The sequence below is a fragment of the Alistipes intestinihominis genome, assembly GCF_040095975.1.
GTDB lineage: Bacteria > Bacteroidota > Bacteroidia > Bacteroidales > Rikenellaceae > Alistipes > Alistipes senegalensis.
Genome location: NZ_JBBMFL010000002.1, coordinates 230686 through 288356, shown reverse-complemented (window position 1 = coordinate 288356; position 57671 = coordinate 230686). Strand labels below are relative to the sequence as shown.

Sequence of the window (57671 nt, the reverse complement as noted above, 5' to 3'; positions counted from 1 at the left end):
GGCCGCGCGGACGATCGTCCGCGAGAAGACCGACGAGCCGTATTGCTGCTGGCCTCCGTCGTCCTGCGCCGAGAGCGAAAGTTCGGTTTCGGAGACGTGCATGGCCTTTTTCGAGGTCCACAGCGTGAGGATCATCAGGACGCCTGCGGCCAGCAGGATCAGGAAGTTGGCCGGAACGTTCTCGTTCAGGGCTCCCATGAGCATCTGCGTGTCTCCCGTCTCCCGGGCGATGGAGTAGGCGTCGAATCCGGCGACGGGCACGCCGATGAAGTTCACCAGGTCGTTGCCCGCGAAGGCCAGCGCCAGGGCGAACGTTCCCGACAGGATCGTGATGCGCAGGATGTTGATCTTGAACCGCTGGATGAAGAACAGCAGCAGGGAGCAGACGACCCAGCAGATGAACAGGGCTGTCGGCAGGTGGCTGTCGATCAGTTGGACGAAGGTGTTGTGGGCGAGGATGGATTTCAGCCCCTTGAAGACGGCGAAATAGACGATCGCCGTGAGCGAGGCGCCGCACCAGAGCGAGCCGTAGCGGCGGAACACCGCCGTGTAGCGGAACGAAAAGATCATGCGCGAGATGTACATGACCAGCGTACCGCAGGTGAAGGCGATGACGACCGACAGCAGGATGGCCGAAACGATACCCATGGCGCGCGAGGTGTTGATGTATTGTCCGAGCGAGGAGACGCCCTGCGCGGGGTCGTTGGAGATTTTGTAGATCGACACGGCGATTGCGGCTCCCAGCAGGCAGAAGATCAGCGACACGGTGGTCGAGGTCGGGAGTCCCCACGAGTTGTAGAGGTCGAGCAGGATGACGTTTGCGAACATGACGCCCAGGTAGAGCATCATCACTTCGTGGAAGGTGAACAGTCCGGGGTTGAACATGCCGCTGCGGGCGACCTCCATCATGCCGCTCGACGTGACGACGCCGATGATGATGCCGACCGAAGCTACAGTAAGAATGACCTTCATCGAGGCGGCTTTGGAGCCGATGGCGGAGTTGAGGAAATTGACTGCGTCGTTCGTGACGCCGACGAAAAGACCGGAAATAGCCAGAATGCCCAGAATGCCGACAATGACGGTGTAAATTTCGCTCATGTTGGGGTTTTAGTGCAAATTGTGAACAAATTTACGCCATTTTTTCCGATGAAACGGATTCGTAACTCATTGTTAACATTAACTTAACATACCCCGGGCAATAAGCCGTCCGCGCCTCGTAATTCGAAATGCAGCGGACCCTTGCAAGGTTCGGTATTGGTAGGTAAGGGAAAGTGCAGAGGTATTTAATTCTCTTTTCTGCATATGCTCCGAGCAATAAAATTGCAAATTCGGGCAGGTTTAACGGTAAGTCGTGTACTCTCTGTTACCTGCCCGAAATGCTTTGTTTCGCATTGAAGTATTTGTTTTTCAAGTTCTTATATTTTATAGGCCGTATCGCGATCAACGGTACGATGTCGCAGTTCAACTGCAAACTTTCGGTTCGTTCCGGTCTTTGGGATGCAAGGCCACGGGTAAAAGCCTCGAACAGCGCATCAACGAGAAGCAGGAAAATATCAAAACCAATATCGGCAAGCAGTATCAACGGCTCTGTGACCGTTCATTACGATTAAAATCCAGTCCCTCCGTCATAGCCTCGTCAATGCGGGTCGTAGGCCATACTGATGCGTCCGAAAAGACGGTGTGTATGTGCAACTCTCCTTTAAGGGTCTTATATCCGTCGATGTCGGGAATGACGATCCGATGAGTATAGCCTCGATCGAAAAAATATTGCAAATGGAATTGGCAGCAACCTTTGGAATGGATGTTTAAGTGCAAAAAAGTCATTCTGATTCATTGTATACGAGACATTATGCTTCGTTCTGGGGCTGCTGGATGAAATCTTTCGGGCGCATGCCGAATTGTTTCGTGAAACATTTTGCGAACCACGACATGCTGCTGAATCCGGTCAAATAGCAAACCTCGCTGATCCGGTATTCGCCGGTGCGAAGTAACTGTGCGGCTGCTTTCAGCCGTACCAACTGAATGTATTCGTTGGGAGAAGTTCCGGTCAGCCCTTTCAGTTTCCGTTGCAGGCTGGAGCGGCTCAACGCCATTTTCTCCACGAGCAAGTCCACCGAGAGTGTTTCGCAGGTGAGGTTTTCTCGAATGATACCGGTCAGTCTGTTCAGCCATTCCCGGTCATTGCGCCCCATGTCATCTTTTTCATACTGAAAATTCGGCCGCGACGCAAAGTGGCGGAAAGCCCGTTTCCGGTTCTCGAGCAGACTCTCCACCGTCGCCTTGACGTAACTTAGCGAAAAGGGTTTTTCGATATAAACGTCGGCCCCGTATTCCAGTCCCTTGATCTTCGAGTCCACGGAGTCTATCACCGAGAGTAGGATGAACGGGATGTGGCACAGCATTTCGTCGTTACGGACCTTCATCAGCAAATCGAAACCGTCCATTTCGGGCATCAAGGCATCGCTGATGATCAGGTCGCACGCTTGTTTTTCGAGGATGGCGAGGGCCTCGGCGCCGTTTTTCGCCGAAAGGACATCATAGATGTCCTCGAAATTCTTGACCAGGAACTCCCGCAGGTCGGGAGTGTCCTCTACGATCATGATGTGGAAAGGCTTCGCTTCCGGGTTATCGGCTGGTTCTTCAGCTGGTTCGGGGATGCTGATTTCCCCCCCCCTTGCAGATTCTCCGGAATCCGGGATTTCTACCGTAAGTTCACAGCCCGAGATGGTGTGGCGATCGACATACACCCGGCCGTTGTGCTTTTCGGCGAGGAGTTTCACCAGGCTCAATCCGATTCCGAAGCCCTTGCCCGAATCGGGGTTCTTCTGGTAGAAGAGGTCGAACACCTTTTCCTGGATGCGGGGCGGGATGCCATCCCCATCGTCCCGGACCGAGAGCCGGAGCGTTCGTCCCCGGTCGTCGTTTAGGATGCGGAGGGCGACCACGACCGTCGAGCGGGCGTATTTCAGGGCGTTGGCGAGCAGGTTGCTCAAGATCTTGGTGAAGGCTTCGCTGTCGGCATAGAACAGGACGTGCGCGTCGGGGCAGTCCGTACGGATGGCGATTTTTTCGGTCGAGTTGCGGAACCGCGCAACGGTCTCTTCGACCAGCAGGCTGATGTCGGTTTCGCGGCAGTTCAGTCGGAACCCCTCGTTGTCCACTTTCCGGAAATCGAGCAGCTGGCGGATAAGTTCGAGCAGTCGGTCCACATTCCGTTTCATGAGGTTGAGGTTGTCGGTTACAGCGCTGTCCCATTTCCCGGTTTCGATGATTCGTTCGAGTGGGGACTTGATCAGCGTGACTGGTGTCTTGATTTCGTGCGCCACCTGTGTGAAGAACGCCATTTTGGCCTGTATGAGGTCTTTTTCTTTTTTCTCGTTCTGCCGTCGGAGAATACCCCAGACTACACCGACGATCATCAGTACAATCAGGATGAAGTAGACGCTTTTCGCCACGGGACTCAGGAAAGGATGGGGCTGGACACTGATTTCCAGGCTGCGGGTCGCATTGCTCCAGTAGCCGTCGTTGTTGCAACCCCGCACCCGGAAGGTGTAGCGGCCCGCAGGCAGTTTCATGAACGACACGGAGTGCTGGTCGGTGTAGACCCAGTCGCTGTTGAGCCCTTCCAGTTTCCACGCATAGCGGTTCTGCCCCGGCGCCACGTAGCTCAGGCACTCGAAATCGATATCGAAGGAGATCGTTTTACAGGGAATGCGCAGGTTTCCGTCGGGGAGGATATGCCGCTCCAAACCGACCGGGAAACTGTCAGTCCGGTACATGCGGACCGACGAAATGACGATCTCCGGCTGGACCTTGTTGACCGAGATATTGAACGGCGAGAAACAGTTGAAGCCGTTTATTCCTCCGAAGAAGAATGTTCCGTCCCCGGTCTTGTGCGATGACCGGAAATTGAACTGGTTGCTCTGGAGTCCGTCTTCGATCGTGTAGCGCGCGCAGGTGTGCAGCTGAGGGTTGTATTTGAGGATGCCTTGGTTGGAGGAGAGCCACAGGTTGCCCGCTCTGTCGTCCAACACGCCGTAGTAGATGCCGTTCGGCAGGTTGTCGTCGGTACCGAAGTTCTCGAAACCATCCGTCAGAGGATCGTAGCGGCAAATACCGGCGCTTTCGCCGCAGAACCAGACCTGCCCTCCGGTGTCAACGTAGACCCGGATGTACCTGTCGGTGGCGGGCGAATGTGGATCGAGTTCGTCGTGATGATAGTTTTTCCAGGTCCCGTCGCTGGGCGAATAGCGGTATATCCCGCTCACCTTACTGGCGACCCAGATATTGCCCCCGGTGTCCTCGGCGATGTCGTATATGAATTTCCCCTCGGTAATTTTCACCCGGGAGAACTTTCTCCGGCGTTTGTCGAAGGTGCACATGCCGGACATCGTCCCTACGTAGAGGGTTTCATCACTCGCCCGGAAAATGACGTAAACATAGTCGTTGCACAAGGAGGTGGAATCTCCTGGAATGTTCCGGTAGTTGATGACCTTTCCGGTCCGGAGGTTCATCAGGTCCAGCCCCTGCGAGAAGGTGCCGATCAGTAGGTCGTCCCCGTCCATGCAGAGGGCATGCAGGTTGTTGTGGCTCCGGATCGTGTGGTTGGTGAATTTCCGGTTGCGGATGTCGAAATGGTTCAGACCTCCATTTTCAGTTGCGATCCAGAGACCTCCCCGGCCATCGTCGCAGAACTGGCTCACGGCATTGCCGTCGAGCGACTCCGGGTGGCCGTCGTCGTAGTACCACAGAATTTCGCTTTGCCGGGGCGAACGGTAGTTCACACCGCAGAAATAAGTCCCGATCCAGATGCCGCCCTCGCGGTCTCGGAAACACCGGTAGATGCTTTCGTCTGCGAGGTCGTCTCCGGAGACCGACCAGACGCCGTTCTTGCGGCTGAAGAAAAAGAGGCCGCTGTCCGAACCGATCATGTAGCGGTTCATGTCCCGTCGGAAAATCGTGTGGATACGCGTAACGGAGAGTTTCCTCCCCTCGGCGTCGATGGCTGGAAACTCGGTGAACCGGTTCGTGAGGATATCGAACTCGCCGAGGTAGCCGTTCTGCATGCCGATCAGCAATTTCCCCTCCTCGGCTTCGACGATGGCCGTGATCTCGTTGTCTCCCAGCAGGGAGCTCTCCGGCTTGGGTTTCATGCCCGGGCTGAAGCGATCGGTTTTGCGGTGGTAGCGGTAGAGTCCGGTGGTTGTCCCGACCCAGATCTCGTCGCCGTTGTCTTTGAAGATGGTGCGGATGCCGCGATACGTGCTGCCACCGTTCTCCTCCAGTTCGTAGTGGAAAAGGCGGCCGATGCGTTCGTTCCAGCGGAACAGTCCGTCGTCGGTTCCAATCCATAGGTCGCCCAGTGGGTCGTACAGCAGGCTGATGCAATTTTCGATGCCTTTCCCTTCGCTATTCCGGGCGTCGAGCCGCGTTAGGCTCTCGTCTCGCGGGTCGAAAAGCATGAGGGCTTCGGTACACCCCAGCCAAATGCGGATTCCGTCCGAATGGGGCAGAATGACATCGATGTTGAGGTGCTCGCCGGAGAACGACGAGCCGAAAACGTCGAACCGATAGCCGTTGAACCGGTTGAAGCCGTCTTTCGTGGCAAACCACATGTAGCCTCGACTGTCCTGGCAGATGTCCTTCACGCTGTTGTCGGACAGTCCGTTTCTTACATCGTACCGCCGGTAGGGATTGATCGCCGATCCGGGAAGGGCTGTTGTCAGGAGCAGGACCAGAAACGCTATGTAGGTCTTCGTCATCGAAAAAATGTCGGATTGATGGCACAAGATACCGAAAAATATCCGGTTTCGGGAATTTCGGACTGCCTCCCGTGTCAGCGTGAGGGCGGAACGTTTGCGGGAAATCCGGCAGTCTCCCCAGTGAGTTTCGCCATTCGGAGTAGCGTGAGAATGGAGGCGTAGGTACAGTTGACCCAGAAACCCCGTATCCGGTTCTTACTGCCTTCGCGCACGTCGAGCGACGTGGGGATCAGCCCGTCCAGCGCATTTTGGACTACGGTGAGGTTGTCCGCCAGCGCTTTGGCCTTGGCGAAAGCCAGCCGGTCGCCCGTCGCCTCATAGAGATCCAGTAGGGCGTTCGCCACCACGCACGTACTGTTGTCAACCGGAACCCGGTAGCCGTACTGTTCGTAGACGCAGGGCGTACAGAGCGTCCGAACACCGTCGTTGTCGGGCAACACGTCCCAGCATACGAACTGGTCTTCGCTGAAACGGATCAGATCGACGGCGTCTGCCAGTTCCGCGGCCGTGCGGCCGCGCTTTTTGAGCAGCCACGAGGCGTAGGGCGCCGAGGCGCAGTTGGTGAGGTTCTGGTAGGGCTGTTGCCCGAGAACGGTCATATCCTCGAACTGCCCGGTCATGTCGAAACTTTCGAGCGCGCTGCGACGCATCCACTCTGCCGCCCGGGAGAGGCAATCGCGGTAGCGGGTGATGCCGTACCGGTTTTCAAGACGTTCGAAATACTCCATGAGCGGAGTGAGCATCGCCTTGCAGCCGTTGACCGGTTCCCCGGTCTCGAAATCGACCTTGATCGGGAACGAGCCGTCGGCGTGTTGCAGTTTGGTGTAGGTTTCCGCGATGGCCAGCGCCCGGTCGTAGTAGATACGGTCGCCCGTTGCGTCGTAGAGGTCGAGGAAAGCGTTTCCGGCGGTGCAGGCTTCCATGATCATTGTCTTGCCCCGGTTTTCAGCCCGCGACGAGGAGATCAGGTCGGAGTAGTAGGTCGGCGGGAAGAAAGCCAATGGGGTGCCCTCGGGGCGGCTTTGGTCCATTAGGAACCGGGCCGCGTTCCGGGCGACGGCGAGCGCCTCCTCCCGGTGCGTGGGCAGCAGTTTCGCAATCAGCACCTCCAGCTGAATCGTGGCTCCCACGATTTTGCATGCGTAGGTATTGTGGCGATAGGTCATGTCCGGCTCCGCGGCGGTGAGCCAGTGCCGGATCGCCGGGAGTTCGTGGATGTGCAGGGCTGCCATGCGCGCCGCTTCGGCGTAGGGCCTTACGTTGCCGTTGTAGGGCGGCCGGAAGGGGAAGTCCCGCAGGAATTCCCGCTCCCCGGCCTTTCCCAGGATCCGTCCCGAGGCGTCCAGCCCCTCTGCCGTGACCTGTACCCGGCCTACCGGAATGTCGTTCCACACCGGAGCGAGGCTTTGTTGGGGAGAATCCGCCTCGAAACTCCACGAACGTCCTGTTGGAACGCCCGGCCCGAGGACCCGCCGGGGTTCGGGATCTTCGGTCGGGGCGTCCTTGCGGTAACGGGGCGACTCGACCATCGAGGTCCCGAGGTGCGAGACGGTGAAGCGGTATTTCACCGCGTTTTCCACCGGTTCGAACCCGAAGGCCGGGGCGTAGATGAACTTTGTTGCGAAGGCGTTCCAGAAGGGATTTCGCCCTTCGTATCCGGGCCGGATTGGGTTGAGGTATTCCCGCATGGCGGCCCGGTGCAGCCGTTCGGTCTCGGTTCCGCCGCAGGCGCAGGCCAGCAGGCCCGTCACGGCGGCGATCAGGAGTAGGATCTGGTGTCGCATTTCCGTCACTTTTTGCCGAGTTCGGTGATTCGGAATTCATAACTGCCCTTCACCGGAGCGTCGGGCGGTGAGGCGAGGTTGATCCGCCGCAGGCTCGGACCCCACACGCTGGAGAACCTCCGGTCGGTGAGTTCCATTACATCGACCGAGGCTTTCAGCGACGCCGGGAAGGTCATCTTCACGACCAGTCCCTCGTCGCAGAGAATCAGCAGTTCCCCGTCGGACAGCGTCCGCCCTTCGTGCGTTCCGCCCGGCAGAACGACCGATCCCTTGACCAAAAAGTGCTCCACGTCCGGCTGTGTCCGTGCGTCGAGTGCGAACGAGTCGGTGATCGTCACCGAGGGTGCGCCCTTCGGGGCGAGACGGTAGGTCCTGACCCACTTCCGGCATCCCGACTCCGGCGGATAGGCGTCTGCCAGGTCGAGCGAGAACATCCCCTTGGAGAGGTTGCACGACGCGTTTTTCGACCGGTACTGCGCGCCGGCGGGCTGGGCGGTTCCGTTGATCATCGGCAGGTTGTGCCAGTCGCATTGCATCGACCAGATCTTGTAGCGGTCGTGGTTGAACGTCTGTTTGGTGTAGGTTCCCACGCCGGCGTCCACGAGCACCGGGATGTCCCGGACATAGACGACGCAGCTTCCCACGTCGTTGTGGTTGTGGCTCTCGTTGTTGTAGCCGCCTTTCGCTCCGAGGAACCATCCCAAAGGATTGCGCATGAAGCACATTTCGGTCTCGGGATACCACGTGGCCGGGGGTACGCTGCGCCGCAGGTTGCGGCGCACTTCTGCCGGCGAAGTTTCGGCCGCAAGGCGGTTCAGCGAATCCGCGGCCTCGCGGATCAGCGGGTTGAACCGCACCGTTTCGAGCGCCCGGTAGGCGTCGTTGCCCGTGATGACGGGGTTTCGGAATTTCCCGCTTGCGGGGTCGGCCAGACAGTAGAGTGCGAAATCGGTCATCTCCCTGCTGCCCACCGCATGGCCATAATTCCAAATCAGTTCGCTGGGGTTGTTCAGCCTGGCCCCGGCGTCGGCGAAGTTGACGACGTAGCCGTTGCCGATGTAGGAGCGGGAGACGAACTCGCCCATTTTCCGGATACGTTCGTTGTCGAATAGCGAGAACGTTCCGTTTGAGGCGTCGTACAGAATCTGGAGGTAGTCGTAAACCTTCCCGGCCGCCGCGCCCCAGTAGGCGGGGCCTTCTTCGCAGGCCCCGTCCTTCTGAATGTAGTTGAGGAACAGGTTCATGGATTGGACCGACTGGGCTACGGCCCGGTCGAGCCGCTCCTGGTCTTTCTCCATCAGCAGGAAGCACAGGATCACGTCCGAATTGCACCACGGCGTCCAGTTGTTGAGCATCGATCCCTTGGACGCCAGTCCCAGCCACCAGTTGGCGCACCATTGTCCGGGATCGAGGTACGGGTCGAGGATGTTTCGCCGGACGGCGTTCTCCGTGGCGACCGAGATGGAGGGGTCGAGTTTGTCGAATTCCCGGTGGAAGAAGTGATAGGCGATGGAGACGATGGAGCCGTAACGTCCCGATGCGAGGTCGATAAGCTGTTCGCGGGCATCGGGAAGCGACCGCTTGCTTCGCTGTCGTCCTTGGTGTGCCGAGAGCACCCACGAAGGCTGCTGCGCGGCCAGCCAGACACCGTTGGCAAGCTGGTCGATGAACCGTCCCTTCCCTTCGGCCAATTCGGCTAGGGTCAGGGCGATCATCGCGCCGCGGTTGGCCCCTTCGGGCCTCTCCATAGCTTGCCGGTCGCCCGTCCGCTCGAAAGCGAGGTAGGCGCTGGCGGGGATGTACTGCCATTGGTAGTCGAGCAGCTGCTCGCCCCGCCGGATGACCTTTTCGGCGTCGGGACCGAAGAGTGCGGCCCAGCCCGCACGGTCTTCGTAGGCGGGGAACGGGAACCATGCTTTCCCCGCTGCGAAGGATTCGGCGACGCCCGGTTTTGAATATTCGGCCTGCAAAATGTTCAGGCCATCGTTGCCGGCGGCGGCCCGGATCAGGGTCACCGCCGACAAGAGGATCGACAGAAGGGTTGCTTTCATCGCTTTCGGTTTATTCGTTAGGGGAGAGGGTCACGGTGAAGGTGTCCGTCTGGCCGGAGGTCACCTTGGACTCGAAACCTGCTTCGTAGTAGCCTGCGTTGCTCGCGTCGTATGATTCGCCGACGGTGGACCAGGTTTTGAGGGTGACCTTCGCGCTGTTCTGACTGGTCACCTTGAGGTAGAGTTTTTTCGACGCGCCCTGCAATACGATCCGGTTGCCCTCGACGGTCGGTATGGCCCGCGTGACCATCGTCCACCGGACATCGGCCGCCTTGTTATACTTGGCCTTGACGATGTCCTTGATCACGAGGTCCGTGTCATTTTCGAGCGTTACGGTCCGCGTGGCGCTTTCGCATTCGGACGAGAGAATGTCCGTCATGTCGATGGTGGCGCCCTTCGAGGCGGAGGTGTTGATGACGCTCGTGATCTCGGCCCGGCCCCCGGCGCGGTGGAGTGCGCCGTTGATGGTGATGGTGCTGTGGTTGTAGTTGTTATAACGGAATACGGCCCAGCGGAAGGCTCCCTGGTCGTAGCTCCCGAAACCGCCGGTGTAACCCGGAAGGTTGATGTTTTCGACCGTGCTGTAGCTTTGGAGACCCAGATCGGCGGACCAGCGCGTGCCCCAGGCGTCGTAGACGAACGACCCCACGTCCATGTGGCCGTGGCTGTAATTCGCCCGCCCGGCTTTGATGCCGAGGAACTTGTCGGTGTCGGTGAAAGTCCAGTCGCCGTGGACCAGCACCACGGGGTTGATGCCCTTGCCGCTCCACACCTTCTCCTCCGGGGGCGCAATGTTGTTCAAGTCGAACTTGCTTGCATAGACGATCGCCATAGGGAAGTATTTGGGCGAGTCGTAGGAGGTGTAGCGGCCGTCGTTGAGCTTCATCAGCTCGCCGTACAGCAGCGACTGGTCGTTGAACTTGTGGGCGAGATACCACAGCGGCGGGAAAGCGATGCTCGAAGGTGCGCAGTCGCAGTAATTGAACGCCATTTTGTTCATACCTTCCATGAAGAGAATCCATTTGCCGGTCTTTTTGAAACCGTCAATGGCCGAAAGACCGTTGTCGGTCCCCGTGCACGACTCCATCGCCGCAAGCATGATGCACTCGAACGCTGTTCCGTACCCCCAGTAGCCGTAGCCTTCGGGATAGTTGCCGTCGGGGTTGTACATCTCGGGCATAACTGAGGCGTTGCTTTCGATCGCCTTGTCGATGATGCTGCGCGCGTCGTCCTGACAGGTTTCGTAGACAGCCAGCGCCGCCACCACCAGCCCGCCGTTGCAGACCTGGTTCCAGTTGGTCGCCGAGGTGTAGAAGTTGAGGTTCCACTTGCCGTTCAGCGCGCAGTAGAACGCGTAGTCCTGAATGGCCTTCTCGGCGCTCTTCTTTGTCGCATCGCCCAGCCGGTCGTAGAGCCAGTCGTAACCGATGCCCACGCCGTGGGCCATCTCGGCCCCGTCGAGGAAGTGGGTCGCGGAGTTCCAGTCCTTGAAGGCGCAGACCGTCTGCATGTCCTTCTCCGCTTTTTCGAGATATTTGTCCTCTCCGGTCAGGCGGTAGGCGTAGGAGCAGGAGATGATCCGGTTCGCTGCTTCGGTCGAAACATCGAGCAGACGTTTCCCTTTAACCTCGTAAACCAGATCTTTGGCCGTGAGCGCCTTGTCGGCATAGGCCATGATGCACTCGTGGAGTTTTTTCAGGTTGGCGTCGGTCCCGGCCGTCAGTTTCGTCTTGATGGCCGTCACGTCGTCCTCGGTCATGATGATCCGCGGGTGGTTGGCCGCCGTGAGTTTCGAATAGTCGCCCGGACCGGACGGCTGTTCTCCTCCTCCTCCGTTCCCGCCGTTTCCGGAGCCGCTTCCGGGTTTGTAGATCATTCTGTCGTCAGCGCATCCGAAGAGAACACATGCCGCCGCGACAAACCAAAGTAGTTTTTTCAATATATTCATGGCTGTAAAGTTTTTTGTTCGCAAGCCGGGAAGTGTCCGGCCCGGCGGCCGGGCACTCCTCCGGATTCAGATTGTCAACGGTTTTCGGTGTCCTGCATGCAGCGTACCGACATGCCGGCCGCACGGCCGCCGCTGTCGTTCCATGTGCCCTGCGACGTGCGGTAATAGAGCTGGTAGACGTTGTGGTCCGAGGCTTCGTAGCCGTGGTAGGACGAATTGGACCAGACGCCCAGAATGTCGTTCTGGTTGTTGTTCGGGTTTCCGCCCGACGAGGCCCATTTCAGGCCGCTGAAGTGCCAGTAAGCCTTGTTCGTGCCGTCGTATTTGTAGATCAGTGATTGCACCGAGCTGTTCTTCTCGAAAGCATCGTCCTTACCGGCGAGCACCTCCTTGTAGATAGTCGGGGAGGCTACCATCCAGCCTTTGGGGCAGGGATCGAAGATCGACTTGGTGCCGTTTGCGGACGATCCGGACTCCGCCGTGTCGTTCGGGTTGCCCCAGAAGTCGTCCTTGCGGTCGGTGCGCTTGCCGGTCCAGTCGCCGAGCCACCAGTCGCCGTTGTGTTTCGAGGCACCGTCGGTCTTGAAGAAGACGCCCGGATTGGTCGCCGAAATCTTGAGGTCCGTCGCGTTGGTCGAGGCGACCGTGTAGGTAATGCTGCCCCAGGAGAAGCTGAACGGGCGGCCCCACTGGAAGTAGGCTCCCACGCCGTGCCAGTTGTTGTAGTCCGGAGCATAGCTGTCACCGATGTAGCGGTCCATGACTACGCCGTTCTTGTATTGGTGTCCCACGATGCCTCCCGGGAGATACCAAACGGTGAAGGCCCAGATGAACTCCTTCTCGGCATTCATGATGCCCACCTTGCCGAACCATCCCAGATAGCTGCCCTTCGTGGTCTTGAGCGACAGTTTGTAGTCGTTTCCGATCTCCACCTCCTCGGCATAGTCGGTCGGGGAGTTGGGGTTGTTCCGCATGCCGTTTATCGCCAGCGTGTAGTTGGTTCCCGCGAGGTTGTTGGCGAAGATGATTTTGGCATACTTCGGTTCTTCGCATCCGTTGAAATAGCCGCGCGCCTTGACATCGACCGTGATCTCCTCGCCGTCGGTGCTCGTGACGAAGGTGTTGGCCTCGCCGTAGGCCCAGCCCTCTGCGAGGTAGCGGGTCTCTTCGGGCTGATACCAGGCGAATTTGTTGTCCGCGAGGCTGACGTTCGCTACGGTGATCGTATTGACGGCATTGGCCTTCAGCTCCTTCACCGCGACTTTGACAGGGATGGTCACGTTTTTCGTCCCGTCGGTCATGGCCACCGAGACGTAGACATCCTTACCGGTCAGATTGACGGGCAGCGTCACGAGCCAAAGCTCCTGGGCCGATGCAAGTTCCTGCGGTTCGTCCACGACGACCGTTGCGTAGTTGCGCGGGGTTTCGGTGCGAATTTCGCCGGTGGACACATTTACCGAGATGTCTCCCGAAATGGCCTCGCCGTCGCACCAGAGGGATGCGCCGTTGAGTTTGTAGCCGGCATATTCCGTGCTCGAAATCACGAGCCGGACGTAGGCCACGGCGTGCCGCAGCGAGAACGACACCGACGGTGATTTGCCCGGGGCCGCGGCGGCGGGGTCAATCACGGTCTTGTCGTAGGCCAGGGTGTACTTCCCCGTATGGGAGGAGTCGCCCGAGCGCACCTGACGTTGCTCCATAGGAACGGATGCGTGAAGAGCGCCGTCGCTGTAGGTCGTGTAGGTGCTGTACGGATAGTAGACGATCAGGTCCATGCTGCTCTCCACGGCGGTTTCGGTTTCGAGGACGAAAATGCCGCTGTTCTTGCCGGCGTCGCTGGCGTTCAGCGTCGCACTGGCGTTTTGGAAAAGGGTTTCGACCGGGGAGATGATGCCAATTCGGTCGCCCGACGACCAGAGGACCGGGTAGGAGTTGCCGTCTTTCACGCCGATTTCGGTCCGGGTCTCGGGGAAGGTCCGGCCGACGAACGTGATCACGTTCCCGCCCTTGCCCGGTTCGGTCTCCAGCGACGGGTCTTCCGTGTTGCAGGACAGAAGAAGCAGGGCTGTTGAGACGCTATAAATTAGCTTTTTCATATCGTTTGCTCGTTTTGGATTTTACTGCGGGTTGTCTTCGAGATTTCCGGCCGAATTGTCGTTGCTGATTCCCTCCGGATCGCCCTCGGCCGTGAAGGTGAGGTAAGCGGAGTGGCAGGCGCGGCCCGTGCGGTCGTAGACGATGACCGCGCAGAAGTAGTCCTGCTCGAAGATCAGGTCGGTGAGCTGCGTCGTGTAGGGCAGTTCGACCGCCATGCCGTTCGCCTCGACGTACTTGATCAGCGGGATTTCCCGCGTGTAGTCGAGTGTGAGGGTGGAGACGCGGACGCCCGTCACGATTTTGGCCCCGTAGAAACTGCCGCTCTCCACCATTGCGGAGATGGTGGCTTTGTTGTCGGCGATCTCGGTGGCTTCGATCTTGACAATCGGCATGTCGCTGTCGTCGTAGGGATCCGAGGAGGAGTCCCCGCAAGACAGGATGAAAAAGCCGGTGAGAAGCGCGGCCGAGAGTATGAGAATCTTTTTCATTTCGATAAATGGATTGAGATTAAACAATCAATAAACCCAGCCCGGGCGGGTGGTGAGCGAAGCGTTCCGCTGGTATTCGCCCTGCGGTACGGACCACGGCCAGATGCAGTCGTCCCAGTACCAGGCGTACTCGACCGTGTTGTCGCCCCACCACGACTGGCCGCCGTGAACGTCCTGTCCCTGGAATTTGGTCTCCTTATAGGTCCCCCAGCGCACTTCGTCGAAGAAGTTCACCGCCTCGACCGGAAATTCCACGCGGCGTTCGTAGCGTACGGCCTCGCGCATGGCGTCGAGGTCGCCGATCGTGATGCCCGGCATGTGGGCGCGGGTGCGCACCTGGTCGATGAGGTTCTTCGCCGGGGTGAACTCTTTCAGCTCGATCAGCGCCTCGGCCCATTGCAGGATAACGTCGGTGTAGCGGATGAGCGGGAAGTCCGTGTAGCAGCGCTGCCGGTCGATCAGTTCACCCTTGAGGAAACGCACGTACTTGCGGTAGCAGTAGTAGGCCGAGGTGCGTTTGTCGAGCCAGAAGTCGCCGCCGCTGGTTCCTTGCAGGTAGAGCGGCCAGCGGAGTTGCTTGCCGATCATGTTCTCGTCGCCGTTGAGTCCCGCTGCAAAACAGTCCACCGGTTCGTAGGGGGTGACGATCGTCTGCTTGAGCCGCGGGTCACGGTTCTCGTAAGCCGCCTTGATGCGGGCCTCGTTGCCATTGTCGAGGTAGTAACGGTCGAAGATGTCCTGTCCGCAGATGCCGATCGCCTGTGTCTTCTGCGACGCCAGCTTCGCGTTGCTTTTCAGCCCGTCGCGGCAGAAGAACACAGCCCGCTGTTTGGGCGTCAGTTGGTCCCAGTTCTCGAGCCCGGTCACCTGGCTCCACTTGAACTCCGTGCCGTCGTCATTCTGGTAGTAATCGACGAAATCCGACGCAGGTTTCACCTCGTCCCAGCCTCCGTAGGTGTCACGGGCGCCAACGGCCTGCTGGATGTTGTCGCAGTAGCCGGACTCTTCGTCGTATTGGATAGCGAAGATCATCTCGCTGTCGCGTTCGTTGTCGGCGGTGAAGAAGTCGATGTATTCGCCCTGCCAAAGGCCGTAGCCGCACTGGCCGACCTTCTCGAAATCGTCGGCGGCGTTCTGCCACTCTTTGAGCCACATGTAGGCCATTCCGCGCAGCGCATAGGCGGCGCCTTTCGACGGACGGCCGAAATTGCTGTCTCCGAGCGTATTGTCGGGGAATGCGGCGTTGTCGATGCAGTATTTCAGGTCGGGCAGCACCACTTCGCGCCACACGTAGTCGGCGCTCTCCTGCGTCCGCGTGCACTGCTCGTTGGAGATGGGCTCGAGGTAGACCGGAACGCCCTGCCAGAATTTGTTCAAGCGGGAGTAGGCCCAGGCCCGGAGGAATCGTGCCTCGCAGAGGTAGCGTTCGTAAGTTTGGGCGTCAAGTCCGGCCTTGTGGAGGTTCGTGATGGCATCGTTGCAGGCGTGCACGATCGTATAGCAGAACTTCCATTCGTGGGCCAGTTGCCAGTCGTTGGCGCGCTTCGCCTGGTTGTAGAGCAGGTAAATCGGATAGTTGTTGGCATAGTAGTCGGTGCAGAACCCAAGAGCCTCGATGCCATACTTGTTGAGACCATCGAGGTTCTCCGAACGGACCTGCGTGCCGTTGCTCTGTTTGCGGTTGTAGAACGTCTCGTAGAGTCCGTTCATGCCCTTCAGGGCGAGTTCGGGCGTGGTCCACATGTTCTCGCTGGCGATCTGATTTTCAGGGGCCGTATTGAGCAGGTCCACGCATGAAGCGGTCGTCAGGGCCGCTGCGGTGGCAAGGATCGTATAATATAGCTTTTTCATAGTCGTTAGAATGTTATCTGTGCTCCGAATGTAACCGAACGCATGAGGGGATAGCCGATGGCGGAGCCTTTCTCCGGGTCGAGGCCCGGGTAGTCGGTGATGGTGAGCAGGTTCTCTCCCGATACGAAGAACCGCAGCTGTTGGACGTAGAACTTCTTCGTGATCCGGGAGGGGAGCGTGTAGCCGATCTGAACGTTCTTCAGCTTCAGGTAGTCGCCCTTGTACTCGTAGAACTCGCTGGCCTGGCGGTTGTCGCCGGGCGTGCCGAAGGTCAGCCGCGGATAGGCTCCCTTGAGGTTGGTCCTCGCGTCTGCGGGATTCTCCGGATCGAAGAAATAGTGGTTGTTGGCCACCCGTTCGCTGATGCCGTGTCCGTTCGTGGTCTGGGTTCCGTTGTAGTAGAGGGCGTTCCAGATGATGTAGTAGTCGAACGCGCCCGACCATGTCATGTTGAAATCGAGCCCTTTCCAGGCGAATCCGAGGTTGACGCCGAGGTTGTACGACGGTGTGCTCGTGCGGCCGTTGAAGTCCATGTCGTTGTCGTCGCCGTAATTGCCGTCGCCGTTCCGATCGGCGTAGATCAGGTCGCCGTACCAGAGCTGGTCCTTGCTGAGGGCCGTCACGCCGTTGAACGTATAGCCCGTTTCGAGCATGGCCTGCACCCATTCGAAATCCTGCTGCGTGCGGATCATGCCGTCCTTCGGTCCGGCGTTGACATCAACGGCGCCGCCCCTGTAACCGCGCCCGTTGCCTTTGTAGAGTCTCCGGAGGTAGTGCTCGCCCAGGGCGTGCCCCTCGCACAGCTTGCCGCTGCCGTAGCCGGCCGTGACATCGGAGAGGTTGTTGGAGTAAACCCCGTCGGTCCACGTCTTGATCAGATCGCCTTTGAACTTGGTGACCCGGTTTTTGTTGTACGAGAAATTCACTCCGGCGTAGTAGCTGAAATCCTTGCCGATGCGGCTTTTCCAGTTCAGCGCCAGCTCGACGCCTTTGTTCACCACGCTGCCCAGGTTCGAGGGCACTCCCGACACCTCACCCATCGTCATGTAGATCGTCGGGGTGTAGAGGATGTCCGTGGTGTTCTTGCGGTAGTAGTCGATCTCCGCTGTGAGCCGGTTGTCGAAGAAGCCCATGTCGAGGCCGATGTCGGTCGTGGCGGTGGTTTCCCACTTGAGGTCGGCGTTGCTCAGCGAGGAGATATAGAGTCCTTTCGAGCCGGCCCCGTCCACCACGACGTTCTGCGTGGCGTAGACCGCCTGCCAGGCATAGTTGCCGATGCCCTGGTTGTTACCGGCCTTGCCCCACGATGCGCGCAGCTTGAGGTTCGAGAGCCAGTCTTCGGTCCCCTCCATGAAACGTTCCTCGTGGATTTTCCATCCGGCCGAGAACGAGGGGAAGATGCCGTAGCGGTTGTTGCTGCCGAAGCGCGAGGAGCCGTCGGCGCGGAGGTTCGCCTCGAACAGGTAGCGGTTTTTGTAGGCGTAGTTGATACGTCCGAAGTAGGAGCGCAGGCCCCAGCCGTTTTTGGCCGTGCTCGACGATCCCGAAAGCGTTTCGTAGGTCCCCAGGTCATTCAGCGTCCAGTCCGTGGCGCCTTGCTTGCTCACGCCCCAGCCCCAGGTCCGATATTCCATGGCCGAATAGCCGAACAACACGCCGAAGTCGTGGTCGCCGATGGTGGCCGTGTAGCGGGCGAGGATTTCCGAGGAGAGGTAGTAGTTCCGCGAGGTGGTGTTCGAAACACTGGCGTTCGAAAGGTCGGAGCTGGAATAGCGCGTGTCGGTGGTGTAATCCCAGTAGCCGTTTTCGCGGCCATAGGAGTGCCGTTCGCCGAAGGTCGGGGAGTAGTTCACCGTGGCCTCGACGCTCACGCCCTTGTATGGGCGGATCGTGGCGTAGACGGAGCCGTTGACGCGGGTAGAGTTGTTATAGCCGCCCGAGCCGTACATCATTCCGAAGATGTTGTTGGCGTTCGAGGACTCTTCGGCGGCCAGAGCGGGGCGGCCCCAGGCGTTGACGGAGCCGGGATAGACGCCCGGGGTGGTCTGGTACAGGGCGTTGAAGGCTCCCGAGATGTTGGCCAGTCCGTATTCCTGGCGCTGTCCGAATAGCCGGACGCCTGCCGTAAACCACCTCGTGACATCCGCTTCGAGGTTGGTGCGGAAATTTACCTTCTGGGTCGAGGAGTCGATGCCGAACCGCCCCATGACGCCCTGATTGTCGAGGTAGCCCAGCGAGAGCAGGTAACGAATCTTCTCCGACCCGCCCGAGATCGAAAGGTTGTGCTCCTGGGAGTAGCCGTTCTCGAAAATCTCGTCGAACCAGTCGGTGTTGGGGTAGAGCGCGAAGTTCGGGACGCCGTTTTCGCCGATTCCGTAGGGATCAGCCGACTTCTCCCGCCAGAGGTCGATGTTCGATTGGGAGAAGATGCGCGAGGTCCCGATGTTGTCGCACGACTCGTTGATAAGCTCCATGTGCCGGGCGTAATCCGGAACGAAGTGCAGGTCGTTGTAGGGCATTTGCAGGATGCCTTTGTAGGAGTAGCTGATCTGGGCTTTCCCTGCCGAGCCGTTTTTCGTGGTGATGAGGATGACGCCGTTGGCGGCGCGCGTTCCGTAGATCGAAGCCGAGGCGGCGTCCTTGAGTACCGAGATCGACGCAATGTCGTTCGGGTTTACGTTGTCCATGCTCCACTCCACGCCGTCCACGAGCACCAGCGGGCCGTTGGCGCCGGAGGTGAACGAGCCGTCGCCGCGGATACGGATCGTCGCATTGTCCGAACCCGGCTGGCCGGAACTTTGCGTGACGTTCATACCGGCCGCCAGACCCGCCAGCGCCGCCGAGGTGCTGATGATGGAGCGGCTCTCGCTGGTCTTTGAGAAGTCGATCGACGCGACGGACCCCGTCAGGTTGACTTTCTTCTGCACGCCGTAGCCTACCACTACGACATCTTCGAGTAGTTGGTTGTCGGTCTCCAGAGAGACATCGACGACGGTGCGGCTTGCTGTGTTTTCCGAACGGGGTCGGTAGCCCATGCAGGAGAATCGGAGAACTGCGTCGGGGCTTTGGACGGTCAGCGTGTACCTGCCTTCGGAATTGGTCGTCGTGGCTTCGCGCTGAGAGGCCATGACGACCGCACCGACGATCGGTGCCCCCTCACTGTCGGTCACCTTTCCCGTAATGGTGCGGGTGCTGCTGCCTCCGGACGACTGGGCGATCGCAGGGATCGCAAAGGCAACGAAAAACACCGAACAAAGTAGTTTGGTCAGTTTTTGTTTCATGATTACAACGGTGTTAGTTGTTATTAGGTTTTGTTTGGGTTGTACGGCTGTATTTCAGCAGGGCTTCCAGGAAATAGTAGTCCGCGTAGGTCAGCGGCACGTCGATTTCGAGGTCGTCCGGACGCGACCCCACGCTGTGCATGAGCAGGAAGTTTCCGTTCTCCCCGGGGCGGGCGAGGTAGGCGTCGGAGGCGAGGGTGCGCAGTTGCTTTTCGGCCATTTTCAGGTATCTGCCCTTTCCCTCGGGCTTGTTGGTCAGCGAACTCAGATCGACGAATGCCGAAGCCATGATCGCCGCGGCCGAAGCGTCGCGCAGGTCATTGGGAATGCGGTCGGAGTCGAAGTCCCAGTAGGGAATACCGTCGTCGGGAAGCCGCTCCAGCAGCATGCCGGCGATGTTCTCGGCCTGATTGAGGTAACATTCATAGCCGCTCAGGCGGAACATCATCGTGTAGCCGTAGAGCGCCCATGCCTGTCCCCGCGCCCAGGCGGATTCGTCGCTGAAGCCCTGTACGGTCTCCTTCCGGCGAACGCGGCCGTCCGCGGGATCGTAATCCACCAGATGATAGCTCGTGAAGTCGGGCCGAAAATGGTTGCAGAGGGTCGTATTGGCGTGCGTCACCGCGACGCTCTTCAGGGTGTCGTCCCCGAAGAGCAAGCCCGCGTTGTAGAGGTGTTCGAGGTTCATCATATTGTCGATGATCACCGGGTATTTCCAATCGCGGCCCTTGCGTACGAAGTCCCAACTGCGGATGACGCCCGTCACGGGCGAGAACCTCCCGGCGAGGACCCGCGCCGAGGTGTGGATGGGTTCGAGGTATTTCTGCTCGTCCGTGATCCGGTAGGCGTTGCCGAAACTGCAATTCATTTGGAATCCCAGGTCGTGGTCCGTGCCCTTTTGTTTGAGAGGATAGAGCTTGAAGGTGTTTTTTTCGGCCAGTTCGCGGAATGTCTTGTCTCCGGTATACTCATATATATACCAGAGCGAGCCGGGATAGAATCCGCTGCACCACCAGCGGATGTTGGAAGGGATGAATTTTCCGTCGGAGTCCACCGATCTCGGAAGCGTTTCGTCGGTCAGCCGGCCTTCGAGCTGTTTGTACTGGGCTGCGGCTACGGCGAAGACGCGGTCGGTCAGTTCCGGCATTGTCTCCCGGGGCGTGCATCCCGCAAGGAGGAGGGTCCACAGCAATGCTGTGCGATAGGTTCGGGTTCTCATGTCAGACAGTAGTTTTTTAGGCGTTTTTTTCGCTATTCAAAATTAGATTTTGTATTTTCCAGGAAAGGATTCGATCCGGTCAAAGATGGACCGAATCCGGTCAAAGTCGTTTTTCCGGGCCGTCAGCGGGGGATATTTGGTTCAAAATAACTTATATTTGTCATGTTGCTCTCCGCGTCGATTTCCAGCCTTCGGAGCAGCGGCGTTTTTACAAATATTCGGAACTATTGCTATGAATGCTTTTCGAACGGTCGTTCTGGCCGCCCTCCTCCTTCCGACGACGCTCCGTACTGTCGCAGCCGGCCCGCTCGACCGCGTGCGTGATTCCTTTGTCCGGGTGTCGGCCCTCTCCTATGCCCCGGACGAGGAGATAACGGATCGGTTCATCCGTTACTCCGACTACGGACGGGCGAACGATGTCCTGCTGCTCCAGCTCTACATGTCGGTCCATCTGCCGGATGCCGAGGTCCGGCGTCTGCTCGGACTTTTCGATGCGGGCGGTTTCTGGCGCGACATCGACTACGCCGACCGGACGCGGGGTCGGTGGCAGCCGTCGCTTCACCTGACGCGGATGTACGCCCTGGCGAAACTCTACGTCGATCCCGCCTCCGCATGGCACGGCGATGAGGAGATCGGACGCGTACTTCATGGAGGGCTTGCATACTGGTATGCGAAGAAGCCGTCGTCGCTGAACTGGTGGCACGGAGAGATCGGGGTTCCCAAGAAACTCGCCGCGATCCTGCTGATGATCCGCGGCGAACTCTCCGCCCGGGAATTGGAACAGGGGCTGCGGATCATCGAACGCGCCCGCTTCGGCAGGACCGGACAGAACAAGGTCTGGCTGGCTGGGAACAACCTGATGCGCGGACTGCTCACGGACGATGAAGGGCTCGTCGCCGAGGCCCGTCGGCAGATCGGCGAAGAGATTGTCATCACCGACGGCGAGGGCATCCAGTCCGACTGGTCGTTCCATCAGCACGGTCCCCAGATTCAGTTCGGGAACTACGGGCTGGCCTATGCCGAGGGGCTTTCGTTCTGGCTCCGGGTTCTGGACGGAACACCCTATCTGTTTTCGGATGAACAGTGCGCTGTCGTCGAGCGTCTCATGCGGGAGGGCATCTGCCGGAGTATCTGGCGGGGCGTGATGGACCCGAGTTTCTGCGGCCGGCAGGTGTTCATCGGCAGCGGTCCGGGAAAGGCTTGCTCGGCCGCAGTCACCGCGATGAATATCGCGTCGCTGCGACGGCCGGGACACCGGGTTTTCAGCCGCTTCGCCGAAGCGATTCTGACGCCGGCCGGCAGTCCGGCCGGGTTGTGCGGCCCCAGCTATTACGACCGCTCGGACTGTGGCATTTACCGCACCGGAAGTTGGTATGCGTCGATCCGCATGCATTCGGAACGCACGGTCGGATTCGAATTCACTAACGGCGAGAATACGTTGGCCAACTTCTCGGCGGACGGGGCGCTGCTGTTCATGCAGCACGGAAGGGAGTACGACGACATCTTCGCCCATTGGGACTGGCGCATGGTTCCCGGAACGACGGCTTATGACGACGGCATGCCTCTGAAGTGTGAAAAAAAGGCCGAATTCCGGAAAAACTGCTCCGGGCACGTAGGCGGAGCGATTTCGGGCGACGTGCTCTGTACGACGATGGAGGTTGAACGCGACGGGCTGCACGCCCTCAAGTCGGCGTTTTTCTTCGGGGATCTCGTCGTGGCGCTGGGTGCGGACATTCGTTCGTCCGATCCTCGGATGTTCCGTGTCACGACGGCTTTGGACCAGACGCATCTTGCGGGCCCGGTGGTTTCGGGAGATCGTTCTTCCGGCCTTCCGTGGGTCCATCACGACGGCCGGGGATATGTGTCGCTGGACGGTGCTCCTATCCGGGTCAGTACGGAGGTGCAGGAGGGAAAGTGGGATTTGATCGACCCGTTCTACAAAGACAAGACCCAGCGTGGCGCGGTTTTCAAATGTTGGTTCGAACATGATCCGGCCCGGACGGGCGGTTATGCCTATGCCGTCCTGCCGTGCCGGGATGCCAGGCACACCGGACGTTTTGCATCGGGACCTTCCGTGCGCCTTATCCGGAACGATGCCCGATGTCAGGCCGTCGAATATGGGAAGACTCTCTGCGCCGTAGTCCATCGGGCCGGAGAATACCGGCTCGGTGGCCGGACGCTTGCGGCAACGGAACCGGCGATATACATTGTACGCCGCGGTCGGACGGAGGTGCATCGGCTTCCGCCCGTGAGCAATCGGGCGGAATGAACATTGCGATGCTTGCGATGTTGTTTGACAGGCCGGAAAGCAGATTTGTGCGGCAAACGAATAAAATTACGTTTAACTGAAAACAAACCGTTACCTTCTCGTTACCTGTTCTTCTATTATATAAAAATGTAACGACTTGATAATTCAAGTCGTTACATCCTTTTAATCCCCGCACCCTTGCGGGATCGCTGCATGGGAGGTTGCGCCGAACCGGCTGAAAAGCGGAATGGCCTGTCGCCACCGCCTGAATCCTGCCTTTTACGGCGGTCGAAGCGGAGAGGGGGCTCCGATCTGCAAATGTTCCGGTCGCCCCCCCCCTAAACCGGCGTCTTACGCCGGATCTTCGTCGGTGTCGGTGTAGGCTTTGAGCAGCTTCTCCTGCACGTCGGCCGGAACCTGCTCGTAGCTGGCGAACTTCATCGTGTAGGTCGCCGATCCCGATGTCAGCGACGACAGCGTCGTCGAGTAGCGGTAGAGTTCGGCCAGCGGAACCAGCGCGTTCAGACGGTCGAAGCCCTTGTCGGACTCCATGCCGGCGATCATCGCGCGGCGGTTCTGTAAATCCGACATCACGGCGCCCATGTACTCGCTCGGCACCAGCACCTCGACGTTGTAGATCGGCTCCATGATCTTGGGTCCCGCATTGCGGAACGCCTCCTTGAAGGCGTTGCGGGCCGCCAGCTTGAACGATATTTCGTTCGAATCCACCGGGTGCATCTTGCCGTCGTAGATCACCACGCGGATGTCGCGGGCGTACGATCCCGTCAGCGGGCCTTCGTCCATCTTCTCCATGATGCCCTTCAGGATGGCAGGCATGAAGCGCGCGTCGATGGCGCCGCCCACGATCGCCGAGTAGAATTGCAGCTTGCCGCCCCATTGCAGGTCGTATTCCTCTTTGGTCTTGGTGTTGACGACCATTTCGCCCTTGCCGGGAATCTTGTAGTTCTTCGGTTCGCCGATCCCTTCGTAGTAGGGTTCGATGATCATGTGCACCTCGCCGAACTGGCCTGCGCCGCCCGACTGCTTCTTGTGGCGGTAGTCTGCCTGGGCCACCTTGGTGATGGTCTCGCGGTAGGGAATCTTCGGCGCGATGTATTCGTAGGAGAGTTTGTTCTCCTTCTCGATGCGCGAACGGAGGATGTTCAGATGGTGTTCACCCTGTCCTTGGATGATGGTCTGTTTCAACTCCTTGGAGTATTCCACCAGAATCGTCGGGTCTTCGAACCGGGCGTCGTTCAGCAGCTTGCCCAGCTTCTCCTCATCGGCCTGGTCCTTGCACTTGATGGCGGCGCGGTAGCGCGGTTCGGGGAAGACGATCGGTTCGATCGTCACCGGAGCTGCCGGAGCCGACAGCGTGTCGTTCGTGCGCGTGCCTTTCAGCTTCACCGTGCAGCCGATGTCGCCGGCCGAGAGTTCCGTGACCTTCACGCGGTTTTTGCCTGCCACGGCGAATAGCTGCGAGAGTTTCTCCTTGTTGCCCGTGCGGGTGTTCATCAGCTCGGTGCCCTCGGTGATCTTGCCACGGATCACGCGGAAATAGGAGATTTCGCCGATATGTTGCTCGACCTGACTCTTGAAGACGAACGCCACGGCGGGAGCCGCCTCGTCGGCCGCGATCTCCGCGCCGTCGGTCGCCAGGAATGCCGGGGCCTTCAGCGGGCCGGGGGCTACGTTGATGATGAACTCCATCAGACGCTTCGTGCCGATGTCGCGCTTGCCGCTGGTGCAGAAGATGGGCATGACTTCACGGTTGGCGAGGCCGATTTTCAGACCCGAGCGGATGTCGTCCTGCGTGAGCGTGCCCTTGTCGAAGTAGAGTTCCATCAGCGCCTCGTCGTGTTCGGCGGCCATTTCCACCAGCTCCTTGTTCAGCTCCTGAGCCTTTTCCAGCTCCTCGGCGGGGATTTCCAGCTCTTCGCGGTGGCCGTCGTTGTCCTTGAAGCGGAACATCTTCATCAGCAGCACGTCGATGAAGGCGTTGAATCCGGGGCCCTGGTTGACGGGATACTGCACGATGACGGGTTTCACGCGCGACGCGGCCCGGATCGACTCCACGGTGGCTTCGAAATTGGCCTTGTCGGCATCGAGCTGGTTGATTACGCCGATTACGGGTTTTTTCAGCAGACGCGCATAACGGGCCTGTATTTCGCTGCCTACCTCCCAGCCGTTCTGGGCGTTGAACAGGAAGACGCCCACGTCGCCGACCTTGAACGCCGAGAAGAGGCTTCCGCAGAAATCGTCCGACCCCGGGCAGTCGATGATGTTCAGCTTGCGGTCCATGAATTCGGTGAAGAGGATCGTCGAATAGATCGAGCGTTTGTATTCGTGCTCGATGTCCGTGTTGTCCGAGAGCGTGTTGTTCGTCTCGATGCTGCCTCTGCGGTCGATGACCTTGCCCTCGAAGGCCATCGCTTCGGCAAGGGTGGTTTTTCCCGTGCCGGGCGCGCCGATGAGTACGATGTTTTTGATCTCTTTGGCTGAATAGTTTTTCATATTCCCGTATGGTTTTAAGGTATGCGTAATAAGGTTCTCGTTTGCCGTGCCGTTCGCGCTCCCGTGGCGGCGACTATAAATATACGAAATATTCGGGAAAAACAACCCCCGAAATGAAAAAATCGCCCCCGGGAGGCGATTTTTCAGTCTGTCGGGAATATGTCCGCCGTCAGGGCAGGTACTCCGCCAGCACGGGCCGTACGACACGCTCCATAACGTCGTATCCTTCGGGCGTGGGGTGCACGCCGTCCTTGGTGTATTCGCTGCGCATCGAGCCGTCGCCGGCGTCCATTGCGCTGTAATAGTCCACCCACGTCAATCCCCGCTCCGCGGCGTACTGTTGCAACCGGGCGTTCAGGGCGGCGATCTTTTCGGGCACCGATTCGATCTCGGGGCGCCACGGATATTTCGCGGCCGGCAGCACCGAGCAGAGGATCGGGCGTATACCCGCGGCGAGGGCCAGCTCGGCCATCGAGACGATGTTTTCGACGATGTGTCCGCATTCGATCGGGCCGTTGTTTCCGGCGATGTCGTTCGTTCCGGCGAGGATCACCACAGCTTTCGGACGGAGGTCGATCACGTCGGCGCGGAAGCGGCAGAGCATCTGGGACGTGACCTGGCCGCCGATTCCGCGGCAGGCGAAATTGTTGTCGGTGAAAAACTCCGGGTGGGCGTTGTCCCATCCGTCGGTGATCGAATTGCCCATGAACACCACGGCGGGGGCCGTCGTCAGGGCGGCGTTGGCCGCGGCGTAGCGGCCGTAATTGGCCCAGTCGCGCTGCTGGCCCGCGGCGAGCAGGGGCAGGGCGAGGGCCAGCAGGATCGCTGTCTTTCTCATCGGATTCTACTTTTGCGCTTGGGTGATGTTACGGGCGTTGCGTTCGTCGTCTTTCTTGCTGCGTTTTCCGCCGAAGCGGCCCAGGAGCCATCCGGCGCAGAAGACGATGAGGTAAATGGCGATCTTCACGAACAGGTTTTCGAGCCCGTTGACGATGTTTTTCGAGAAGATGGCGATCAGGAGCACGGCGATCAGCGCCAGCGCTCCGTAGATGATCCATTTTGCTTTGGTTGTCATGGCGGTTTTCTGTTTAGTCGGTCTGTTATCGTCCTACAATGCTTTCCACCTCTTCGGCCGTGACGGGTATCTTGCGGTCGCCGAGGATGCGGCTGCCGGTCTCCGTCACGAGAATGTCGTCCTCGATGCGGATGCCTCCGAAGTCGCGGTAGGCGTCGAGTGCGTCGTAATCGACGATGCCTTTGTACAGCCCTTCGGCGCGGCATTTGTCGATCAGCGCCGGGATGAAATAGAGTCCCGGTTCGTCGGTCATCACCGTTCCCGGTTCGATGCGCCACGCCGCGCGGTAGATGCACGTGCCCGACGCGGCGGCGCGTTCGGCGATCGACGCGAAGTCGAACGACCGTTCGCCCATCGCCTCGCAGTCGTGCACGTCCATGCCCAGTCCGTGCCCGAGTCCGTGGGGCATGAGCATCGTCATCGCCCCGGCGGCCACGGCATCGGCGGCCGAGCCCTTCAGCAGCCCCAGCCCCACGAGCCCTTCGGCCAGGGTCATGTAGGCGGCGCGGTGTATCTCGGTGTACATCATGTGGGGTTTGACGATGTTGGCCACGTGGTCGTGCGCGGCCAGCACGATATCGTATATTTCGCGCTGCTGCTGCGTGAAGCGGCCGCTCACGGGGTAGGTGCGGGTGTGGTCCGAGCAGTATCCCTCGACGCTCTCGCCTCCGGCGTCGCACAGCAGCAGACGACCCTCCTCCAGCACGCCGTCGGCGTTGAGGTTGTGCAGCGTCTCGCCGTGCTGCGACACGATCGAGGGGAACGACACGCCCTGTCCCATCGACTTGGCGATGCCCTCGATGGCCCCCGCGATCTGGCGTTCGACGACTCCCGGACGGCACATCTTCATCGCCGTCGTGTGCATCTCATAGCCGATTTCGAAGGCGCGTTCCATCTCCTCGACCTCTTCGGCGCTCTTCTTTTCGCGCATCTCCGCCACGGCGAACATCAGGTCCACCGACTTGTAGTCGTGCAGCAGCGCGGGCCGGATGCCCAGCAGCTCCGACAGCTGGAGTTTGGTCTCCCCGCGGTAGGGCGGGAGGTAGTGGACCCTGCGTCCCAGGGCGACGGCCTTGCGAAGGCGTTTTTCCAGCTCGGCCATCGGGAAGGTCGCCGTGATGCCGACCCCGGCGCCCATCTCGCGCAGCGTGGGCTGCGGACCGGTCCAGATGATGTCCTCGACGGTGAAGTCGTCGCCGTAGAGCGCCTCCTCGCCCGTGTCGGCGTCGATCACCCCGACCACCGACGGGACGTTCAGTCCGAAGTAGTAGCGGAACGACGAGTCCTGCCGGAAATAGTAGGCGTTGTTGGGGTAGTTGTTGGGCGACAGGGGGTTGCCCGGGAAGAGGATGATGCCGCTTCCAATTTTGGTGCGCAGCTCGTGACGGCGCGCGGTATAGGTCTTTGCTGAAAACATAGGCGTTAGAATAAAAAAGGGCGTTACGATATTAAAGGTGCAAAAAGACGATCGGGGCCAAAAACGGATTGCATTCGGTTTTCGGATAACCGACCGACTCCTGACAGGGGCGTTACGCCCCCAAATATAGGGAAAATTTCGGAATCCGTCAATCCGCGGGGGCAAATTCCATGCGGGCGCCCTCTTCATCGACGCTGACCGTCACCCGGCGTCCCAGATAGACCGCCAGATTGGGGTCTTCATGCCCCGCGGGGAATCCGAAGACGACGGGAATCCCCAGCGGCCGCGTGTAGGACGAAATGATCGCGCAGGCGTCCGCCACGCCGAATTTCTCCATGCCCAGCATCTCCGAGAAGTGGCCGACGACCACCGCCCGGAGGTTCTCGAGCTTGCCGCTGCGTGCGAGGCTCTGCATGATCCGGTCGATGCGGTAGACGAACTCCCCGACCTCCTCGATCAGCAGCACCGTCGGTTCCTCCGCCGTCAGCTCCTCGGGGGTGCCGTCCGCCGAGCGGATCACCGTCAGGTTGCCCCCGGCCAGGCGTCCCGAGGCCGTTCCGGGCTGGTTGAGGGGATGGGGTTCGACCTCGATGCACTCCGTTTCGCCGAACAGCGCCTGCCGCAGCGATTCGGCCGAGGGGTCCTCCTCCCCGTCGAAGCGGAACCCCGAGGGCATCGGGCCGTGGATGCTCTCGATGCGGAGCTTCCGCAGGGCGAGGTGGAGCATGGTGATGTCGCTGAATCCGACCACCCATTTCGGCTCTTCGCGCAGCCGCGCGAGGTCTGCGAGCGACAGCAGGCGCACCGAGCCGTAACCCCCGCGGCAGGCGATCACGGCTTTGACCGACGGATCGTCGATCATCGCTTGCAAATCGGCGGCGCGTTCTTCGTCGGTCCCGGCGAAATAGGGTTGTTCGCGGTCGGCGCAGTGGACGCCGAATTTCACGTGCAGACCCCACGACGTGAAGCGTTCGCGGATCTTCGCCGTGTCGGTATTCAGCGGCAGTTTGCCCGCCGGAGAGACGATGCCCACGGTGTCGCCGCGGTGCAGGTAGGGCGGGCGGATGAACTCCGCGGTGTCGGATTCCTGAGCTCCGGCAAGGAGCGGAGCGAGCAGGAGCAGTATCGGGATAAGGTGTTTCATGGTCGTTTTCTTCGGGTGAGCCCTTCGGGGAGCGGCAGCGAGATGCGGGCGAGGCTGACGACGGCGCCTGTCACGGCGAAGCCTCCCGCCAGCAGCAGCGCCGTGTGGGTGCTGTGGCCGGGGACGATGTGGAACAGCAGGGCCATCAGCGCCGCGCCCGTGGTCTGTCCGATGAGGCGCGCCGTGGCGAGCATGCCGCTGGCCGAACCGCTTCGCTCGGGCGGCGCCGAGGCGATCAGGATGCTGTTGTTGGGCGACTGGAAGAGCCCGAATCCCGCGCCGCAGAGCACCAGCCGCCAGATGATGTCGAAATCGGTCGGATGTTCCGGGAGGAACGCCAGCAGGAACAGCCCCGCGGCCATCGCCGCGAGGCCCGTGCCGCCGAGTATGCCGGCGTGGACACGCTCGACGAGCATCCCCGCCGCCGGGGCCACGACCATGATCACGGCGGGCCAGGCCGTCAGCAGCAGTCCCGTCGCCACGTCGTCGTAGCCGCAGACCTCCTGGAGGTAGAAGGGCAGCGCCACCATAGCGAGCATCTGCCCCAGAAACGAGCAGATCGACGTGGCGACCGACACCGAGAAGATCGGGATGCGCAGCAGGTCGAACGGCAGGATCGGGTAGGGTTCGCGCAGCTGGCTGCGGATGAAGAAGAACCCCACGACGATGAGCGCCGCGACGCCCAGCGACAGCAGCCGCGGGTCGAGCCCGTGGGAGAATCCCTCGACCGAGGCCATCAGCAGTCCGAACGTCAGGGCGTTCATCACGGCGTCGCGCCAGTCGAAGCGGTGTTCGCGCACCCGCACGGGATTCTCGGGCAGGAACCGCCGGCTGAGCGACAGGGCGATAAGCCCCATCGGGATGTTGACGGCGAAGAGCCACGGCCAGTCGGCCACCGAGAGGATGCCTGCGGCGAGCGTGGGCCCGGCCACCGACGACACGGCGACGACCGTGGCGTTGATGCCCATGCCGCGCCCCAGCCGGGCCTTGGGGTAGATGAAGCGGATCAGCGTGGTGTTGACCGAGGTGATGGCCGCGGCGCCGAAGCCCTGCATGACGCGGGCCAGCACGAGGCTCTGGAGCGACCCCGAGAGGGAGCATCCCACCGACGCTACGGTGAAGAGCATCAGTCCGCCGATGTAGACCTTGCGGTAACCCACCACGTCGCCCAGCGCCGAGAACGACAGCAGCGAGACCATGATGGCGAGCTGGTAGGCGTTGACGATCCAGATCGAGTCGGCCGACGAGATGCCCAGCTTCTGCCCGATGGTGGGCAGGGCGACGTTGGCGATGGTTCCGTCGATGACCGAGAGCGAGACGCCGAAGGCGACGGCCAGAATGGCTCCGAGCCGCCGGGGCATCGGTAGTCCGTCCGCGGGATGGCGGGAGATATGTGGTGCAGCAGAACTTTTCGACATAATTAAAAAGGCCGTTACGGCCCCCAAAGGTACGAAAAAGCCGGACGGAAGCAAAGCCGAATCGCATGCGGTCCGGCGAATTCCCGCCGGGTTTCAGACCTTGTCCGCCGGAACGAATTTGTAGAGCTGGTCGCCGCGGCGGATCACGCCGGGGGTGCGGATGGCGCAGAGTTCGCCCTGCGCGACGGAATCGGCGGGCGAGCTGTCGGGGCCGTGCAGCTCTTCGAGCGTCTGCTCGGCGACGCCGGTGGTGGCCCCGAGGAAGAAGATCGGCTCCCCGACGCTCAGGGGCGCCGCCTCGACCAGCACTTCGGCCACCGAGAGCTTTTTGTAGAAGTTCACCACCTTGCCCACGTAGACTTTGCGCTGCGTGGCCGACGATCCGTAGGCCGGGCTGTGCTCCACAACGGGGCGTCCGGCGTAGTAGCCCTCCCAGAACCCGCGGTTGAAGACCGTCCGGAGCCGCTCTTTCAGCTCTGCGGCCAGCGCCGGGGTGTAGCTTCCGGCTTCGAGGGCCCGGAGCGCCTCGTCGTAACACCCGACCACGCGCCTGACGTACTCCGCACCGCGGGCGCGTCCCTCGATTTTCAGGACCCGGACCCCCGCCGCGATCATCTTGTCGAGGAAATCGACCGTGCAGAGATCCTTGGGCGAGAGGACGTAGCGTCCGTCGATGTCGAGCTGCGCACCGGTCTCCTTGTCCGTGACGGTGTATTTGCGGCGGCACAGCTGGCGGCACGCGCCGCGGTTGGCCGAGCAGTTCGTTTCGTAGAGCGAGAGGTAGCACTTGCCCGAAACGGACATGCACAGGGCGCCGTGGGCGAACATCTCGATCTGAACCAGCTCGCCCCGCGGACCGCGGATCTCCTCCCTGGCGATCTTCCGGTGTATTTCGGCCACCTGTTCCAGCGTCAGTTCGCGCGCCAGGACCACCGTGTCGGCCCATTGGGCGAAGAACCGAACCGCCTCGGAGTTCGAGACGTTGCACTGGGTGGAGATGTGCACCTCCTGCCCGATCCGCCGGGCGTAGAGGATCGCCGCCAGGTCCGAGGCGATCACGGCATCGACGCCGGCGGCCTTGGCCCGGTCGATCACGGCGTGCACCTCGGCGATCTCGTCCTCGTAGACGACGGTGTTGACCGTCAGGTAGCTTTTCACGCCGGCCCCGCGGGCCGTGGCGACGATCTTCGAAAGGTCGTCGAGCGTGAAGTTGGCCGCCGAGGCCGAGCGCATGTTGAGTTTCCCGACCCCGAAGTAGACGGCGTCGGCTCCGGCCTGAATGGCGGCCGCGAGCGATTCGTAGCTCCCGACGGGAGCCATTATTTCGATATCCGAACGTTTCATCGTTTTCAATAGTAACAGAGCCACCAGCCCGGACGCTCTTCCCGAAGGGCCTTCGCACGGACCGATTCGTCCCGGTCGAACTGGTCGCGGTAGCTTTGCCAGCCGTTGCCGAGGTATTCGTCGGCCGGGATGAACTCCCCGGCTCCGGTGTCCAGTCCGCCGCTTTCGGGAATCCGCCAGTCGCCCCAGTTGCACACCTTCGCCGCACCGGTTTTGTAGCTGCGCCAGGTTCCCTGCCACTGGTTGTTGCGGTATCCGTCGGCGACCAGCATCAGCGTGTCGTAATAGATGTTGCCGGCCCGATCGACCGCGATGTCGAGGGTGTGGGTGCCTTCGAACACCCCCGCGCCCGGCTGTTCGGGGTCTTCGCGCAGGGTGTAATGCCCTTTCAGGCGCCATCCTCCGTAAATCCCGCCCCATTCGTCGAATTCGCCCGGTGAGAGGCAGGTGACGAGGGAGTCTATGTGCAGCTCCCCTTCGAAATCGCAGACGTTGCCTTTGGCGAGCGTCGCGCCGCTCAGAACGTATGTCAGCGGATCGGTTCCCGATCGGCGGATGGCGGCGATATGTATCCGGAACCGTCGGAAATCCTTGCCGATATATCCGAGCGGTTCGGGCCGATCGACCCACGGGAGCGAGGTCGTATCCAAGCGGTCGATCTCCGGCAGCGGTCCGGTCCAGAGCATCGAAAGGTCCTTTTGCCGGATCAGGTCGAGGGTGATCTCCGGCCGTGCCTGCCCTGCGGCGGAGAGCGCCGAAAACAGCAGGAGTATGGCGAGGAGGTTTTTCATCGCTCAGTTTTTGCGTCCCATCAGGCTCGCGGCGTAGTCGCGCATCCGCTTGGTCCGTGCGGGTTCCACCGAGAGGGTGTCGAGAATCGACAGCGCCCGTTCGAAGCGCAGCGAAATCTGCTGCTCCGTGAGCCGCGGCACCTCCAGCCGGTCGTAAACGGCCTTCACGGCGGCGATCTTCTCGGCGCTGCCGAGCTTCGGATCGCGGCAGGCCGTGCGCAGTATTTCGCGCGTGGCTTCGTCCGCGCGGCTCATGGCCGTGACCATCAGGTAGGTTTTCTTCCCTTCGAGGATGTCGCCCCCGATGGCCTTGCCCAGCCGCTCGTCGCCGTAGCTGTCCAGCAGGTCGTCCTGCAACTGGAAGGCGAGCCCCAGTTCGACGGCGAAGCGGCGCAGTTTGCGGCAGTCCTCCTCGGAGGCGCCGCCCAGCATGGCGCCGATCGCCACGGCTCCGGCCAGCAGCACCGAGGTCTTCAACTCGATCATGTGCATGTACTCCACGACCGAGACCTTGGCCTTCTGCTCGAAATCCATGTCGTACTGCTGCCCCTCGCACACTTCGAGGGCCATGTCGTTGAACGTCGCCAGCACCTGCGGCAGTTGTTTCGCCGGAACGGTGCTCAGCAGGCGGTAGGCGTAGATCAGCATGGCGTCGCCCGAGAGGATGGCCACGTTCTGGCCCCATTTGGCATAGACCGAGGGTTTGCCGCGCCGCACGGCGGCGTTGTCCATGATGTCGTCGTGCAGCAGCGTGAAGTTGTGGAACACCTCGACCGCCGCGGCTGCGGGCAGCGCCTGCTGCATGTCGTCGGAGAAGATGCCGTGGGCGAGCATCAGCAGCATCGGCCGCAGGCGTTTGCCGCCTCCGGCCAGCGAATAGCCGATGGGCGCGTACAACAGTTCGGGTTCGGCCGGGAAGTCGGCCTGGGCGAGGTAATTCTCGATGGCGGAAAGTATCTGTTCGTTGCTTTGCATGATCCGGGTAGTGTTTTTCGACCTGAATATGTCCCAAAAGTAGGAAAAAAGTTTGGAGTAGCCGAATTTTGAATTAACTTTGACAAGATAAAACTCAACTTTAATTTGAATCCCGATATGAAAAAACTCGCTATCGGTGTGGACATCGGCGGCATCAACACCGCGTTCGGTCTCGTTGACGAGAACGGCGACCTCTATGCCGAATCGGTCATTTCGACCCGCAAATATCCCCATGTGGACGACTATCCGGCTTATGTCGAGGAGCTTTGCGACGCCATGCGCGCAATGGCCCAGAGCCTTTCGTTCGAATACGAACTGGCCGGCATCGGCATCGGCGCTCCCAACGCCAATTATCACAAAGGTACGATCGAGAATCCGGCGAACCTCTGGAAATTCAGGCCCGATGAGCCCGATCCCGACGAGTCGCGCCGCATTTTCCCGCTGGCGGCCGACATCTCGAAGCACTTCGACGGCGCGAAGACGATCATCACCAACGACGCCAACGCCGCCACGATCGGCGAAATGATCTACGGCAATGCCAAGGGCATGAGGGACTTTGTCATGATCACCCTCGGCACGGGGCTCGGTTCGGGTTTCGTCGCCAACGGCGAGATGATCTACGGCCACGACGGCTTCGCCGGGGAGTTCGGCCACGTGATCGTCGAGCGCGACGGCCGCGAGTGCGGCTGCGGACGCAAGGGCTGCCTGGAGACCTACGTTTCGGCGACGGGTATCAAGCGCACGGCGTTCGAGCTGATGGCCAAGATGAATGCTCCCAGCAAGCTGCGGGGCATTGCGTTCGAGGATTTTGACGCCTCGATGATCTCGGCGGCCGCCGAGCAGGGCGACCCCATCGCTTTGGAGGCGTTCCGCTTCACGGGCGAGATGCTGGGCCGCGCGCTGGCCGACGTGGTGACGGTGACTTCGCCCGAGGCGATCTTCCTCTTCGGCGGTCTTTCGAAGGCCGGCAAACTGCTCTTCGACCCGACGCAGTGGTACATGGAGGAGAACATGCTCTTCGTCTTCAAGAACAAGGTGAAACTGCTTCCGAGCGGTATTCAGGGCAAGAACGCCGCCATCCTCGGCGCTTCGGCGCTGATCTGGCAGGAAGCTGCGAAATAGGCCCTACGGCCGTTCCCGCAAGGGCGAGGTTCGAGGACTTCGCCCTTTTTTTCGAATAGATTAACCGACAAACCTGAATTTCTAAACGATGAAACGTCTTTTTTTACTCTCCGTCGCATTGCTGACGGTCTGGGCGGCGGCCGCGCAGGTGCGGTTCGTCGATGCCACTACCCTGAATCTGATCGGCAAGGCCCAGCCTACGTCGCAGCCCTACCACCGGATCGACACGGTCGTCTACAAGGGCTTCACCAAGTCCGAGAACCAGCAGGTGCGCTGTTCTGCGGGTCTGGCGCTGGTCTTCAAGACCAACTCTTCGCGCATCGACCTCTTGCCCGAGTACACCTCGTTCGTCTATAATGGCTCCAGCACTCCGCGGGTGGCTTCGGAGGGCTTCGACCTCTACATCCGCAAGGGCGGCGAGTGGGTGTACGCCTCCTCGCGCGCTCCCCGCAAACGCGGCGAGGCGTTCACGCTGATCAAGGGGATGGACGGCTCCGAGAAAGAGTGCCTGCTCTACCTGCCCAACTACAACGAGCTGACTTCGTTGCAGGTGGGCGTGGATGCGGACGCGAAGATCGTGCCGATGGAAAATCCCTTCCGCCACAAGATCGTGATCTTCGGTTCGAGCTTCACGCACGGCGTCAGCACCAGCCGTTCGGGCATGAGCTACCCGATGCAGATCGCCCGCAATACGGGGCTTTACTTTTGCAGCATCGCTTGCAGCGGCAACTGCAAGCTCCAGCCCTATTTCGCCGACTACCTCGCCGACGTGAAGGATGCCGATGCGATGGTCTTCGACGCCTTCTCGAATCCCGGAGCCGAGATGATCGCCGAGCGGCTGATCCCCTTCATCGCGCGAATCCGGGAGTCTCTGCCTGATACGCCGCTGATCTTCGTGCAGACGATCTACCGCGAGAGCCGCAACTTCGACCGTGAGAGCGACGAATTCGAGGCCGCCAAGCAGGCGATGGCCCGGCAGCAGATGGCCGAGGCGGTGAAACGCTTCAAGAACGTCTATTTCATCGACAAGGCCGGTCTTACGGGCACCGATCACGTCACTTCGGCCGACGGCACGCACCCCTCGGACCTGGGTTACTGGCGCTGGGCGCAGAACCTGCAACCCGAGCTGCTGAAAGTTCTGAAGAAACACGGCATCCGCTGATCGGGCGGACGATAAGAAAGGGAGGCTTTCCGCGGAAAGCCTCCCTTTTTTGCGCCTGTCGCTGTGGGGCTATTTCATCACCACCTGCGTCTGGCCGATCAGGCGGCCGTCGCTGTAAAGCTGGATCTGGTAGGTTCCGGCCGCGAATCCGGTCGAGTTGTAATAGATGCCCACTTCGAGGTCCTGATTCTGGTAGTCGATCTCACGCATGGCGGAGTAGCTCAGCCGTTCGCCCTCGAATTCGAAGGTCGGCATCGCCTCGGTGGTCAGCACATAGCCGTCGGGCGAGGTGATGCGCACGTAGACGGCCCTGTTGCCCGGCGTGGCCAGTTCGTTGGCTGCGAGCACGAAGTCCACGCGCAGGCGCGAGGCGCTCTTGACCCTCGATACGGGTTTGCTCCGGTCGTTGAGGGCCGCAAGGCGGATGTCGCGGGCGCGGAGCACCGAACCCACCTTGACCTTGTTGTCCAGTTCGGCGGCCTTCTCCTCGGCCATGTCGGCGCGCAGTCTGGCCGACGATATCTCCTTGCGGAATCCGACGTTCTCCTTGATGAGCTGTTTGTTGAGCGTGTTGAGCGAGTCGATCTGCTTCACGTAGCCCTTCATGATGGAGCGCAGCGTGCCGACCTCCTTCTCGTACTGTTTGATCTTGGCGAGGTTCCACGAACGCTCCTTCTTGAGGCGCGTCATCAGCGAATCGGCGCGTTCGCGTTCGAAGTTCAGCCCGGCGGAGATCGAGTCGTTCGAGATTTGCAGTTCGTCGTAGTCAGTCATCAGGCGTCCCAGGTCGTTCTGGATCGAATCGCGGTCGGCCTGCAACAGTTCGTTGTCGAGCATCTGTTGGCGGTGGATGCTGAAATAGAGCACCGAGATCGCCACCAGGATCACCGAAAGGATGATGATGACGATGCGGTAGCCGCGGATCGACTTCCCGGCATCGGGCTGCGGGTTCATGTAATCGTCGTCTTCGAATTCCGAAGGGTCGTATCCCTGTCTGTTTTCCATAAAAGTTGAGTTGCTTTTCTTCGCTTTCGTTCCGCTAATATACGAAAAAAATTATTTCATCAGGCTCGACACCGGATATTTGAGCCCCTTGTAGCCCGAAATGTAGGCGTTGATGCTGCCGACCTTGACCGGCGATTCGATGTAGAGCGGGATTTTGTTCTCGTCGTCGGAGATCCAGATCGTGAAGATCGTGCCGTCGGTGAACGAATATCCCTCGGTGGTTCCCAGCTGACATTCGAATTTCAGCGTCCGGAAGCGTCCCATGTTGCGGATCTTCTTGTTCTCGCGCCCCAGATAGCGGTAGTGCAGGTGGCGGATGGTGTCTTGCAGGACCATTTGCAGGGTGGCGGGCTCTCCGACGCGGAAATCCTCGGCCGTGGCCGAACGCAGGCTGAAGAACAGCGCGATGGGGTCCATGCTCTCCTGCGTGAGGCGCATCTGCTTTTCGTTGAAGGGATTCTTGCGGCTGCGCCAGCGGGTGTGGATGATCGAGTCGGGCCAGACGTAGTTGTAATAGCTTTGGAAGGTGTAGTCGCCCTCGCGGATGTCGCTCTCGAAGCGCACGGGGCGCAGCGAGGCGGTGTCGATCCACACCGTGTAGATGTCTTCGAGGTTGAAGAACCAGCGGTAGGTGGGCAACGTGCGGCCGATGCCTTCTACCTTGTAGCGGGTCTGGCCGTCGGCGTTCTCTTCGGAGGTCTTGACCTCCACGGCGCCGACCTCCGTGTTGGGGAACATCTTGGCCTTGTAGCTCACGCGGTAGAAGAGCTGTTCGCCCGGATGGTAGAGCTGCGCGGCGAGGGGCGAGGCTGCGGCGAGCAGGAGTATGAGGGTCAGGAAACGTTTCATCGGTGGAATTTTACGAGATAAGACAGGGTTGTGTTGACGGTTTGTGATCGGATAACGTTCGTTGGGTGTTCCATATTACGAAATACGTGAAAAATCAATCTCTTCGCGGCCCGAGTAGCGCCGTCTCAGGGCTTCGAGCCCCCGGTTGGCGGGATGTGCCAGCGCGGGGTCCGCAGCGAGAATCTCGGCCGCGGCCTCGCGCGAGACGGTGAGTATCTGCACGTCGGCCGTCGGACTGGCGATTTTCAGATCAAATGCCATGCCGCTCTGCATCGTGCCGTTGATGTCGCCCGAGCCCCGCAGTTTGAGGTCGAGTTCCGCGAGCCGGAAGCCGTCGTTGGTCTCGCACATCGCATCGAGCCGCGCCCGCGATTCGCGCGAGAGCTTCTCGCCCGACATCAGGATGCAGTAGGACTGTTCGCCGCCGCGGCCCACGCGCCCGCGCAGCTGGTGGAGCTGCGAGAGCCCGAAGCGTTCGGCCGATTCGATGACCATGACCGTGGCGTTGGGCACATCGACGCCCACCTCGATCACCGATGTCGCCACGAGGATCTGGGCCTCGCCCGACTTGAACTGGCGCATCGACTCCTCCTTGTCGGCGGGCTTCATCTTGCCGTGGCAGATCGCCGTGACGTACTGCGGCAGCGGAAAATCCCGCGAGATGGCTTCGTAGCCGTCCGTGAGGTCCTTGTAGTCCATCGCCTCGGACTCCTTGATGAGCGGGTAGACGACGTAGATCTGCCGGCCCTTGGCGATCTCCTGCCGCATGAACCCGAAGAGTTTCAGCCGTGCGGCATCCGTGTAGTGGAACGTTTTGATCGGACGGCGCCCCGGGGGCAGTTCGTCGATCACCGACACGTCGAGGTCGCCGTACATGGTCATGGCCAGCGTGCGGGGGATCGGCGTGGCGGTCATCACGAGGATGTGGGGCGGCTGTTCGTTTTTGGTCCAGAGCCGCGCGCGCTGCTCCACGCCGAAGCGGTGCTGTTCGTCGATGACGACGAATCCCAGGTTGGCGAACCGCACGCGGTCCTCGATCAGCGCATGGGTGCCGATCAGGATGTCCACCTCGCCCGAGGCGATGCCTTCGAGGGCCGTCCGGCGCTCTTTGGCTTTCGACGCGCCGGTCAGGATCGCGGTTTTCACATCCATCCCTTCGAGCATCCGGCAGATCGTGGCGAAGTGCTGACGGGCGAGTATCTCGGTCGGAGCCATCATGCAGGCCTGATAGCCGTTGTCCACGGCCAGCAGCATCGTCATCAGCGCCACGAGGGTTTTGCCGCTGCCGACATCGCCTTGCAGCAGGCGGTTCATCTGGAATCCCGTCACGGTGTCCTGCCGGATCTCTTTGATGACCCGTTTCTGGGCTCCGGTCAGCGGGAAGGGGAGTTTTTCGTTGTAGAAGGTGTTGAATACGCCTCCGACTTTCGGGAAGAGGAACCCGTTGCTCTTGGCGAGGCGTTCGGTGCGCCGCTGCTGGATGTTGAGCTGCACGCCCAGCAGTTCGTCGAACTTCAGGCGATACTGGGCCTGCCGCAGCAGCTCCTGCGACTGGGGGAAATGGACGTTGTAGATGGCTTCGCGGAGCGGGATCAGCCCGTATTTGGCGCGGACGGCCTCGGGCATCGGGTCCGCGATGCGGTCTTTGGCCAGCGCCCAGGCGTTGCAGATGATCTGATACATGCCCTTCGCGCCCAGCACGTTGCCGAGCTTCTCGGTCGAGGGGTAGATGCCCTGCATGCCGCTCTCGGCCTTGCGCGAAAGTGCCTGTTCCATGGTTTCCAGCTCGGGATGCGCCATCGACAGCTCGCCGCGGTAGAACGACGGACGCCCGAAGACGAGGTATTCGCGGCCGACCTCGATCCGTTTCTCGATCCACTTGACGCCCTGGAACCACACCAGTTCGGCCGATCCCGTGGGGTCCTGAACGAAGGCCGTGAAGCGGCGTTTGCGCCCCGTGCCGGCATAGGCCACGCCCGTCACGCGGGCCCGGAACTGGACGTAGGAGAGTCCTGCCGCATCGGTGATCTCCGAAATGCGGTAGACGCGCGTGCGGTCGATGTAACGGAACGGATAGTGGCTGAGCATGTCGCCCAGCGTGCGGATTCCCAGCTCCCGTTCGAGGAGTTTGGCCCGGGCTTCACCGACGCCCGCTACGAATTTGATATCGTTGTCGAGTATATCCACCGGGGCAAATATAGTGAAAGTCGAGTGCAATGCCAAACTTGTTTGAGCATTGCCGAGACGCATCCTGTATTCTGTAAATATGCGAAAAGTCGGACGCAATACAAATCCGATCGGGCTCTGCCGGGGCGTATTTTCTGTTCCGGAAGGCGCTGCGGGCGCTTATTCCTTCTTTTCGAGCGCCGCATCGACGCCCGAGCGGGAGAAGGTGCCTTCGTACCAACCCTTGCCCTTCCCCGTGCGGTCGGCTTCGGTAAATTCCACGGTCACTTTCTTTTCGGTAAATTCGCCGCCGTTTTCCGGTCCGTCGATGTCGGTGAAGGTCAGCGTCGTTTGGCGGAAGGACCACTCCCTGCCCGAAAGCTCGTAGGAGCCGTCGCTTCCCGACGTTACGGGACCGGCGTCCTGGCTGCCGACCTCGATGCCCTTGACGGGGGCGCCCTCCTTGTCGGTCACTTTGCCCTTGACCTTGTAGTCGAAGTACGGGGTTCCGTACATGTCTACCGTTCTTTTGTTTTCGCAGGCCGTTGCGAACCCCAGCAGCGACGCGGCTGCCAGCAGCAGTTTCTCTTTCATGACGCCGACATTTTGGTTTTTCGAAATATAGCGTTTTTTTCGCGGTTCGCCAAATCCTTGCTATCTTTGCATGCAAATCGGAAAACAGATGAATCTTTCGGAATTCAGGCGCCGCCCGGCGTGCGAAGTGCGCATCGGCGGGGTTACGATCGGCGGGAAACACCCCGTCGCTGTGCAGTCGATGACCAATACCGACACCAACGACACCGCCGCCAGCGTGGCGCAGATCGAACGCATCGACCGCGCCGGGGGGCATATCGTGCGCCTTACGGCACAGGGCCGCCGCGAGGGCGAGAACCTCGGAAACATCGTCCGGCAGCTGCGTGCCGACGGATTTTCGACGGCCGTGGTCGCCGACATCCATTTCGTCCCCGAGGTCGCGGCCGTCGCCGCGAAGTACGTCGATAAGGTGCGCATCAACCCCGGCAACTACCGCACGGACCACGGCGAGTTCGAGGCGCTGATCGAGCAGTGCCGCGAGCGGGGCGTCGCCCTGCGCATCGGCGTCAACCACGGGTCGCTGGCAAAGCGTGTCTTCGACGAGTGGGGCGACACGCCGCAGGGCATGGTCGTCTCGGCGATGGAGTTCCTGCGGGTGTGCCGCGAGCGGGATTTCGATCAGGTGGTCGTCTCGATGAAGTCGTCGAACACCCGCGTGATGGTCGCCGCCTACCGCCTGCTGGTCGAGGCGATGGACGCCGAGGATATGCACTATCCGATCCACCTGGGGGTCACCGAGGCCGGGAACGGCATCGAAGGGCGCGTGAAGAGCGCCGTGGGCATCGGGGCGCTGCTGGCCGACGGCATCGGCGACACGATCCGCGTGTCGCTCACCGAAGCTCCCGAGAACGAGATTCCCGTGGCGCAGCTCCTCGCGGAGCATTTCTCCGAACGTCCGGGGCGTTTCGAGGTCCTGCATCCCGAGCGTTACTCCCCGACCGAATACCGCCGCCGTTCGCGGGTGACGGAGCCCGTCGTGCATACCGAGCCGCTGGAGGGCTTCCGCGTGATCGAGGCCGTGTCGGGCAATCCGACGGCCGAACTGCGCGCCGCGATCCTGAATCTCGATGTCCCCGACGAACCGGTCGTCGTAAAGCGCCGCTATGAAGAGTCCTCGTTGGAGACCCTCGCCGTGAAGGCCGCCGCCGATCTGGGGCCCCTGCTGCTGGACGGGTTGGCCGACGGTATCTGGATCGACGCGCCGGGCTTCCCGGAAGATGCGGTCCGCGAAGTCGAGCTGACGATCCTGCAAGCCGCGCGCGTGCGCTTCTCGCATACCGAATACATCGCCTGCCCCTCGTGCGGCCGCACGCTCTACGATATCGAAAAGACCCTCGCCTACATCAAGGCGCGCACGTCGCACCTGAAAAACCTGCGCATCGGCGTCATGGGCTGCATCGTCAACGGTCCCGGCGAGATGGCCGACGCCGACTACGGCTACGTGGGCGCCGGGCCGGGCCGCATCACCCTCTACAAGGGGCGCGAGGTCGTCGAGCGCAACATCCCGCAGGAGGAGGCCCTCGACCGCCTGATCGAATTGATTCGGGCGAACGGCGACTGGCCCGCCTGAGAGGCGGGTTTCAGGGGGCGGGCGATTGCTCCGAAACGCTCTCCGTCCGGTTCTGCGCCCGCCTGAGAGGCGGGTTTCAGAGGGCGAAGGAAAGTCATTCCGTTTTCCTCCCGGTTCCGCGCTACGGGCATTTTTAATTTTAATTCTTAATTTTTAATTGTGTCAACCGTTTTACCCCTCGCATACCTCCCCTCGGTGGAGTATTTCACGCACCTCGTGCGCGGCGGCTGCGTCGTGGACCTCGGCGAGCACTTCGTGAAGCGTTCGGAGCGCAACCGGACGCGGATTCTGGCCGCTGACGGGGTGATGGAACTCACCGTCCACGTCCGCAATGCCAACCGTCCCCGCCAGCCGGTGCGCGACGTGCGCATCGACTACTCCAAACGCTGGCAGCATCAGCATTGGGGCGCGCTGGTCGCCTCCTACAAGTCGTCGCCCTATTTCGACTTCTACGCCGAGCGGTTCGAGCCTTTCTACCGCCGGGAGTGGGAATTTCTGGCCGACTACAATCTGGAACTCCTCGACGCGGTGTGCTCGCTGGCGAAGGTTCCGATGCCGGCTCTCTCCGAATCCTATGTCGATGCCGCTCCGGGCGACCTCGACCTGCGGCCCAAACGCAAAGAGGGCCCGGCGTTCGTCGCCGAGCCCTATTTCCAGGTCTTTTCCGAGCGGATGCCCTTCGCTCCTAATTTGTCGTTTGCAGACCTGCTGTTCGCCGAAGGACCTGCGTCCGTTTCGGTTTTAGCACGTTGCCGACAAGAATAGTCACGCTGTCGCGCAGCTCTCCCGCCAGGGCTTTTACCTCGACCGTCCCGTGCATGGCCACCGAATCCGTCCGGTACTGGAACGGGGCGTATTCGGTCACGGCCAGCGTGTCGCTTCCCGCAATCAGCACGGGCTCCCCGGCCGACGAGTAGACGCGGAAAGCCTGCATGTCGTTGTCGCGCAGCCGGCGCCGTTTGTCCACGATGTGCAGCGTCGGTTCCTCCCGGTTCCACATCGCTTTATAGAGGTAATACGCATCCTTGCATTCGCGGCGGTTGAGCGTCACCAGCCCGGCGCCGTTGACCCCGTAGGGGCGGCGCGACGAACCGTAGTCGAACATGTTGTCGATCCAGATTCCCCAGAACAGCGAGTCGTTTTGCAGGTTTTTGGCGTACTCTTCGTGGAAGCGCGTCTGATTCTCTTCGGGCATCCAGTTCGAGCGCGGTTCGGCCTGCGCCGTGTAGCTCTTGTGGCCGATGAATCCGCTGCCGCCGTAACTTACCGCCGAGCGCAGGTGCGACCAGCTCTTTTGCAGCTGATTGCGCCACAGGATCACGTCGTCGGTCGAGCCGCGTCGCCAGCCCACGTCCTGCCGCCAGACGATCAGGTCGGTGATGAAATTGATGCCGCCGTTCTGGTCGCTGCAAGCCACCGTCGGCCGCGAGGGGTCCAGTGCATGGGCCGCGTCGTTGAGCCGCCGGATGTAGGGCGTCACGTCGTCGCCCCGGGTCCAGAGCCGCGAGAAGATGCCCCACATCACCACCGAGGGGTGGTTGATGTTCTGGGCGATGATCTCCTGCATCTGCTCCATGCCGTTCTGCTCGAAAGCCGGCATGGCGTAGTAGGCCATGTCGCCCAGGAACGACGAGCGGTGCAGCGGCGTGTCCACCCAGACCAGCATCCCCTGTTCGTCGCAGCGGTCGTAGAGATACTGCGCATGGGGCATGACCGCCGAACGCAGGGCGTTGGCTCCGAGCGTGCGGATCTGATGCAGGTCGGCGTCGTAATCCTGCGGGGTCAGCGTGCCGCCCGAAAGGGCGTTGTCGTGGTAGAGCGCCACTCCGTGTACGGGGACCCGCACGCCGTTGATCGTCAGTCCGTCGGCCGTGCTGGCGGCTATCGTGCGGAAGCCCGTGCGGACCGTGACGCTGTCGGTCACGGCCTCGTCGCCGATCGTGGTTGTCACGGTGTAGAGCGCCGGCCGGTCGGGGCTCCAGAGCGCGGGATTCTCGATGGTGAAGGGTACGACGACGGGTTTGCCGTCGAGTTTGGCTCGCTGGCGTTTGGTGTAGGTGCGGGTGCCGTCAGGACCCGTGATGGCCACGTTCAGCATGCAGGAGTTGTCGCCTTTCGAGGTGATGTGCACCTCGACTTCGCCCTCGGCCTTCTCGGGCGTCACGCTCTGCTGCCGCACGAGCACGCCCTCCGAACCGAGGTAGAGCGGCGATATGGCCGTGCGTTCGGTGAGGATCAGCTCCGCTTCGCGGTAGATGCCGCCGTAGAGGTTCATGTCGGTCGAGGTCGGAAGCACGTCGTCGCGGTAGCTGTTGCTGACCACCACGAGCATGGCGTTGTCGGTTCCGAACCGGACCTTGTCGGTGATCTCGAAGGTGAATGCCGTGGCGCCGCCGCGGTGCGTGCCGACGTAGTTGCCGTTGACGAAGAGGTCGGCCACCGACTGCACGCCGTAGAACTTCACGAACAGGCGCTTCGAGGCCCATTCGGCGGGAATGTACATGCCGTTCTGGTAGTTGCCCGTGGTTTCGAGCCAGTAGCCCTGGGCCAGCGGGTCGGTGTTCCAGCTGTGGGGCAGGGTGACGTGGCGGGCGTTGTCGGAGGTTTTCTCCGACTTGAAGAAAAATCGCCAACCTTCGTTGATCGGAAATACCTCGCGGGCGCGGGCCGTTGCGGCGAGGCCCGTGAGCAGCAGGAGAATCGCTATGTATCGTTTCATGGCAGGCTGTTTTTTAGTGTCCGGGACAAAGATAGTGAAAAGAACGGGGGGCTCCAAAACCGAATTGCATGCGGTGCGGCAAAGCGCCCCGACCGATAAAAGTGTCGTTACGACATCAAAGATAATGCAAACGGAGCGTAAAATCAAATCGGATTGTAGTCGGACAGGCTTCGTTTGTGTTCGGCAACGGTTCGGCCGCCGTTCCGGCAGGGGCAAAAAAATGGCGGACCGCGCCTCTTCGGTCCGCCAAAAAGCAGGGGATATATGTGAAACTTGTTAACTAAAAAACAACTCCTTGGGTGTCATCCCCTGCGGAGGGATTGCTTTTCGCAGCCGGTATCACCGGATGGCGATACCGGCCGCGAAAAGGGATTCAGTGCTTGACGGTTACGGTGATCGTTTCGGCCGTCTTGCTGCCGTACTGATAGGTGAAGGTGGCTTTCAGGGTAACCGTGAAGTCGAGCTGCAACAGGGCGCTGTTGTTCTTGTAAACCAGCTTGTTGTCCTTGACTTCGAGCAGGTCGAGCTTCGTCTCGCTCTTGTCCGAGTTCTCGGCCTTGACGATCTCGAATGCGATACCGGCGCTTGCCGTATTGCCCGACGTTGCCTTGAATACCTCGTAAGCGGTGTCATCGGTATTTACCACGACGGCTTTCCATACTTTTGCCTTCGAGTCGTATTCGATCCACTTCTTGCCGTTCGCGTCGATGAATTCCAGATTCTCGAACAGATTGATCTCGGTCTCTTCGTTGGCAACGTATTTCGTTTCGATGCCCTTCGTCTGAGCCAGCGTCGTGATCGGGGTCTGGATGCGTACGCGGAGCTCTTTTGCGCCGACCTGGATATTCGTGCCCTTGATCTTGATGGCGGCCTTCAGATCGACGTAGTCGCGGGTAGCGTTCGTCCAGTCGAGTTTGTCGCCGTCGATTGCTGCGTATTTCGCCGTCACGTCGTTTTTGCCGGCTTCGTTCTTGCCGTCTACCGATACTTTCTCGTAGGAGATTTCCACGGGAGTCGCTCCCTCCGGCGTGACGATGTTGAAGTATGCGGGCAGGTTGGCGTTGTCCCATGCCCATACGAAACTGTCATTGACCTTGCCGGCGAGGATAACCGTCTTCTTGCCGCTTTCGTCGATTACATACTGCGTGTTGTAGTTCAGTTCGTATGCGGGGAGCTCTACCGTGGTCGTTACCGTGGTCTTAATCTTCTGGCCATACCAGGTTTCGCGCTCGTAGGTCTGTACGAAGATGTTGCCGGCAGCCTTGATGTCGCCCGATACGATCTGGGCCTCGATGCCCTTCGCGGCATTTACTTCGATATAGGTTCCGTCGGGGTTGTTCTGCGGGATCAACTCGCCGTTCTCGTCCTCGGCATCGGCGTAACGCATGTTGCTTGCGCTTGCATCCTTGCTGGAGGTCGTTGCTGCCGAGGCGAACTCAGCGGCATCTTTGAAGTAACCGGCGGCAACCTTCTTGTAGAGGTCAGCCCAGCTGATCGTCTTCGTAATGTCGTTATAGCCGATGGTCTGCTCGATGCTCAGCTCGACATTCTGGGGTATCGCGCCGAATTCGATCGTACCGGTCAGCGTGTAGTCGATGTTCTCGTGCGTGTAGACGTACTCTACGGTGTAGGTATTGCCCCATGCGTATTTGCCTGCGGGCAGGGTTACCTTGGTTCCGTTGGCGATCTGGCCGACGAACGGCTCGAATGCCGCATCGACAGTCGCGGTGACATCCTTGCCCTCGGCGTCCGTGATTTTCTTCACCGGAGTCTCGCCGAGAATGTCGATTACCGTAACACCTGCGGGCAGTTTGCCGCCGAGCGTCATGGCGACCTCTCCGAATACATCGGCATTGATCGCAGGAGCGACCTCGGCCGTGTTGCCGCCTTCGTTGACGAACTGGTAGGTCCACTCTTTGCTGAGCTTGCCGAAGTCGATCGTCGTGCCTTTCTGGTTGGCGATCTGGTAGGTCGTCTGGTTGGTCACCTCGGCGGTCGTGGCTTTGCCGGTGACGGCCATCGTCAGCGTGTGGGCGAATACGGCCTTCGATTTCACGTCGGAGGATTTGGCCTCTGCGCGGAACTCCACCGTGGCGAGCTTGTCGTTCCAGCTCAGTTTGTCGGTGACGCTCTTGAGGATGAACTTGTTGATGGCGTCTCCCGTGACTGCTGCGTCCGAAGGATCCGTATAGGTAACCGTGGCCTTATAAGCGCTGACCGAAACCCTCTGACCGAGGATGTTCGAAACCTCGTCCAGCGACAGGAAGTTGTCGCCGTCGAGCGATGCTTTCAGCTCCACGTCTTTCAGCAGGGTTGCCTTGCTCTCAGCCACCGTCGAGTTGAACGGCATCATGATCGTTTCGTCGCTGTAAACCTCGCCGTCTTTGTAAAGGGCGAAAGCCACCTCCTTGGCCGCAGCCTCATACTTGACGCCGGCGAAGTCGGACAGAACGTCGTTGGTAACACCCGAAACGACCTCTTCTTCATCTGCATCGCCTTCTGCCGGGGCCTTGGTCGGGCTCTGGATCGAGAGTGCCAGAGCGACGCTCTTGTTGTTGTCGGCCAAAGCATCCATCGTCTCTTTGTCGGCAGCGATCGTAACGGTGAATTTGCCGTTCTCGCCAGCCTGGAAGCCCGTTACGGCGACAGGAGCCGATGCCGGTTCTGCGGCGCGGGTGGCGATCACTTTCTCCGAAATCATCGAGAGGCAGGCGGGGTTCTTGGCATAGATGGCGGCGACTGCGTCGAGGGCTTTGGCGGGAGTGACGCGATAGGTCAGCGTTGCGACGCCTTTTTCCAGCTCCGTATCGCCTACTTTGTAGGCGGCCATGACGACTTGTCCGTCCAATGCTTCGGGAACGTATACCAGCGACTGAATCTGGGCGATCAGGGCGTCCACATCCGAGCGCAGACTCTTGATGGCAGCGTCATAGCCTTCGAATTTCTCTTTCAGGCCGGCCTGTTCCAGAAAGCCTTCGGACGAGATCATTTCGGCGATGCCGGCGGCCAGTTTGCCGTTCTCCTTTTTCAGGAGTTCGGCGGCGGCTTCGTCCAGCGATCCGCGGAAATCGTCCTTGGTCATGTATTCCTCCATATAACCGCCGAACTCGGTGCCCAATACGTTCTTGATGGCCGTTTTAATATCCTGGGCCGTGGGGTCGATCTGCTTCAGGATCGTGTTCACGATCTGATTCTGCTGGGCGGTCGTGTATTCGCTGCCGGCCAGATATTCTTTGACAGCCTTGCCGATGTTCGACTCGATCTCGCCCCACGTGTCGAGCGCTTTGATCTGGGCATCGAAGATGTTTTTCACGTCCTCCGTGCTCATTCCTTCGGGAATCAGCGCTTTGACATCCTCGGCGGTTTGGTATCCGAGGTCCTTGACCATCTTGTCGAGTTCGGTGTCCTTTACGAAATCGTCGAAATTGATACCTTCGAGTTTCTGTTGGAGCGAGCTGAGTGCAGAAGCGTCGGCCTTCAGCTCGATTTTGCCTTTCAGGTCGTCGATCTGACCTTTCAGGTCGTTGATGTCGTCGTCGTAATCCTTACAGCCGACGGCACCGAGCAGTGTTCCGGTCAGAAACACTGCCAGAAATTTTCTGAACAAGTTGTTTTTCATAGTACGAAAGATTGAAATAAAGATGTGTTTTGCATGTAATTTTCAATTTGTTACTCATTTGCGACGCTCGATGTTGGTATCATATATGATACGCATGGTGCAAATATATATATAAAAATTTGCACAGCAAAATTTTTGTTCAAATTTTTAGAATGCGAATGGATTATCAAGACGAGATCCGCTATATCTCTACGAGGATCAAGGAGTTGAGGAAGGAACGCAGTCTGACCGTACAGGAATTGGCATACCGCTGCGACATGGAAAGATCCAACTTGAGCCGTATCGAGGCGGGAAGGACCAATCTGACCGTAAGAACCATGTGCGTCATCTGTAACGCACTGAATGTTACCCTGCGCGACGTGATACGCTGAGGACCGACACCTATATTTATATATTCACGTATACTTGTCTCCAAATCGTCCTTTGTATGCTTTTTTTGGGCTGTTTCGGTAAAATGTGTATCTTTACGGACACAAATTGAACGCTGTTTTTGAACGCTGTTGATCTGATCGTCTGCCTCGTGCTGGCGCTGGCCGTCTGGAACGGGTGGCGTCAGGGCTTCATTTTGCAGGTATGCTCCCTGGCGGGCATCGTCGCGGGCATCTGGCTCGCGGCGCAGTTCGGCACGCAGGCCGGCGAATGGCTGCGGCTGGACCCCGGCTTTGCCGCCGCGGGCGGGTTCGTCGCGGTGCTTGTCGCGGTCATCCTCGTCGTGGCGATCGCCGGGCGGCTGGTGCGCAAACTGTTCCATTTCGCGGGATTCGGCATCGCCGACACGCTGCTGGGCATCGCGGTTTCGGTGTTGAAATACCTGCTCGTGCTGAGCGTTCTCTTTTCGGCGTTCGACGATCTGAACGAGGATTACACCCTCGCGGGTCCGGAAACGATCGAAAAATCGAAGAGTTACAAACCGGTCATGCACCTTTCGGAGGCCGTGTTCCCCTTCCTGGAGTGGGTCGGCGGGCAGGTGCCAGGGCCGGATGAAAATACCCCGTCCGATGGAGAGTAGATTTACGGCCACCGTGGTCCGGGCGACCGGCAGTTGGTACGACGTGCTGCACGACGGCGCCATGCTGCGCTGCCGCATCCGGGGCAAACTGCGTCTGAAAGGCGTGCGGTCAACCAATCCCGTGGTCGTGGGCGACGAGGCGGTGTGCGAGGCCGACGGCGGCGACTGCGTGATCGTGGACATCGTGCCGCGCCGCAACTACGTGATCCGCCGGGCTTCGAACCTCTCCAAGGAGTCGCACATCATCGCCGCCAACGTCGATCAGGCGTTGCTGATGGTGACGTTGCGTTCGCCCGAGACGCCCAAGGAGTTCGCGGATCGTTTTCTGGTGACCTGCGAGGCTTATAAGGTTCCGGCTGCGATTCTGCTTTCGAAGATCGACTTGCAGGACGCGGAGGCCGTCGCGGAGTTCCGCGCGGAGTACGAAGGGGCCGGTTACCGCGTGCTGGAGGTCTCCGCGAAGGAGGGCCGCGGCGTGGAGGAGGTCCGGAAGCTGCTGGCGGGGCGCACGACGCTCATGTCGGGCAACTCGGGCGTCGGGAAATCGACGCTGATTCAGACCATCGACCCCTCGCTGGACATCCGCACCGGGGAGATCTCCGACAGCCATCACAAGGGCCGCCACACGACGACTTTCTCGACGATGTACCCCCTGGCCGAAGGCGGGGCGGTGATCGACACACCGGGAATCAAGGGGTTCGGACTGCTGGACATCGACGACGCCGAACTCTGGCACTACTTCCCGGAGATGATGCGCGTGGCTCCGGGCTGCCGCTTCTACAACTGTACGCACACCCACGAACCGGGCTGCGCGGTGGTCGAAGCGGTCAAGGCGGGTGAGATCGCGTGGTCGCGTTACGAAAGCTATCTGAAAATCCTCGACGACGATGAAAAATACCGCAAATAACGCTTTGCCGGATTTCGGCCCCGAGTCGGGCCCCTGCGGGAAGCGCATCGCCTGCCTCCGGGAGTTCATGACGCCCGAGCGCTACGACGTGCTGCGGAAGACGGTCGGCATGCGGACCCGCTACATGACCGTGCTGGCCGAGAACATGTACCACGGGCAGAACGCCGCGGCGCTGATCCGCCACTGCGAGGCGTTCGGGGTGCAGGAGATGCACACCGTCGAAACCTTGTGCTCCTTCGAGCCGAATCCCGATATCGCACGCGGCGCCGAGCGGTGGATCGACGTTCGGCAGCACCCTTCGACGGCGGAGGCCATCGCCGCGCTCCGCGGGGCGGGTTACCGCATCGTGGCTACCACGCCCCACCGCGAGGACGTGACGCCCGAGACTTTCGATGTCGCCCGGGGGCCTTTCGCGCTGGTTTTCGGCACGGAGCACGCGGGGATTTCCGACGAGGTGATCGCCTCGGCCGACGAATTCCTGCGCATCCCGATGTGCGGCATGGTCGAGAGCCTGAACGTCTCGGCGTCGGCGGCCATCCTGATCTACATGCTTTCGGAGCGTGTCCGCCGTTCGGTCGATGGCTGGCAGCTGCCGCCCGCCGCGCAGGCCGAAGTGCTCGACGGCTGGATGCGCGCCAGCGTGAAGGACGCCGGGGCGATACTTGCAAGAAAATTCGGAGAAAATGGCTGATATTCTGCGTAAACAATTTCTGGCCCACGTGGCCCAGACCTCGCCGTCGCCGATGTTGGTGGAGGTCGCGCGCGCTGAGGGTTCGTTTTTCTACACCCCCGGCGGGAAACGCTATTACGATCTGGTGGCGGGCGTGTCGGTGAGCAACGTCGGCCACGCGAATCCCGCCGTGGTGCGGGCCGTGCAGGAGCAGGCCGCGCGCTATATGCATGTGATGGTCTACGGCGAGCTGGTCGAGACCCCGCAGGTGGAGTACGCCGCGAAGATCGTGTCGCTGCTGCCCGCGCCGCTCGAAAGCGTCTATTTCGTCAATTCGGGCGCCGAGGCGGTCGAGGGGGCTCTCAAACTGGCCAAACGCTATACCGGACGTACCGAGATGATCTCCATGCGCCGCGCCTACCACGGTTCGACGCACGGGGCGATGAGCATGATGGGCGCTCCCGAGGGCGAGGAGTGGAAAGGGGCGTTCCGGCCCCTGCTGCCCGACGTGCAGGCCATCTCGTTCAACGATTTCGACGACCTGAAGCGCATCACGCGCCGCACGGCCTGCGTGCTTGCCGAACCCGTGCAGGGCGAGGCGGGCGTCCGGCCTCCCCGGCCGGGGTATCTGGAGGCGTTGCGCCGGCGTTGCGACGAGGTGGGGGCGTTGCTGATCTTCGACGAGATCCAGACCGGCATGGGCCGCACGGGCGAACTGTTCGCCATGCTCAAATACGGCGTCACGCCCGACATCGTCTGTCTGGCCAAAGCCCTCGGCGGCGGCATGCCGCTCGGGGCGTTCGTTTCGAGCCGCGAAATTATGGGCACCTTGCAGGAGAATCCCGTGCTGGGGCATATCACTACCTTCGGCGGCCATCCGGTCTGCTGTGCGGCCGGTCTGGCGGCGCTGAACTACCTGCTGGACAACGGGGTGGTTGCGACCGTCGAGGCGAAGGGCGCCCTGTACGAGTCGCTGCTCGCCGACCATCCCGCCGTGCGGGAGATCCGCCGTTCGGGACTGCTGCTGGCCGTCGAGCTGGGCGAACCGGCGAAGCTCTACCGCATCATGGAGCTTTTCAAGGAGGCGGGCATCCTGAGCGACTGGTTCCTGTTCTGCGACACGGCGTTCCGCATCTCGCCGCCGCTCACGATCTCCGACGAAGAGGTCCGCGAAAGCGCAGCGATCATCCGGGATTGTCTGGATCGGGTCTGAAAAAGGGAGGTTCGCAACCTCCCTTTTTTCTATGCCTCTTCGGCGAATGCTTTTAAGCGGGCGATCTCCTCGCTCCAGCGCGTTTCGTCCGGGGTTTCGAGAATCAGCGGAATGCCGTCGAACCGTTCGTCGCGGGCGATGTAGCGGAAACACTCCATGCCGATCATCCCTTCGCCCAGCGGCATGTGGCGGTCAACGCGGCTGCCCAGTATCTTCATCGCGTCGTTCAGGTGCATCCCCTTCAGATAGCCGAATCCCACGACGCGATCCAGTTCGGCGAACGTCGCGTCGCACGCCTCGGCGGTCCGCAGATCGTATCCCGCGGCGAAGGCGTGGCAGGTGTCGATGCAGACGCCTACGCGCGATTTGTCCTCCACGCGGTCGATCAGATAGCGGAGGTGTTCGAACCGGAATCCGAGGTTCGACCCCTGCCCGGCGGTGTTCTCGATCACGGCCGTCACCCCGCGGGTCTTGTCGAGGGCGATGTTGATCGACTCGGCGATCCGGTCGAGGCTCTCCTCCTCGGTGATTTTTTGCAGGTGGCTGCCGGGATGGAAGTTCAGACGATCGAGTCCCAGCAGTTCGCAGCGCTGCATTTCGTCGAGAAACGCTGCGCGCGATTTCTCCAGCGCCTCTTTCTCGGGATGTCCGAGGTTGATGAGGTACGAGTCGTGGGGCAGTATCTGTTCCGGCCGGTAGCCGTAGGTGTCGCACGCCTTGCGGAAAGCGTCTATCTCTCCGGCGGTGAGAGGCTTGGCCACCCATTGACGTTGGTTCTTGGTGAAGAGCGCGAAAGCCGTGGCTCCTATTGCGTGCGCATTGGCGGGGGCGTTGTCCGCACCTCCCGAGGCGCTTACGTGTGCTCCGAAATATTTCATAATTCGTTCTTTCAGTTTATCTTTCAGACAAAGTTAAGGATTTTATAAATAAATTCATAAATTTGTACATTGAAAATCAATAGAATCGCTTCGCTATGAAACATCTTTTCCCGATCTTCGCACTGGCGGCCTTTCTGCTCGCGTCCGTTCCGGCTTCGGCTCAGATTTCGATCGACGAGGTCAATGCCGAGCAGCAGAGCGTGACTTTCCAGGATAAGCTGAAGTCCACCTCCGTCGATGTCGATTATTTCAACCTGGCCCGTTACAAGGCCGAGCGTGCCGCTATCCGCAAGGAGCGCAACTACCTCGAATTCGGCGGCGGCCTGCAAGGAACGCTGACCTCCTACAACGACCCGTGGATTTCGGTTTCGGGCGGTGATAACTCCATCGCATTGGTGGCGACATTCAACCTGCGCCACGTCTTCAAGAAGAACCTCTTTTCCATCGAGACCAAGTTCAATGCCAAGCTGGGTTATAACCGCATGAAGGTCGAAACGCAGCGCATAGGGCCCGACGGTCAGCCTATGGTCGATGAAAGCGGGAACAAGATCATGGACAGCGAGGGTGTGTGGTTCAAGAATCAGGACGAGTTGGTTATCTGGGTGAACCCTGCCTTCGAGATGGCCAAGAACTGGTCCTACGGCTCGATCATCCAGTTCCGCAGCCAGTTTGTCAACGGTTATAAATCGCGCTCCGAGCAGGAGAAAAAGCACCTCAAGAGTAAGTTCATGACTCCGGGTTATCTCGACATTTCGCTGGGTATCACCTACAAAAGTCCCGAGAAGAAATTCCCCATTACGGTCAACATGTCTCCGCTCGCCCTGAACGCCACCTTCGCCGAAAGCGACTGGATTCGTATGCGACAGGTCGATGGCGACGGCAAAGAGATCAAACCGGCCTATCCCTATGGTATCGAGGACCCCGACAAGACCTCGAAATATGAAGGCGGTTCGTCGATCGAGATCGGCTTCGACCGGACTTTCGGCAAGACGGGTTACCTGCGCTACCGTACCACGATCTTTTCTTTTTACGGCTGGATCACTGACATCGGCCAGAGGAACAAGATCAGCGATTACAGCAAGTATCTGGAGGCTTTCGAGAAGTGGAATGCGGGAGACAAGAATATCAAGGACAAACCCCGCCTGCCGATCCATCCCACGGTGCGTTGGGAAAATACGCTCGACATCAAGGCGACGAAATACCTCTCCACGACGTTGAGTTTCCAGTTGTATTATAACAGAGCGCAGAACGTCGATGTGCAGACACGGACCCTGCTGAGCGTCGGTCTGACGTATACCTTTAAGAACAAATAATGTATAAGAATTCGAAACGCACCGTCCTTTTCCCGCTGCTGCTGGCCGCGGGGGTGGTCCTGGGCCTCGTGCTGGGACAGTATCTGGGACGCAATTCCACCACTTCGCAGCTCAAGGGCATGCTCAGCCGCATGGCGCTGCCCACGAACAAGCTGACCTATACGCTGTCGCTGATCGAGAATCAGTATGTCGATTCCGTGTCGATGGACTCCCTCGCCGAGCACGTCATTCCGCTGCTGGTCAAGGAGCTCGACCCCCATTCGGTCTATATCCCCGCTTCGGAGATGCAGGCGCTGAACGAACCTCTCGAAGGGGAGTTCGACGGTATCGGCGTGGTCTTCAACATGGCCACCGACACGGTGATCGTGCTGAACGTCATTCCGCAGGGCCCCAGCGACAAGGCCGGCATCAAGGCCGGCGACCGGATCATCGAGATCGGCGATTCGGTGGTCGCCGGGCGCAAGATTCCCCAGAACAACGTTGTGAAGATGTTGCGCGGACCGCGCGGTACAACGGTGCACCTGGGCATCGGGCGGCAGGGCATCTCCGGACTGGTGCCGATCGACGTTGAGCGCGGCGTGATCCCGATCCGGAGCATCGAATCGGCCTTCCGCATCGCCGACGGCGTGGGTTATGTCAAGCTGGGGCAGTTCGCCCGGACGACTTACGACGAGTTCCGCAGGGCGCTGGCCTCGCTGCGCGCCGAGGGGGTCACGAAGCTGATCTTCGACCTCCGGGGCAATTCGGGCGGATTCCTCGACCAGGCGATCGCCGTGGCCAACGAGTTCCTGCACAAGGGGCAGCTGATCGTCTACACCGAAGACCGCCGCCACGAACAGCTCCGGGAATACGCCGACGGCAACGGCTCGGCCCAGGACATGGAGGTCGTGGTGCTGATCGACGAGGGGAGCGCTTCGTCGAGTGAAATTCTCGCCGGAGCGTTGCAGGACAACGACCGTGGTACGATTGTTGGGCGTCGTTCGTTCGGCAAGGGACTCGTCCAGCGTCAGATTCCGTACAGCGACGGATCGGCCCTGCGGCTGACCACGGCGCGTTACTACACGCCTACCGGCCGCTCGATCCAGAAGCCCTATACGATCGGCGACGACGAGAGCTACGAGGAGGATATTTGGAATCGGTATAAGAACAACGAGTTTTTCTCGGCCGACAGCATCCATTTCGCCGATTCGCTGAAACGGACGACGCCGGGCGGAAAGGTGGTTTACGGGGGCGGAGGCATCATGCCCGATGTCTTCATTCCGGCCGATACGACCGATGTGACGAAATATTTCATCGAGGTGTCGGGACGCAACATCCTCTACCGCTATACGATCGAGTATGCCGACCGGCACCGCGAGGCGCTCAACGCCGTGCAGACCATCGGCGATTTGCAGGCGCTGCTCGACAGCGACAAGACCCTTGTTGACGATTTCGTCCGTTATGCCGCCCGCAAGGGCGTTGCGCCGCGCTACGGCGACATCGCCCGCTCGCGCCGGCTGATCGAGGCCCAGCTCCGGGCCTACATCGGCCGCAATACGAAGCTGGAGGACAACGGGTTTTATGCGAACATCTATCCCGTGGACAACGTGATCGTGCGTGCCGTCGGGATATTAAAGGAGGATAAGAATGATTAAGAAGCTGATTGGTATTATCGTAGCCGTTGCGGTGATCGTCATCATCGTCGTGGCGGCTGTCCGGCGCGACAATTTCCGGTCGATGGTGTTGCGCGACGAAATGTTGAACGGTGTCCGGCCGACGGAGGAGCCTTCCCGCCTGATTTCGCCTGCCGAACTCGACGTTCCGGCTGAACTTTCCGCCGAATCCGACGTTCCTGCCGAACCTGTTCCGGACGCCGGGGCGGTCGATTCGCTGACCGTGGAGGTTACGGATTCGATCTGACGTTTCTCCGTCTCCTATGCGAAGCCGGCGGCCCTCGGAAGGGTCGCCGGCTTTTCGTACGTAGGGGCGGTTCACTCCGTGAGGAGGGCTTCGTAAATCTCCGCCAGGCGGTTTCGGAGGTGTTTCACCGCATAATGCTTGCGCGAGAGCAGGGTCGCCACGGGGATTCCGGTGTCCTCGGCGAGCTCCCGGAAGGTGAATCCCTCCATTTCGGTCAGTTCGAACACGTCGCGCTGGGCGGCGGGCAGTTCGCCGAGAGCCTTTTCGACCTCCTCCCAGACCAATGTCCGCAGGTATTCCATTTCGGGAGAACTCTCCTCGTCGGCCAGCAGGGCCGTGATTTCGCTGACGAATCCGCTTTCGTCGTCCTGCCCGCGCATCTGCGGCATCCGTTCTTCGCGGCGCTTGCGGCTGTGGTCGATGATGCGGTTGCGGGCCGCGCGGAAGAGCCAGGCCGCGACCTGCGTCACCGGATTCAGCGCATCGGTCTGTACGAAGCGCATGAACACGTCCTGCAAAATATCTTCGGCTTCTTCGCGCGAGGGGATGCGCCGGGCGATGAAGGCTCCCAGCTGACGGCGGTATTTCCCGAATACTTCGGCGGGGTTATTTTTCGGGGCATTCATCCGTGGGGTTTTCTTCCCGGTACGAACGGATTCTTTGACGGATGAATTCGCGGCGTTCCTCGTGCGATATGCCGTGCATTGCCCGGTGGATGTGGCGGTGTTCGTGCCAGCCGGAATGTCCCAGGTGCCCGAAGAACAGATGGGCGAGCGCCAGCAGCCCTAACATCTGCCAGTAGCCGACCGGTTTCCAGCCGAATATGTCGGGAATCAGGGTGTTCCACAGCCACATGGCTGCGCCGACGGCCGCCGCGAGCAGGGCGATTCCTCCGATTGCATGGAGAACGAATGTAAGATTGCGTTTCATGGTTTGTTGTTGTTTTTCAGAAATTCCGGGATTTGTAAATGGCAGAATATCAGGTGGAACAATACCAGCAGCCCGAATATTTTCCAGTAGTTGACCGCCTGCCATGCTTCGGGGTCCGACGACCACGGCAGCGCGAGCGCCAGGGCAAGAACGATGGGCAACACTCCTCGCAGAATGTGTTTCGGGGCGGTTTTGCGGGGTTCGATCTTGCGGATGACGATGGCTTTGTTGCGGCAGGAGCGTTCGCAGGCGCGGCATCCCGCGCAGCGTGCGGCGTCGGCGACTTGCACGAAGCGGCATTGTCCGTTGTCGGCCAGGCGGAGAACTCCGCGGCGGCATGCTTCGACACAGCGTCCGCATCCCGTGCAGTCGTAGGTGCGGAGTACGATTTCGGTGTTTTTCATCTTCGATAGATTTCTATCTGTGCAGACGACCGGGCACGGAAAATATTTTAGAGAGGGCAAAAAAATTCCCCGGAATGTTCCGGGGAATAGCGTTCTGAATCGTATTGCGGTCCGCTAATAGTACTTGATTTCCTTGCCCTCGATAGCCGAAAGGAGGTTGTTGGCGGCCGAGGAGGCGCCGATGCGGAACAGGTCCGTCGTGAGCCACTCCTTGCCGAGGATCTCCTCGACGATG

At 60.3% G+C, this 57671-nt stretch carries 43 protein-coding genes and 1 pseudogene (2 of these 44 only partly in view); 14 read left to right on the top strand and 30 right to left on the bottom strand.

Annotated features, from left to right (window positions below; translation table 11 throughout):
- Nucleotides 1-1098 carry the 5' portion of an inorganic phosphate transporter gene (locus WMO46_RS02720; RefSeq protein ID WP_129651273.1) on the bottom strand. It extends 1128 nt beyond the left edge of the window, so 1098 of the gene's 2226 nt are visible here — the first part of the coding sequence; its start codon is at nucleotides 1096-1098; its stop codon lies off the left edge, out of view.
- 278 nt (nucleotides 1099-1376) lie between these two features.
- Between WMO46_RS02720 and WMO46_RS02715 the strand changes: the two are divergent.
- Nucleotides 1377-1597, top strand: a pseudogene (locus tag WMO46_RS02715) (hypothetical protein); the annotation flags it as partial.
- A 250-nt stretch (nucleotides 1598-1847) separates the two neighbouring features.
- On the opposite strand, the gene WMO46_RS02705 reads toward WMO46_RS02715, so the two are convergent.
- From WMO46_RS02705 to WMO46_RS02665, 9 genes are all read right to left on the bottom strand, one after another.
- Entirely contained in the window at nucleotides 1848-5762 is a 3915-nt protein-coding gene (locus WMO46_RS02705; protein WP_349093734.1) for a two-component regulator propeller domain-containing protein, read from the bottom strand.
- 74 nt (nucleotides 5763-5836) lie between these two features.
- Complete coding sequence (locus tag WMO46_RS02700) at nucleotides 5837-7546, bottom strand: hypothetical protein (protein WP_129651277.1); 1710 nt, start codon at nucleotides 7544-7546, stop codon at nucleotides 5837-5839.
- A gap of 5 nt (nucleotides 7547-7551) precedes the next feature.
- Complete coding sequence (locus tag WMO46_RS02695) at nucleotides 7552-9597, bottom strand: heparinase II/III domain-containing protein (RefSeq protein ID WP_129651278.1); 2046 nt, start codon at nucleotides 9595-9597, stop codon at nucleotides 7552-7554.
- Nucleotides 9598-9607: 10 nt separating this feature from the next.
- Nucleotides 9608-11545: a DUF4962 domain-containing protein gene (locus WMO46_RS02690; RefSeq protein WP_302589052.1), complete on the bottom strand. Its 1938-nt coding sequence runs from the start codon at nucleotides 11543-11545 to the stop codon at nucleotides 9608-9610.
- 74 nt (nucleotides 11546-11619) lie between these two features.
- Nucleotides 11620-13641, bottom strand: a complete 2022-nt coding sequence (locus WMO46_RS02685) for a hypothetical protein (protein WP_302589053.1) — start codon at nucleotides 13639-13641, stop codon at nucleotides 11620-11622.
- Between the two features lie 21 nt (nucleotides 13642-13662).
- Entirely contained in the window at nucleotides 13663-14130 is a 468-nt protein-coding gene (locus WMO46_RS02680) for a hypothetical protein (RefSeq protein ID WP_196016519.1), read from the bottom strand.
- Between the two features lie 27 nt (nucleotides 14131-14157).
- On the bottom strand, nucleotides 14158-15981 hold the full coding sequence (locus WMO46_RS02675) for a RagB/SusD family nutrient uptake outer membrane protein (protein WP_129651285.1): 1824 nt from the start codon (nucleotides 15979-15981) through the stop codon (nucleotides 14158-14160).
- A gap of 5 nt (nucleotides 15982-15986) precedes the next feature.
- Entirely contained in the window at nucleotides 15987-19262 is a 3276-nt protein-coding gene (locus WMO46_RS02670; RefSeq protein ID WP_349093733.1) for a SusC/RagA family TonB-linked outer membrane protein, read from the bottom strand.
- 13 nt (nucleotides 19263-19275) lie between these two features.
- Nucleotides 19276-20481: a glycoside hydrolase family 88 protein gene (locus tag WMO46_RS02665; RefSeq protein ID WP_349093732.1), complete on the bottom strand. Its 1206-nt coding sequence runs from the start codon at nucleotides 20479-20481 to the stop codon at nucleotides 19276-19278.
- A 232-nt stretch (nucleotides 20482-20713) separates the two neighbouring features.
- On the opposite strand from WMO46_RS02665, the gene WMO46_RS02660 reads away from it, so the two are divergent.
- Complete coding sequence (locus tag WMO46_RS02660) at nucleotides 20714-22750, top strand: polysaccharide lyase family 8 super-sandwich domain-containing protein (protein ID WP_276714954.1); 2037 nt, start codon at nucleotides 20714-20716, stop codon at nucleotides 22748-22750.
- Between the two features lie 330 nt (nucleotides 22751-23080).
- Here WMO46_RS02660 and WMO46_RS02655 read toward each other — a convergent pair whose 3' ends face one another.
- From WMO46_RS02655 to WMO46_RS02615, 9 genes are all read right to left on the bottom strand, one after another.
- A complete protein-coding gene (locus WMO46_RS02655; RefSeq protein ID WP_129651291.1) occupies nucleotides 23081-25243 on the bottom strand; it encodes an elongation factor G in 2163 nt (720 codons plus the stop codon).
- 169 nt (nucleotides 25244-25412) lie between these two features.
- Nucleotides 25413-26081 carry an SGNH/GDSL hydrolase family protein gene (locus tag WMO46_RS02650; RefSeq protein WP_129651293.1) on the bottom strand — a complete coding sequence of 223 codons (669 nt, stop codon included), beginning with the start codon at nucleotides 26079-26081 and terminating at the stop codon, nucleotides 25413-25415.
- Between the two features lie 6 nt (nucleotides 26082-26087).
- Nucleotides 26088-26318 (bottom strand): hypothetical protein, encoded by a 231-nt coding sequence (locus WMO46_RS02645; protein WP_019151716.1) that lies wholly within the window; start codon nucleotides 26316-26318, stop codon nucleotides 26088-26090.
- Between the two features lie 25 nt (nucleotides 26319-26343).
- Nucleotides 26344-27735: an aminopeptidase P family protein gene (locus WMO46_RS02640; RefSeq protein WP_278965260.1), complete on the bottom strand. Its 1392-nt coding sequence runs from the start codon at nucleotides 27733-27735 to the stop codon at nucleotides 26344-26346.
- A 148-nt stretch (nucleotides 27736-27883) separates the two neighbouring features.
- The gene (locus WMO46_RS02635) at nucleotides 27884-28879 is read right to left on the bottom strand and encodes a S66 peptidase family protein (protein WP_349093731.1); all 996 of its coding nucleotides are present in this window, start codon (nucleotides 28877-28879) and stop codon (nucleotides 27884-27886) included.
- On the bottom strand, nucleotides 28876-30240 hold the full coding sequence (locus WMO46_RS02630) for an MFS transporter (RefSeq protein WP_019151713.1): 1365 nt from the start codon (nucleotides 30238-30240) through the stop codon (nucleotides 28876-28878). Before WMO46_RS02630 ends, WMO46_RS02635 begins: the two co-directional genes overlap by 4 nt.
- 150 nt (nucleotides 30241-30390) lie before the next feature.
- On the bottom strand, nucleotides 30391-31641 hold the full coding sequence (locus tag WMO46_RS02625) for a peptidase U32 family protein (protein WP_349093730.1): 1251 nt from the start codon (nucleotides 31639-31641) through the stop codon (nucleotides 30391-30393).
- Nucleotides 31642-31646: 5 nt separating this feature from the next.
- Nucleotides 31647-32432 (bottom strand): hypothetical protein, encoded by a 786-nt coding sequence (locus WMO46_RS02620; protein ID WP_196018215.1) that lies wholly within the window; start codon nucleotides 32430-32432, stop codon nucleotides 31647-31649.
- A 3-nt stretch (nucleotides 32433-32435) separates the two neighbouring features.
- Nucleotides 32436-33407, bottom strand: a complete 972-nt coding sequence (locus tag WMO46_RS02615) for a polyprenyl synthetase family protein (protein ID WP_129651303.1) — start codon at nucleotides 33405-33407, stop codon at nucleotides 32436-32438.
- Nucleotides 33408-33524: 117 nt separating this feature from the next.
- Here WMO46_RS02615 and WMO46_RS02610 point away from each other — a divergent pair, with 117 nt between their 5' ends.
- Nucleotides 33525-34529, top strand: coding sequence for an ROK family protein (locus WMO46_RS02610; protein WP_026076721.1), 1005 nt, complete (start codon nucleotides 33525-33527; stop codon nucleotides 34527-34529).
- Between the two features lie 88 nt (nucleotides 34530-34617).
- The gene (locus WMO46_RS02605) at nucleotides 34618-35691 is read left to right on the top strand and encodes an SGNH/GDSL hydrolase family protein (RefSeq protein ID WP_278965269.1); all 1074 of its coding nucleotides are present in this window, start codon (nucleotides 34618-34620) and stop codon (nucleotides 35689-35691) included.
- 69 nt (nucleotides 35692-35760) lie between these two features.
- Here the strand turns inward: WMO46_RS02605 and WMO46_RS02600 are convergent, their stop codons facing one another.
- The 4 genes from WMO46_RS02600 to WMO46_RS02585 form a co-directional block, all read right to left on the bottom strand.
- Nucleotides 35761-36696, bottom strand: a complete 936-nt coding sequence (locus tag WMO46_RS02600; RefSeq protein WP_019151707.1) for a hypothetical protein — start codon at nucleotides 36694-36696, stop codon at nucleotides 35761-35763.
- A gap of 51 nt (nucleotides 36697-36747) precedes the next feature.
- Nucleotides 36748-37545: a DUF3108 domain-containing protein gene (locus WMO46_RS02595; protein WP_349093729.1), complete on the bottom strand. Its 798-nt coding sequence runs from the start codon at nucleotides 37543-37545 to the stop codon at nucleotides 36748-36750.
- Nucleotides 37546-37620: 75 nt separating this feature from the next.
- Entirely contained in the window at nucleotides 37621-39732 is a 2112-nt protein-coding gene (recG, locus tag WMO46_RS02590; protein WP_196017654.1) for an ATP-dependent DNA helicase RecG, read from the bottom strand.
- Between the two features lie 159 nt (nucleotides 39733-39891).
- Nucleotides 39892-40305 carry a radical SAM-associated putative lipoprotein gene (locus tag WMO46_RS02585; RefSeq protein WP_019151704.1) on the bottom strand — a complete coding sequence of 138 codons (414 nt, stop codon included), beginning with the start codon at nucleotides 40303-40305 and terminating at the stop codon, nucleotides 39892-39894.
- Between the two features lie 88 nt (nucleotides 40306-40393).
- Here WMO46_RS02585 and ispG point away from each other — a divergent pair, with 88 nt between their 5' ends.
- Together ispG and WMO46_RS02575 are read left to right on the top strand one after the other, a co-directional pair.
- Nucleotides 40394-41875 carry a (E)-4-hydroxy-3-methylbut-2-enyl-diphosphate synthase gene (gene ispG, locus WMO46_RS02580; RefSeq protein ID WP_207209338.1) on the top strand — a complete coding sequence of 494 codons (1482 nt, stop codon included), beginning with the start codon at nucleotides 40394-40396 and terminating at the stop codon, nucleotides 41873-41875.
- Nucleotides 41876-42034: 159 nt separating this feature from the next.
- Nucleotides 42035-42640 (top strand): WbqC family protein, encoded by a 606-nt coding sequence (locus WMO46_RS02575; RefSeq protein ID WP_242493148.1) that lies wholly within the window; start codon nucleotides 42035-42037, stop codon nucleotides 42638-42640.
- On the opposite strand, the gene WMO46_RS02570 is transcribed toward WMO46_RS02575, so the two are convergent.
- Entirely contained in the window at nucleotides 42561-44594 is a 2034-nt protein-coding gene (locus WMO46_RS02570; protein ID WP_302987017.1) for a glycoside hydrolase family 2 protein, read from the bottom strand. The genes WMO46_RS02575 and WMO46_RS02570 overlap by 80 nt on opposite strands.
- A 373-nt stretch (nucleotides 44595-44967) precedes the next feature.
- Nucleotides 44968-48213: a hypothetical protein gene (locus WMO46_RS02565; RefSeq protein ID WP_349093728.1), complete on the bottom strand. Its 3246-nt coding sequence runs from the start codon at nucleotides 48211-48213 to the stop codon at nucleotides 44968-44970.
- Nucleotides 48214-48365: 152 nt separating this feature from the next.
- On the opposite strand from WMO46_RS02565, the gene WMO46_RS02560 reads away from it, so the two are divergent.
- The 5 genes from WMO46_RS02560 to WMO46_RS02540 all read left to right on the top strand — a co-directional run bounded on the left by WMO46_RS02560 (nucleotide 48366) and on the right by WMO46_RS02540 (nucleotide 52012).
- Nucleotides 48366-48584 carry a helix-turn-helix domain-containing protein gene (locus tag WMO46_RS02560; RefSeq protein ID WP_019151699.1) on the top strand — a complete coding sequence of 73 codons (219 nt, stop codon included), beginning with the start codon at nucleotides 48366-48368 and terminating at the stop codon, nucleotides 48582-48584.
- A gap of 119 nt (nucleotides 48585-48703) precedes the next feature.
- A complete protein-coding gene (locus tag WMO46_RS02555; protein ID WP_196017074.1) occupies nucleotides 48704-49222 on the top strand; it encodes a CvpA family protein in 519 nt (172 codons plus the stop codon).
- Nucleotides 49212-50129: a ribosome small subunit-dependent GTPase A gene (gene rsgA / locus WMO46_RS02550; protein WP_349093727.1), complete on the top strand. Its 918-nt coding sequence runs from the start codon at nucleotides 49212-49214 to the stop codon at nucleotides 50127-50129. Before WMO46_RS02555 ends, rsgA begins: the two co-directional genes overlap by 11 nt.
- Complete coding sequence (locus WMO46_RS02545) at nucleotides 50110-50820, top strand: TrmH family RNA methyltransferase (RefSeq protein ID WP_276714977.1); 711 nt, start codon at nucleotides 50110-50112, stop codon at nucleotides 50818-50820. The genes rsgA and WMO46_RS02545 overlap by 20 nt, the downstream gene beginning before the upstream one ends.
- Nucleotides 50813-52012 (top strand): aspartate aminotransferase family protein, encoded by a 1200-nt coding sequence (locus WMO46_RS02540; RefSeq protein ID WP_019151695.1) that lies wholly within the window; start codon nucleotides 50813-50815, stop codon nucleotides 52010-52012. Before WMO46_RS02545 ends, WMO46_RS02540 begins: the two co-directional genes overlap by 8 nt.
- Nucleotides 52013-52041: 29 nt before the next feature.
- On the opposite strand, the gene nfo is transcribed toward WMO46_RS02540, so the two are convergent.
- Nucleotides 52042-52890 (bottom strand): deoxyribonuclease IV, encoded by an 849-nt coding sequence (gene nfo, locus WMO46_RS02535; RefSeq protein ID WP_129651321.1) that lies wholly within the window; start codon nucleotides 52888-52890, stop codon nucleotides 52042-52044.
- Nucleotides 52891-52985: 95 nt separating this feature from the next.
- Between nfo and WMO46_RS02530 the strand changes: the two genes are divergently transcribed.
- Genes WMO46_RS02530 through WMO46_RS02520 form a run of 3 tightly spaced genes read left to right on the top strand, consistent with a single transcriptional unit; the run spans nucleotide 52986 to nucleotide 56102 of the window.
- Nucleotides 52986-54203: a DUF3078 domain-containing protein gene (locus tag WMO46_RS02530; protein WP_129651323.1), complete on the top strand. Its 1218-nt coding sequence runs from the start codon at nucleotides 52986-52988 to the stop codon at nucleotides 54201-54203.
- Nucleotides 54203-55837: a S41 family peptidase gene (locus tag WMO46_RS02525; RefSeq protein ID WP_019151692.1), complete on the top strand. Its 1635-nt coding sequence runs from the start codon at nucleotides 54203-54205 to the stop codon at nucleotides 55835-55837. The genes WMO46_RS02530 and WMO46_RS02525 overlap by 1 nt, the downstream gene beginning before the upstream one ends.
- Nucleotides 55830-56102 (top strand): hypothetical protein, encoded by a 273-nt coding sequence (locus WMO46_RS02520; protein ID WP_349093726.1) that lies wholly within the window; start codon nucleotides 55830-55832, stop codon nucleotides 56100-56102. Before WMO46_RS02525 ends, WMO46_RS02520 begins: the two co-directional genes overlap by 8 nt.
- A gap of 71 nt (nucleotides 56103-56173) precedes the next feature.
- Here the strand turns inward: WMO46_RS02520 and WMO46_RS02515 are convergent, their stop codons facing one another.
- The 4 genes from WMO46_RS02515 to deoC all read right to left on the bottom strand — a co-directional run.
- Entirely contained in the window at nucleotides 56174-56728 is a 555-nt protein-coding gene (locus WMO46_RS02515) for an RNA polymerase sigma factor (RefSeq protein ID WP_129651325.1), read from the bottom strand.
- Nucleotides 56709-57032: a hypothetical protein gene (locus tag WMO46_RS02510; RefSeq protein WP_349093725.1), complete on the bottom strand. Its 324-nt coding sequence runs from the start codon at nucleotides 57030-57032 to the stop codon at nucleotides 56709-56711. Before WMO46_RS02510 ends, WMO46_RS02515 begins: the two co-directional genes overlap by 20 nt.
- Complete coding sequence (locus WMO46_RS02505; RefSeq protein ID WP_276714991.1) at nucleotides 57029-57436, bottom strand: 4Fe-4S dicluster domain-containing protein; 408 nt, start codon at nucleotides 57434-57436, stop codon at nucleotides 57029-57031. The genes WMO46_RS02510 and WMO46_RS02505 overlap by 4 nt, the downstream gene beginning before the upstream one ends.
- A gap of 114 nt (nucleotides 57437-57550) precedes the next feature.
- On the bottom strand, nucleotides 57551-57671 hold the 3' portion of the coding sequence (deoC, locus tag WMO46_RS02500) for a deoxyribose-phosphate aldolase (protein ID WP_019151687.1). 761 nt of this gene lie beyond the right edge of the window; only the last 121 of its 882 coding nucleotides appear in the window; its start codon lies beyond the right edge, outside the window; its stop codon occupies nucleotides 57551-57553.

Coding starts and splice junctions, on each gene's coding strand:
- nfo (WP_129651321.1), bottom strand. CDS start 52,890: ATGAAATATTTCGGAGCACACGTAAGCGCCTCGGGAGGTGCGGACAAC.
- WMO46_RS02600 (WP_019151707.1), bottom strand. CDS start 36,696: ATGGAAAACAGACAGGGATACGACCCTTCGGAATTCGAAGACGACGAT.
- WMO46_RS02670 (WP_349093733.1), bottom strand. CDS start 19,262: ATGAAACAAAAACTGACCAAACTACTTTGTTCGGTGTTTTTCGTTGCC.
- WMO46_RS02570 (WP_302987017.1), bottom strand. CDS start 44,594: ATGAAACGATACATAGCGATTCTCCTGCTGCTCACGGGCCTCGCCGCA.
- WMO46_RS02700 (WP_129651277.1), bottom strand. CDS start 7,546: ATGCGACACCAGATCCTACTCCTGATCGCCGCCGTGACGGGCCTGCTG.
- WMO46_RS02565 (WP_349093728.1), bottom strand. CDS start 48,213: ATGAAAAACAACTTGTTCAGAAAATTTCTGGCAGTGTTTCTGACCGGA.
- WMO46_RS02515 (WP_129651325.1), bottom strand. CDS start 56,728: ATGAATGCCCCGAAAAATAACCCCGCCGAAGTATTCGGGAAATACCGC.
- WMO46_RS02510 (WP_349093725.1), bottom strand. CDS start 57,032: ATGAAACGCAATCTTACATTCGTTCTCCATGCAATCGGAGGAATCGCC.
- WMO46_RS02665 (WP_349093732.1), bottom strand. CDS start 20,481: ATGAGAACCCGAACCTATCGCACAGCATTGCTGTGGACCCTCCTCCTT.
- WMO46_RS02615 (WP_129651303.1), bottom strand. CDS start 33,407: ATGCAAAGCAACGAACAGATACTTTCCGCCATCGAGAATTACCTCGCC.
- WMO46_RS02610 (WP_026076721.1), top strand. CDS start 33,525: ATGAAAAAACTCGCTATCGGTGTGGACATCGGCGGCATCAACACCGCG.
- WMO46_RS02585 (WP_019151704.1), bottom strand. CDS start 40,305: ATGAAAGAGAAACTGCTGCTGGCAGCCGCGTCGCTGCTGGGGTTCGCA.
- WMO46_RS02650 (WP_129651293.1), bottom strand. CDS start 26,081: ATGAGAAAGACAGCGATCCTGCTGGCCCTCGCCCTGCCCCTGCTCGCC.
- WMO46_RS02630 (WP_019151713.1), bottom strand. CDS start 30,240: ATGCCCCGGCGGCTCGGAGCCATTCTGGCCGTCGCCTTCGGCGTCTCG.
- WMO46_RS02645 (WP_019151716.1), bottom strand. CDS start 26,318: ATGACAACCAAAGCAAAATGGATCATCTACGGAGCGCTGGCGCTGATC.
- WMO46_RS02560 (WP_019151699.1), top strand. CDS start 48,366: ATGCGAATGGATTATCAAGACGAGATCCGCTATATCTCTACGAGGATC.
- WMO46_RS02540 (WP_019151695.1), top strand. CDS start 50,813: ATGGCTGATATTCTGCGTAAACAATTTCTGGCCCACGTGGCCCAGACC.
- WMO46_RS02635 (WP_349093731.1), bottom strand. CDS start 28,879: ATGAAACACCTTATCCCGATACTGCTCCTGCTCGCTCCGCTCCTTGCC.
- WMO46_RS02605 (WP_278965269.1), top strand. CDS start 34,618: ATGAAACGTCTTTTTTTACTCTCCGTCGCATTGCTGACGGTCTGGGCG.
- WMO46_RS02525 (WP_019151692.1), top strand. CDS start 54,203: ATGTATAAGAATTCGAAACGCACCGTCCTTTTCCCGCTGCTGCTGGCC.
- WMO46_RS02695 (WP_129651278.1), bottom strand. CDS start 9,597: ATGAAAGCAACCCTTCTGTCGATCCTCTTGTCGGCGGTGACCCTGATC.
- WMO46_RS02545 (WP_276714977.1), top strand. CDS start 50,110: ATGAAAAATACCGCAAATAACGCTTTGCCGGATTTCGGCCCCGAGTCG.
- WMO46_RS02685 (WP_302589053.1), bottom strand. CDS start 13,641: ATGAAAAAGCTAATTTATAGCGTCTCAACAGCCCTGCTTCTTCTGTCC.
- rsgA (WP_349093727.1), top strand. CDS start 49,212: ATGGAGAGTAGATTTACGGCCACCGTGGTCCGGGCGACCGGCAGTTGG.
- WMO46_RS02620 (WP_196018215.1), bottom strand. CDS start 32,432: ATGAAAAACCTCCTCGCCATACTCCTGCTGTTTTCGGCGCTCTCCGCC.
- WMO46_RS02705 (WP_349093734.1), bottom strand. CDS start 5,762: ATGACGAAGACCTACATAGCGTTTCTGGTCCTGCTCCTGACAACAGCC.
- ispG (WP_207209338.1), top strand. CDS start 40,394: ATGAATCTTTCGGAATTCAGGCGCCGCCCGGCGTGCGAAGTGCGCATC.
- WMO46_RS02690 (WP_302589052.1), bottom strand. CDS start 11,545: ATGAATATATTGAAAAAACTACTTTGGTTTGTCGCGGCGGCATGTGTT.
- WMO46_RS02680 (WP_196016519.1), bottom strand. CDS start 14,130: ATGAAAAAGATTCTCATACTCTCGGCCGCGCTTCTCACCGGCTTTTTC.
- WMO46_RS02640 (WP_278965260.1), bottom strand. CDS start 27,735: ATGTTTTCAGCAAAGACCTATACCGCGCGCCGTCACGAGCTGCGCACC.
- WMO46_RS02660 (WP_276714954.1), top strand. CDS start 20,714: ATGAATGCTTTTCGAACGGTCGTTCTGGCCGCCCTCCTCCTTCCGACG.
- WMO46_RS02505 (WP_276714991.1), bottom strand. CDS start 57,436: ATGAAAAACACCGAAATCGTACTCCGCACCTACGACTGCACGGGATGC.
- WMO46_RS02655 (WP_129651291.1), bottom strand. CDS start 25,243: ATGAAAAACTATTCAGCCAAAGAGATCAAAAACATCGTACTCATCGGC.
- WMO46_RS02595 (WP_349093729.1), bottom strand. CDS start 37,545: ATGAAACGTTTCCTGACCCTCATACTCCTGCTCGCCGCAGCCTCGCCC.
- WMO46_RS02520 (WP_349093726.1), top strand. CDS start 55,830: ATGATTAAGAAGCTGATTGGTATTATCGTAGCCGTTGCGGTGATCGTC.
- WMO46_RS02675 (WP_129651285.1), bottom strand. CDS start 15,981: ATGAAAAAGCTATATTATACGATCCTTGCCACCGCAGCGGCCCTGACG.
- WMO46_RS02530 (WP_129651323.1), top strand. CDS start 52,986: ATGAAACATCTTTTCCCGATCTTCGCACTGGCGGCCTTTCTGCTCGCG.
- WMO46_RS02625 (WP_349093730.1), bottom strand. CDS start 31,641: ATGAAACGTTCGGATATCGAAATAATGGCTCCCGTCGGGAGCTACGAA.